Source organism: Micromonospora sp. NPDC049151 (genome assembly GCF_040648395.1).
Classification (GTDB): Bacteria; Actinomycetota; Actinomycetes; order Mycobacteriales; family Micromonosporaceae; genus Micromonospora.
Map to the genome: position 1 here is coordinate 171,190 of NZ_JBEZDP010000008.1, position 57,166 is coordinate 228,355.

A 57,166-nucleotide genomic window follows, 5' to 3' on the forward strand; every position below is an offset into this window, starting at 1 on the left:
TTCCCGGTCGGCACCCGGCTACGGGTGACGAACCTGGACAACCGCAAGGTGACCACGGTGACGGTGACCGGGCCGTCCGGGAGCTGCGTGCTGCTTAACGCCGCCGCCATGGACCTGGTACGCGAGCCGGGCAAGAACGTCATCCGCCGCAACGTGGTGGAACGCCTCGACGGCGCCGCCGCCCCGGCCCCGGGCGCGCAACTGGGTGAGACCCGCCCGGGCGCGGCGCAGCCGATCGGCGGCAGCGTCTGCTCCGGCGCGATCACGTTCTTCGCCGAGGGCGGGGCACCCGCTGCCACCAGCGGTCAGTTCCCGCTCGGCACCCGGCTGCGGGTGACGAACCTGGACAACAACAAGGTGGTGACGGTGACGGTGACCGGGCCGTCGGGCAGTTGCGTGCTGCTCAACACCGCAGCCATGGACGCGATCCGGGAACCCGGCAAGAACCTGGTCCGGCGCAACACTGTGGAACTGCTCCGCTGATCGTCCGCGCGGAACACCATGGGCCGGTCCTGGGAGATCGGGCCCATGGTGTTCCCGTGCGGGATCAGGTGTTCCCCGTGCGGGTCAGCCGAATGCGGCCGCCAGGATGTCCAGGCCCCGGCCCAGCTCGTCGTCGGAGATCACCAGCGGAGGCAGGAACCGCAGCACGTTGCCGTAGGTGCCGCAGGTCAGCGTGAGCAGCCCGGCCGCGTGGCAGGCCGCCGAGATCGACGCCGTGGCGGCCGGGTCCGGGGTCAGCGTGCCCGGTACGACGATCTCCACGGCGAGCATCGCGCCCCGGCCGCGTACCTCGGCCACGCGCGGGTCACCGGCGGCGATGGCGCGCAGCCGCTCGCCCATCACCGCGCCGATCCGGCGGGCGGCGGCGGCCAGGTCCAGCTCCCGCATCGTCTCGATCGACGCGAGCGCGGCGGCGCAGGCGATCGGGTTGCCGCCGTACGTGCCGCCGAGGCCGCCGACGTGCACCGCGTCCATCAGCTCCGCCCGGCCCGTGACGGCCGCCAGCGGCAGCCCGCCCGCGATGCCCTTGGCCAGCGTGATCAGGTCCGGCTCGACGCCCTCGTGCTTGCAGGCGAACCAGTCGCCGGTGCGGCAGAAACCGGTCTGGATCTCGTCGGCGACGAACACCACCCCGGCCGCCGTCGCCCACTCGCGCAACGCCGGCAGGAACCCCTCCGCGGGTACGACAAAGCCGCCCTCGCCCTGGATCGGCTCGATCAGCAGCGCCGCCACGTTCTCCGCGCCCACCTGCTTCTCGATCATCTCGATCGAGCGGGCCGCCGCTGTGGCGCCGTCCAGCCCGCCGTCGCGCAGCGGGTACGACATCGGCACCCGGTAGACCTCACCGGCGAACGGCCCGAACCGGTGCTTGTACGGCATGTTCTTCGCGGTCAGTGCCATGGTCAGGTTGGTCCGGCCGTGGTACGCGTGGTCGAACACCACCACTGCGGGCCGCCCGGTCGCGTGCCGGGCGATCTTCACCGCGTTCTCCACCGCCTCGGCACCGGAGTTGAACAACGCCGACCGCTTCTCGAAACCACCCGGCGTCACCGCGTTGAGCTGCTCGCAGACCGCCACGTACGACTCGTACGGCGCGACCATGAAGCAGGTGTGGGTGAACCGCTCGACCTGCGCGCGTACCGCCTCGACCACGCGGGGCGCGGAGTTGCCCACGTTCGTGACGGCGATGCCGGCCGCGAAGTCGATCCACTCCCGCCCGTCCACGTCGGTGATCGTGCCGCCGCCCGCCCGGTCCACGTACGCGGGAACCGTGCTGCCCACGCCCCGCGCCACGGCCCCGACCCGGCGCTTGTGCAACTCCTCGCTGCTGGCCATCGCCGATCAGCCCTCGATGTTGTGCATGACGTGCTTGATCCGGGTGTAGTCCTCCAGGCTGTAGACCGACAGGTCCTTGCCGTGGCCGGAGTGCTTGAAGCCGCCGTGCGGCATCTCCGAGACGAACGGGATGTGCGTGTTCACCCAGACGCAGCCGAAGTCCAGCCGGCGGGTCATCCGCATGGCCCGGCCGTGGTCGCGCGTCCACACCGAGGCGGACAGGCCGTAGTCCACGCCGTTGGCCCAGCGCACCGCCTCGTCCTCGTCGGAGAAGCGCTGCACGGTGATGACCGGCCCGAACACCTCGTCCTGGATGATCTCGTCGGTCTGGCGTACGCCGGAGACCACGGTCGGGGCGTAGAAGAAGCCGCGCTCGCCGACCCGCCCACCACCGGTGGTGACGTTCGCGTGGTCCGGCAGACGGTCCACGAAGCCGCTCACCCGGGCGAGCTGGTTGGCGTTGTTCAGCGGGCCGTAGAGCACGTCGGCGTCGTCCGGCGCGCCGGTGCGGGTGTTGCGGGCCTGCTCGGTGAGCGCGGCCACGAAGTCCTCGTGGATGCCCGGCCCGGTGAGCACGCGGGTCGCCGCCGTGCAGTCCTGACCGGCGTTGAAGTAGCCGCCCATCGCGATCGCCTCGGCCGCCGCCGCCACGTCCGCGTCGTCGAAGATCACCACCGGGGCCTTGCCGCCCAGCTCCAGGTGCGTCCGCTTCAGGTCCGGCGCCGCCGCGGCGGCGACCTCCATGCCCGCGCGGGTCGAGCCGGTGATCGACACGAGCTGCGGCGTCGGGTGGGAGACCAGCGCACGGCCGGTGTCCCGGTCGCCGCAGACCACGTTGAAGACGCCCGGCGGCAGGTGCTCGGCGGCGATCTCGGCCAGCAGCAGCGTCGACACCGGCGTGGTGTCGGACGGCTTCAGCACCACCGCGTTGCCCGCCGCCAGCGCCGGGGCGATCTTCCAGACCGCCATCATCAGCGGGTAGTTCCAGGGGGTCACCTGGGCGCAGACGCCGATCGGCTCGCGCCGCACGTACGAGGTGTGCCCGGCCAGGTACTCACCGGCCGAACGCCCCTCCAGCAGGCGGGCCGCACCGGCGAAGAAGCGCAGCTCGTCCACTGCCGGCGGCAGCTCCTCCTCGGTGGTGAGCTGCCGGGGCTTGCCCGTGTTGCGGACCTCCGCGTCCACCAGCTCGGCGGCCCGCGCCTCCACCGCGTCGGCGAACTTCAGCAACGCCCGCTGCCGCTCGCCCGGCGTGGCGTCCCGCCAGGTCTCGAACGCGGCGGAGGCGGCCTTCATCGCCGCGTCCACGTCCGCCGCGCCGGAGACCGGGGCCTGGGCGAAGACCTCGCCGGTGCACGGGTCGATCAGGTCGGCGTAGCCGCCGTCCACCGGTTCGACGTACTCGCCGTTGACGAAGTTGCGCAGCTGCTGCTGGTCGCTCATCAGAAGTCTCCGAGAAGGTGGCCGGGGAGAGGGTCAGCGGAGGTTATCGCAATCTGACTGCCATCTTGGCTACTAAATCCGAGGCAGACAAGGGTTTGGGCAACTGTTTCCGCGTGGGCGCTTCTGGTCTAGGCTGCCGGGCGTGGAGCCGAGAGCCTTCTACGTCGCCGGTCGCCCCGCCCACGGCGAGAGCGAACTGACAGTCACCCACCCGTACGACGGGCAGCCGGTGGGGCGTACCACGCTCGCCACGGCCGACCAGGTCGAAGCCGCCGTCGCGGGCGCCGCCGGGGTGGCCGCGGAGGCCGCGGCCCTGCCCGCGCACGCCCGCGCGGCGGCCCTGGACCACGTCTCCCGCCGGCTCGCCGAGCGGGCCGACGAGGTCGCCGCGCTGATCACCGCCGAGAACGGCAAGCCGGTCAAGTGGGCCAGGGCGGAGGTGGGACGCGCGATCTCCACGTTCCGCTGGGCCGCCGAGGAGGCCCGCCGCTTCTCCGGCGACCTGCAGCGGCTCGACACCGACCCCGCCGCCACCGGGCGGATCGCCCTGGTCCGGCGCGTGCCGCGCGGCCCGGTGCTCGGCATCACCCCGTTCAACTTCCCGCTCAACCTGGTCGCCCACAAGGTCGCCCCGGCGCTCGCCGTCGGCGCCCCGATCGTGGTCAAGCCGGCCCCGGCCACCCCGCTCACCGCGCTGCTGCTCGGCGAGATCCTGGCCGAGACCGACCTGCCCGAGGGCATGTTCTCGGTGCTGCCGCTGCCGAACGAGCGCGCCGCCGAACTGGTCACCGACCCCCGGCTGCCGGTGGTGTCGTTCACCGGCTCCGGACCGGTCGGCGCGGCCATCCGCCGGGCCGCGCCGGACAAGCACGTCACGCTGGAACTCGGCGGAAACGCCGCGGCGGTGATCTGCGCGGACTGGTCGGCCGACGAGGACCTGACCTTCGCCGCGCAGCGCATCGCCACGTTCTCCAACTATCAGGCCGGGCAGTCGTGCATCGCGGTGCAGCGGGTCTACGTGCACGAACGGCTCTACGACGGTTTCCTGCCCCGGCTCGTCGCGGCGGTGCGGGCGCTACGCACCGGTGACCCGCGCTCCGAGCAGACCGACGTCGGCCCGCTGGTGTCGGTCGAGGCGGCGCAGCGCGTCGAGGACTGGGTGGACGAGGCGGTCGCCGTCGGCGCGGTGGTCGAGGCCGGCGGGCGGCGCGACGGCGCCACCTACCCGCCCACAGTGCTCAGCGGCGTGCCCGCCGACGCCAAGGTGTGCGCCGAGGAGGTGTTCGGGCCGGTGCTCGTGGTCGCCCCGGTCGCCGACGACCGGGCCGCGTTCGCCGCCGTCAACGACTCCGCGTACGGCCTCCAGGCCGGCGTGTTCACCCACCGGCTCGACGTGGCGTTCGACGCCGCCCGCACGCTGGAGGTCGGCGGCGTGATCGTCGGAGACGTGCCGTCGTACCGGGCCGACCAGATGCCGTACGGCGGGACGAAGGGCTCCGGGGTCGGGCGGGAAGGGCTGCGCAGCGCCATGGACGACTACACCGAACCCCGGGTCACGGTGCTGACCGGCGTGGCCCTCTGATCGTCACCAGGTGCCGTCGTCGCGGACCCGGGCGGGGGCGCGGCCGAGGAGCAGGGTGGTGAGGGCGGCGTCGATGTCGGCCCCGAGGAACCACTCGCCGGCCTGGTCGAGGGCGAAGATCCGGCCGTGCTCGTCGACCGCGAGGATGCTCTCCTGGCGTTCGCTGCCGAGCGGGAAGAGGCGGGCGCCCAGGACGGCGGCGAAGTCGGCGAGGGAGTCGGCGGTGTGCGCGGCCCGCAGCGGATTCGTGGTGAACTGGCTGATCCAGACCTGCTCCCCGGGCCCTCGCCGTCGGCTCAGGACGGCCGGGAACGCGGTGAGCGCTGCCTCTGCGGCAGGGAAGGGCTCATGCCGGTGATGCTGTCCCGCGATCGCCTTCGTCTCGGCCATCGCGCCCATCGCGAGTGCCTCGTTGAAGATGCTGACCTGCCACCCGCCTTCGATGAGCGCGTGGGCGACCTCGTCCGGAAACCGTCCGGGTTCGATGACGGGGCGCGGCTCCGGTCGCCATTCCTCCACGAACGCGAGGTCGGCCCACGGCAGCACCCCGATCCGCACCAGGAACTTGACGCACGAGTCGCAGGGAAGTTCGGCGAGCCCTCCCAGCGGGTCACCCGGCTCGCGGCTGCGGTAGACCTCGATCCGGCTGGCGCCGAGCAGGTCACGGGCCTCCTCGATGGACAGTGGCGGCAGACCATCGGCGGCCCGGCGGTGGTCGTGCTCGTACAGCGCGTCGGAGACGACGATCATCTCGGCGTGCCGCTCGCCGCCGCGTACCAGGTGGCCGGCGGGTAGTTCCTCCAGATAGGACCGCACGAGCGGGTGGTGCCGCACCTCGATGTCGCCCTTCGCGCCCTGCGCGACGTGCTGCCGGCCGTCGAGCGTGAGGTGCGCTGCCGCGCCGGGCGTGGGCAGCCGGGTCAGCTCGCGGAGCAGTTGGGCGGCCGGATCGACGGTACGCGGAGCGCGTGGCTCGGCCGGGCGTCGCTGGCGGTACATCTCCTCGACCGCCGGAGCCGGGATCCGCGGCCAGGTCGACACCTCGCCGGTCTCCTTGTCGATCACAGTGGTCGGCAGGTCGCCGGGCAGCGCCCGGGCGTCGGTCGACACCGTGGAGCTGACCAGGTAGCCCAGGTCGAACTCCTCGACCACAGGAGTGCAGGGAAAACCGAGACGTTCGGAGTCCCGCCGGGCCCACACGGAGGCGATCTGCTCGGCCTGCTGTCGCTCGATCACCACCTGAAATTACCGGACCCCACGGGTTTCGTGGCACCCGGTATGGTCGGCCCTACCCACGGTGACGAAAGGGGAGCGACGGTGGCCGAGAGTGCGGACCGGGATGCGAACCGTGCACTGCGCGCGCGATTCGACGAGGTGTACGGCCAATACCAGCGCCTGCGGTCCGGTCTGGACGAACTCCAGATCAAACTGGCCGAGCTGCGGGTGACCGAACGCTCCGACGACGGTCAGGTGACCGCGGTGGTGGGCGCGCGAGGCGAGCTCATCAGCGTCGAGGTGAGCCCGGCGGTGTTCCGCGACCGGGACGCCCGGGCGTTGAGCCGGAAGATCACCGAGACCGTGCTGCGCGCCTCCACCGCCGCGACCACCGCGACCCGGGAGCTGGTCTCCGGCTACCTGCCGCCGGGTTCCCCGTCGGTCGAGTTCCTGCGTACCAACGACTTCGGCGCGCTGCTCGGCCGGGCCGACTCCGTGCTGGCCCGCGGCGAGTGACAGGTGGCCGGGGGAGAGATCTGGCTGGACCCCGACCGGGCCCGCCGCGGCGGTGCTGACCTGGCGTTGTCGGGGCGGGCGGTGAGCGCGGCCCGGCGGGAGACGGGCGATCCGATCGCCGTCGCGAGCGCCCAGCGGCCCTGGGGCCGAGACGACATCGGCGCCGCCTTCGACAAGCACTACCAGGGTTACGCCGAGACGCTGCTGCGCGCGTGGGAGCTTCTCGGCCGGTCGCTCGACGTGCTTGGGTCGGACGTCGTCCGTTCGGTCGCGGCCACCGTCGAGACAGACCTGAGCAACGCCCGCGACCTCGGGAAGATCCCGCAGCAAGGGCACCACCCCCATCGGCCCCGGCGCTGACCACCGGAGGACCCGCGCGTGAGCATGCTGCCCAGCCCGATCCCGCACCCGCTCGACTTCTGCCCTTGGGACGTGCCCGGCTGGATCTATGAGGCGCTCGACTGGGTGGTCGGCGTCGAGTGGCCGGAGGGCAACGAGCGGTCCGTCTGGGACCTGGCCGACCAGTGGTACGGCGTGGCCGGCGTCCTGACCCGTCCGCGCGACGACGCGATGACCGCCGCCGGTGAGGTGAGGAGCGGCTACGGGGGAGTCGGCCTGGTCGCCGGCGCGTTCGACAAGGCCTGGCACAAGCTCGCCGAGGGCGACGACGCGCCGCTGCACGTCCTGATCTCGGCCACCGACGAGTTGGCGCGGCTGGTCGACTCCTGCGGCTGTGACATCGAGGGCGCGAAGCTGGAAGCCTGGATCGAGCTGGGCATCCTGGTCATCGAGTTGCTGTCGCTGGCGGTGGCGGCAGTGCTCACCCTGGGCGCCGCCTCCCCGGCGGCCGCCGCAGCGGTCACCGCCACGCGGGTCGTGGTGCAGCAGATCTTCAAGCGGCTGGTGGCCCAGCTCGCACGGAAGGCGGTCAAGCAGGGCCTCAAGGAGGCGGGTGAACGGGCCGCGAAGGAGGTGGCCAAGTCCGGTGCTCGCAAGCTGGCCCGGCAGGCCGTGGTCGGTGGGCTGCTGGAGGCCGGTCAGGAGGCGGCCACCAGCCTCGGCACCCAGGCGTATCAGAACTCCACCGGCCGGCGGAGCGGCCTCGACCTGACCGACGTGAGCACGTCGGCCCTCGGCGGATTCGCCGGCGGTGCCGTCGCCCCGCTTGCCGGTCTGGGCCGGCACGCCAACGGGCGCTTCGCCGAGATCGGCGAGCGTTTCGGGCGGGAGATGGCCGGCGAGACGCTCGCCGAGACCGCCGCTGGTCTGGCCACCGGCAACGGACCGTCGCTGGAGGATCTGGCGCGTGCGGCGGCCTCCGGTGTGACCGGGTCCGCCACCGGCCAGGCGGACTCGGCACTGCACCACCGCCTCGACGGGAAGTTGAGCGGCCTGCCGGTCTCGCCGGTCGGCCTGGACGTGCCGCCCGTCACCGATCCGGTCGGGCTGATCCCGGCCCAGCGGGTTGCCGAGCCGGTCGTCCAGAGCGGCGATGCGACGGCGGGGGCGGTCCCCGTGACCCCCACGCACGTCTCGCCCGAAGTCGCCGGGGCACACCCGCTCGCCGTGGACCTGCCCCGCCCGGGCCCGGAGCCGACGGCCACGGCGCCGCACGCCGGTGCCGCCCTGGACGGCGCGGCCGTGCCGCACGACGTGGCACGTCCGACGGTCGCCACGAGTCCCACATTGTCGTCGGTGGTCACGGACGCGCCAGTCGCCGGTCCGCCCCTCCCCGCGACCGGAGCCCATGGCGGCGCGGGTCCGGTGGTGACGCCGGTCGACCATGCCACACCGTCTACGACCACCCCGGTTCAGGCGGCAGCCGCACCGACGACACATCCCGCCTCGCTCGCCGATCGACCGTTGGCTGCGGCACCAACTCCTACAGACCGGGCTGCGCACATCAGCAACGGAAGCCTTGTGGGACAGTCATCGGTCTCACCGGTGAGCCCTCAGCCGGGACCGCATCCGGGAGCGCCGAATGTCGGGCCCGAACCCCGGCCAGGGCCCAACCCCCGATTTCCGCTGCTGGAGTCCTTGGCTCCGCATAACCCGCCTACCGACACGCCGGGGCCGAATCCTGGTCCGATCGATGTCCAGCCGTGGCATCGCGAGACCGCCCAGCAGCGCGCCGCGCGGCTGAAGGCCGATCGGGAGGGCCTCGACCGGCGCCGCTACCAGGGCTACCTGCGGTCACAGCGTGCCCTGCACGAGGAGAACAGGCGGCAGGCGCAGATCAAGGTGCTACGTGGTCGCGCCGAACAGCATTACGAGGCGGCGCGCTGGCTCCTGACCCGGGCACACGAGCTGCGCCAGGCCGGCCAGCACGACCTTGCCGACAGGCACGTGTGGGAGGGCCGGCGGCGAGAACGCCTGCACTACCGAGACGTCGACGAGGTGGAGGTGATCCGCGCCGGCGGGCGTCTGCCGGAGCAGGTGATGGTCGAGGACGACCTCGACTTCTACCGGATCAACGACGACGTGGCGGACCTGGCCGTCGGTGCGGTGGAGACCACCGACCGCTCCGCGCTCACCGGTAACGGTCACCCCGAGCCGGTCGACAGATCCCGGCCCTACGGCCGCCGGGGAGGACTCCGGCCTCCGCTCGCGTTGCACCAGACCGACCTCGAACGGCAGATGCCCCGCAACCCGGACGGCAGCGTCGCGCGTACCGCCGATCCCCGGCGCGGCGGCTGGTTCCGCCTCGCCAACGACGGCGGACCGGCGGCCGACGCCACCCGGGGGATCAACTGCCTCGACTGCACGTTGTCGCTGTTCGAGACCTGGGTCCACGGGCGGCCGCGCGTCGCCGCGCCGCGTACGTTCGACGGCTATCTGAACGGCGACGTGAACCGGCCGGTGGGCGGCGAGGCGGACGGACCGCTGCGGGTCGAGCAGACGACCGGCGGCCGGTTCCAGAACCTCTGCCCGCCGGATCGGCCCGGGATCACCGGCCGGGACCGGCAGCGGCTGGTGGACGGCGGCTACCGGGACCTGTATGCGCAACTCGCGTCGGGCGGCCACGGCAGCTACGCGTTCCTCATCACCAGCTTCGAGGGCGGCGGGTCGCACGCGTGGGTGGCGTTGAACCAGAACGGCACTGTCCTCTTCCTCGATCCGCAGTCGGGCGCGGTGGCGGACCGGCCGATCTACCACCACAGCGGCCGTCCGGACCGCAGCAACGTGGTGGGTGTCGACGCTCTGGTGCTCGGCCCCGACGGGCGCCCGATGCCGCTCACCGGCCGCCCACCCGGCACCTACAACGTCCTGCCCGAGCCGCTGCCCCGCCCGGTGCAGCCACGGCCGCCAGCGCCGGTCGTCGACGGCCACGTTCCGGACTTCAACCACGTTCACCTGCTCGGCGAGTCCACCACCTTCCACCGCGGGACTGACGGACCGCTGCCGGGCAACGCGCCGCCGGTCGAGCCGGAACCGAACCGGGTACGCCAGGACCACCGGCAGGCGCACGCCGACCGGATCGCGGCCGGGCTCTACGTGCGCGACGTGCTCGCGGAGAGCGGGAACCTGGATGCCGCCTTCGCCGCCGGGGTGACACCAGTCGAGCTGGCGCAGCACGCCGACGTGCCGGCGCTGCGACGGCTCGTACCCGGCCTGGACGAGGGCGCCGCGACCGATCTCACCCGGTTGTTCGCCGACCCGCGGGTACAGCGGATGCTCGACCAGAGCTGGGAAGCGCCGCCGCGACGGGAGGAGTTGCTGGCCGAGACGCTGGTGCGACAGCTCGCGGAGCGGCCCGACCTGGTCCGGATGATCCTCGCCACACCCGAACTCGCCAACTCGCTGACCGCCCGCCCGCTGACCCTGTACCACCTGGCCAGCCACCAGCAGGCCATAGACGTGTTGCAAGGCGTGGTAGGCGAGATCCGGGAACGTGGGGCTGACGTAGTTGCAACGACGAAACAGCCGGCCCCGATGCCGACTCCATTGACAGTCGCCCACTTGGCGGTGAGTGGATCTTTTACGACTGATGGCGCAGAGGCGGTACAGCCGGGTTTCGATCTGGCACGACTCGGCGACGCCGTCTATGGAAAGCAGTATCTGGACCAGTTGTATGAGGAAGCTGCCGTCGCGCAGTCGGAGCTCAACTCCCTGGGACGAGATTTGGCAGAGTCATGCGGTGGTGGTGCCGAATATCACCCGCGTCGCGAGCCCAAGGACCGCGCACGGGCCGAGGACAAGATCAAGGGCTACGGCGGCGATGCGTCACAGCTGAAGGATCTCGCGGGCGGCTACGTCTCGTTCGGCAACCTGGACGAACTCTACGGCGGGCTCGCGCGTCTGAGGAACGACTGGCGATTGCATCTGGTGAAGTTCGAAGACCGCTTCCAGAGCCCCCAGAACAGTGGATACCGAGACGTGCAGATGTTCCTTCGTGCCTCCAACGGGCACATCGCAGAGTTCCGGCTGCAACTGGCGCCACTCGACAAAGTGGCGACCTGGGAACACTCGCTCTTCGAAGTGCGCCGTGACCTCGAAGCGGTTGCTCGCGAGGAGGGACGTAGCGTGACGGTGACGGAGTCCGCCATTCGTCGGGGGGTGCTTCGGCGCCAGCGTGAGCTGTTCTGGGCGGCTCTGCAGACGGCGCTGCACCAGGAGAGTGAGTGATGGCCACAGCCGACGGCATCGAACTTCCCGCCTATTTCGAGCACTACGACACGCCTGTGAAGCTGGTCGCCACGCCGGACGGCGGCCATGCCGCCTGGAAGCTGGATCGCTCGACGGGGGGTTGGCGGCCGGCAGACGATCTCGTCGACGACGTGATCGGTGGCGTGGGCGGCGAGATCTATGTGCGCTCCGCTGATGCCTTCGTGCAGCACGTCGAGCAGCTGCGCGGACGCTACCTGAAGGGCGAGGGGCCGATCTTCGCGCTCTACGAAACGGTCCGAGCGCTCGAGGCGCCCGCCATCGCGGAGAGGCGACCGTTCACCACGGAGGAGGCGGCTCTGATTAAGGGGATCCGGCGGCGGACCTTCGTGATGTTCGAGGAACAGCTCCAACAGGCCGGTGACCACGCCGCCGACCCCACCATCGCCTCCTGAGACAGCCGCGAACGACATGCCCTCCACCGACGGCCCACCCGTGCCCTATGTGCCGCCCGCCGACGCGGCGGAGGCGAGACGCGTACAGGAGGAGTTGCGGTCCCGGGTGGACCTGACCGGGCCCGGTCCTGCCGCGCCCGCGACGGTGGCCGGGCTGGACGTGGCGTACGCGCAGGACGCTGACCTGCTCGCGGCGGCCGTCACGGTCCTCGACGCGGCGACCCTCGAGGTGGTGGACGAGGCGGTGTGCGTGGGGCGACCCGCCTTTCCGTACGTGCCGGGGCTGTTCGCGTTCCGCGAGATGCCGGCGTTGCTCGCCGCGCTGGACCGGCTCACCACCCGTCCCGAGCTGCTGGTCTGTGACGGGCACGGGCTTGCGCACCCGCGCCGGTTCGGGCTGGCTTGTCACCTTGGCCTGGTGACCGGGCTGCCCGCGATCGGGGTGGGCAAGACGCCGCTCGTCGGCACGTGGACCGGGCCGGGCCCTCGGCGTGGTGACAGCGCCGACCTGTGCGACGGCGGCGAGGTGGTCGGGCGGGTGCTGCGGACCCAGGACGGTGTCCGGCCGGTCTTCGTCAGCGTCGGCCACCGGATGGGGTTGAACGACGCGGTGGATCGGGTATTGGCACTGACGCCCCGGTAGCGGCTGCCGGAGACGACCCGTACGGCCGACCGGCTCTGCCGGCAGGCCCTCGCCGGGGCGGACGCGTCGGGCGGTGACCTGGGCGGGCGGTGATCGCGTGGCGCGGCGCACATGTGGGCCGCTCGATGCTCCGGGGCCTGACCGGGCCGGTAGTAACCTGGCCGGCGGATCCGGTCCGGACGCAACGGTGAGGTGGAGATGTCGGCAGGGCGGCAAGCGGCGCGATGGGCCATCGTCGGCGCGCTGCTGGGTGGCCTGATCGCCGTCCCGGCGTCACCGGCGTCGGCCCGGGACGACCGGGTGGGACTGCGCTCGGCGAAGAGCTTCACCGCCGGTGGCGCGCCGGGCACCGTGGCGATCGAGGTGCGCAAGCGGACGGACGGCTGCGTGCGGTTGCGTACCGTGGTCGGGCTCCGCCTGGACGGCCTGCGGGCCGATCAGGTCCGGGTAGAGATGGCGTCCGGGCGGCGATGGGTGCCGGTGCGGGTCTCCGGGGACGGCGGCACCGTCGCCACGGCCGCCGTCGCGCCGGTCGACCGGCCGCTCTGCAAGGGCAAGGCCGTCACCGTGCGCTACCGGGTGTCCTTCCTGGCCGGGGCCGCCGATGGTCGGCTGGAGCTGGCCGGCGAGGCGAGTGCCGCGGACGGCGAGGTGCTCGGCCGGGCCGGTGGGTCGGCCCGGCTGGTCGGCGACCCGCGCACACCCAGCCCCAGTCCGTCCCGCAAGCCCTCGCCCACGCCCAGCGCGAGCGAGACCACGGCGGCCGAGGCGGCCGACACGTCGCCGGTGGCCGCCGCCGCGCCCCCGGCCACCGCCGCGGCCGACGACTCGTCGTTCGGAGGATCCATGATCATGTGGTTCGGTATCGGGCTGGTGCTCGCCGGCGCCGCCCTCATCGTCCTGCTGCTGCGCCGCAACCGCGCCGACCGCGCCGGTGGCGGCGCGGACGCCGGCCTTCCGCCGGTGCCGCTGCCGCGCAGCACCACCACCTACCGTTCCGGCACACCCGGACCGGCCCCCACGGTGTACGGGGGCACGCCGCCGCCCCGCGCGGCCGGCAACGTGTACGGCGCGCCCGCGCCCGCCCCGGCGCCACCGGCACCGGCGGGCGGGGACGCGACAATCGTTGTGCCGCCGCCCTCGCCCCCGGCGGGCGGCGACGCGACGACCGTTCTGCCCCGCTTGCCGGACTGAGCCGGAACCCGACCCGCTCCCGGGGTTACCGTGACCGTGAGTGGTCATGCCGTTACCCGGAGGGCGCCACCTGTCCGGCTGGAGGACGGAACACCGGGGCCGAACGGGGCCCGGTGCCGTGGCCGCTCGGCCGATAAGATCGCGTGCGCCGCTCGGCACCGCCGACCGGTGAGACCGCATACGTGGAAGGAGCCGCGCCGTGGCCCTGGACCCGCAGTTGCTCGACATCCTCGCCTGCCCGGACACGCACCACGCCCCGCTGGACTACGACGCGGGGGCGCAGACGCTGACCTGCACCGAGTGCGGTCGCATCTTCGAGGTCCGGGACGACGTCCCGGTGCTCCTGCTGGACGAGGCGCGCGGTGGCCCCGCCGCCGACGAGGCGCGGGGCGGGTCGTCGCGGTGATGGAGGGTACGGCCGGGGTCAGCGGGCACCGGCACGCCGACGAGGCCCTGCTGGACGACGCGGCGCAGCTCTCCGAGCGGGATCCGGGCGGCATGCTCCGGCACACCGCGTCCGCAGGTGCCCAGGTACGTGAGTCGGCGGCGCTTGCCGCCGAGGCCAATCTGTCAGTGCTTGCCGACGACGGCCGGCCCCGCGCGGTGGTCATCGCCGGCATCGGCACCGCCGGGCGTACCGGTGACGTGCTGGCCACGGTCGCCGGGCCGCGCTGTCCGGTGCCGGTCATCCCGCACCGCAGCGCCGGCGTGCCGGGCTGGGTGGGCGCGGCGGACGTGGTCATCGCGGTGAGCGCGTCCGGTCGCAGCCCGGAGGCGCTCGGCGCGGCCGAGGCGGCGCACCGGCGCGGCGCCCGGCTGGTGGCTGTCGGCGCGCCCGACTCGCAGCTCCAGTCGGTGGCCGAGCGGGCCCGCGCGCCGTTCATCCCGGTGCCCCGGCGCGCGCCGGCCCGGGCCAGCCTCTGGGCGCTCACCGTGCCGGTTCTGCTCGCCGCCCGTACCCTCGGGCTCGTGAAGGTCAACGAGGCCGATCTGGCCGAGACGGCGGCCCGGCTGGACGCCGACGCCGATCGATGCCGGCCGACCGCGGAGTCCTTCGTCAACCCGGCGAAGTCGCTGGCTCTGGGCCTGTCCGGTTCGATCCCGATCGTGTGGGGTTCGTCCCCGCTGGCCACCGTGGCCGCCCGGCGGTTCGGTGACACGCTGTCCGCGAACGCCCGCTACCCGGTGGTCGCCGGTGCGCTGGGTGAGGCGGGCCGGGGCCGCGTCGGCCTGCTCGACGGGGTGTTCGGCGGCCTGGCGGAGGGCGAGCGGGACATCTTCGCCGACCCGGGCGACGACGAGTCCGACGGCACCCGGCTGCGGCTGGTGCTGCTGCGCGACGGCGGCCTCAACGCCGACGACGACACCGACGAGCCGCTGGCGGTGGAGGAGCGCCGCGCGGACGCGGTGCAGACGCTCGCCGAGCGCCGCGGTGTGCGCTGTGACGTGGTGACCGCCGAGGGCGGTTCCGCGCTGGAACGGCTCGCGTCGCTGGTGGCGGTCCCCGACTTCGCCTCGATCTACCTCGCCCTGGCACACGGGCTGGACCCGATGGCGGTACCGGCCATCACGGAGATGAAGGAGCTGGCAAACCAGTGAACATACGGGGCATCGAGCGAGGCGGGGAATGAGCGCGAACGGGGGCACCAAGGCGATCGTCGCCGCCCTGGCGGCGAACCTCGGCATCGCCGTCACCAAGTTCATCGCGTTCGCCCTCACCGGCTCGTCGTCGATGCTGGCCGAGTCGATCCACTCGGTGGCCGACTCGGGCAACCAGGGCCTGCTGCTGCTCGGCGGCCGGCGGGCCAAGCGGCAGGCCACGCCACAGCACCCGTTCGGGTACGGCCGGGAGCGCTACATCTACGCGTTCATCGTGGCGATCGTGCTGTTCAGTCTCGGTGGCCTGTTCGCGCTCTACGAGGCCTACCACAAGGCGTCCGACCCGCACCCGATCGAGAACTGGCAGTGGGTGCCGGTGGCGGTGCTGGTGGCCGCGATCGTGATGGAGGGTTTCTCCTTCCGTACCGCGATCAAGGAGTCCAACCTGATCCGGGGCAACCAGTCCTGGGTCCGGTTCATCCGCCGGGCCAAGGCCCCGGAGCTGCCTGTGGTTCTGCTGGAGGACTTCGGCGCCCTGGTCGGCCTGGTGTTCGCGCTGTTCGGCGTCGGCATGACGCTGATCACCGGCAACGGCATGTGGGACGCGGCGGGCACCGCGATGATCGGCGTCCTGCTCGTGGTCATCGCGGTCACGCTGGCGGTCGAGACCAAGAGCCTGCTGCTCGGCGAGGGCGCCGAGCAGGGCGAGCTGACAAAGATCGAGCAGGCCGTCACGAGCGGTCCCGAGGTGGAGCGGATCATCCACATGAAGACGCTCTACCTGGGCCCGGAGGAGCTGATGGTGGCCGCGAAGATCGCGGTGCCGGCCTGGGAGACCGCCCACGACCTGGCCCGTGACATCAACGCCGTCGAGGCGCGGATCCGGCGCGAGGTGCCGACCGCCCGGGTGATCTACCTGGAGCCGGACATCTACTCGCCGGCCGCCGAGCGCGCGGGCACCGGTCAGGCGGCGGACACCGCCGTCCCGGAGGCGGCGACCACCGACGAGGCGCACAGGGCCGGTGACACGCACACGGCGGGTGAGGCGCACGCGACCGGCGAGGTGGCCGGGCGGCCCGGGAGCTGACCGATGGAGTTGTTGCAGGGCCGGATCCGTGACTACGCCTGGGGCTCGCGCACCGCTATCGCCGAGTTGCAGGGGCGGCCGGTGCCGAGCAACGGGCCGGAGGCGGAGCTGTGGCTGGGTGCCCACCCGGGCGCCCCGGCCACCGTGCAGCGTGACGGCCGGCCGGTCAGCCTCACCGAACTGCTGGTGGCCGAGCCGGATCACTGGCTGGGTGAGCGGCTGGTCGGCCGGTTCGGCACCCGGCTGCCGTTCCTGCTGAAGGTGCTGGCGGCCGAGTCGCCACTGAGCCTCCAGGCCCATCCGGACGCCGAGCAGGCCCGCGCCGGGCACGCCGCCGACGTGGGGCGGGTCAACTACGTGGACCCGTACCACAAGCCGGAGTTGCTGGTGGCGCTGTCGGAGTTCGACGCGCTGTGCGGCTTCCGCGACCCGGGGGAGTCGGCGGCGGCCATCGCCGCGTTCGGGGTACCCGTGCTGGAGCCCGTGGTGGCGGCGTTGCGCGACGGGCCGGCGGGGTTGCGGGAGGCGGTACGCCTGCTGTTGAGCTGGCCGGTGGCGGAGCGCGCCGGGCTGGTGGCGGCCGTGCTGGCGGCGGCGGAGGCCGCGCCGGGCTCGGCGGACGCCGAGCTGGTCCGCATGCTGGCGTCCGGCTATCCGGCCGACCCGGGCGTGGTGGTGGCGCTGCTGCTGCACCACGTCCGGCTGGCGCCCGGCGAGGGCATCTGGATGCCGGCCGGGAATCTGCACGCCTACCTGCGCGGCACCGGCGTGGAGATCATGGCGGCCAGTGACAACGTGCTGCGCGGCGGGTTCACCGCGAAGCGGGTCGACGTGGACGAGCTGCTGCGGGTGCTCCGGTTCGAGGTGCTGACCCGGCCGGTGCTGCGGCCGGAGCAGGTGGAGCCGGGGGTGCTGACCTGGCCGGTGCCGGTGGAGGACTTCGCGCTGCACCGGGTCGAGGTGACCGCCGGGTCGCCGGGGGTGCGGCTGACACTGCCCGGGCCACGTCTGGTGCTGTGCCGGGCCGGGAAGCTGACAGTGGACGACGGCGTGGGCGTGGTGACGCTGGACGCGGGTCAGGCAGCCGTGGGTACGGCGGCCGGGGGGCCGCTGGCGGTGAGCGGGGCGGGTGAGGCATTCGTCGCCACCTGCGGGATGCCCTGATCCGGGCAAGTCCGACTTTCCCGAAACGGCTTGACGGTCCTCCAATGCGGTGTGACCCTATGGGTACGCAGCGTTGTCGCGCCGAAAGGTCCGGTGACGTGCGGGGGAACCAAACCGGGGGGATGCGCGGGGCGGCCGGGCCGTGAGTGGAGAGTTCGCTCACCACCGACCGCCCCGTGCGCTGTCCGCCGACCGGCCGATTGCGCGGTCGGCAAACCGGGCACGGAGGGAGTGGTCCGCGAGCGTAAGGTGGAAAGCTGCGCACCACCATCGTTCGACAGGAGCTTCCATGACCAGCACCCTCCCGGCGGCCTCCAGCGGCGCGTCGTCGCAGGCCCGGCCGAGCACCCTCGCCGAGGGCGACTACAAGGTGGCGGATCTGTCGCTCGCCGAGTTCGGGCGCAAGGAGATCCGGCTCGCCGAGCACGAGATGCCGGGCCTGATGGCCATCCGGCGCGAGTTCGCCGAGGCCCAGCCGCTGGCCGGCGCCCGGATCACCGGCTCGCTGCACATGACCGTCCAGACCGCCGTCCTGATCGAGACCCTTGTCGCGCTCGGCGCGCAGGTCCGCTGGGCGTCCTGCAACATCTTCTCCACCCAGGACCACGCCGCCGCGGCGATGGTGGTCGGCCCCGAGGGCACCCCGGAGGCCCCGGCCGGCGTGCCGGTCTACGCCTGGAAGGGCGAGACGCTGCCGGAGTACTGGTGGTGCACCGAGCAGGTGCTCAACTGGCCGGACGGCCAGGGTCCGAACATGATCCTGGACGACGGCGGCGACGCCACCCTGCTCGTCCACAAGGGCGCCGAGTTCGAGAAGGCCGGTGTCGTGCCGCCGGTCGAGTCCGCCGACTCCGAGGAGTACGCGGTCATCCTCGAACTCCTGCACCGCTCGCTGGCCGAGGACGGCCAGCGGTGGACCCGGATCGCCGCCGCCATCAAGGGCGTCACCGAGGAGACCACCACCGGTGTGCACCGGCTCTACGAGATGCACCGCGCCGGCACGCTGCTCTTCCCGGCCATCAACGTCAACGACTCGGTGACCAAGAGCAAGTTCGACAACAAGTACGGCTGCCGTCACTCGCTCATCGACGGCATCAACCGCGCCACCGACGTGCTGATCGGCGGCAAGATGGCAGTGGTCATGGGCTACGGCGACGTGGGCAAGGGCTGCGCCGAGTCGCTGCGCGGCCAGGGCGCCCGGGTCGTGGTGACCGAGGTCGACCCGATCTGCGCCCTCCAGGCGGCGATGGACGGCTACCAGGTCGCCACGCTCGACGACGTGGTGGAGCAGGCCGACATCTTCATCACCGCGACCGGCTGCTTCGACGTCATCACCAACGAGCACATGGCCCGGATGAAGCACCAGGCCATCGTCGGCAACATCGGCCACTTCGACAACGAGATCGACATGGCCGGCCTGGCCAAGCGCAGCGACGTGACCCGCGAGAACATCAAGCCGCAGGTCGACGTGTGGCGCTTCGACGACGGCCACGCCATCATCGTGCTCTCCGAGGGCCGCCTGCTGAACCTGGGCAACGCCACCGGCCACCCGAGCTTCGTGATGTCGAACTCGTTCGCCAACCAGACGATCGCCCAGATCGAGCTGTTCACCAAGACCGACGAATACCCGATCGGCGTCTACGTGCTGCCCAAGCACCTGGACGAGAAGGTAGCCCGGCTGCACCTGGACGCGCTCGGCGCGAAGCTGACCACGCTCACCAAGGAGCAGGCCTCCTACCTGGGCGTCTCCCAGGAGGGCCCGTTCAAGCCGGACCACTACCGCTACTGAGTCTCCACGCTCCCGGAGGGACCGGGGTCGGCCGCCGCGCGGCCGTCCCGGTCCCTTTTCGCGTACGGGGAAGGCTTGCGGATGTCGAACCGGGTGACGTTACGCGGATCAGCTTGACGTTTGCTGGGAAGAGGAGCAAGGTATGGCTGCCCTAAGTTAACTGAGGCAAGCCTGACTACGGAGTTCCCATGTTCGCCACGTACCTGATCGGCCTGCGTGAGGGCCTGGAAGCGACACTCGTGGTCAGCATCCTCGTCGCCTTCCTGGTCAAGTCGCAGCGCCGGGACCGGCTGCCGCAGGTGTGGGCCGGCGTCGGCCTGGCCGTGGCGCTCTCCGTCGTCTTCGGCTCCCTGATCCAGTACACCTCCACCTCGCTGCTGCGCACCTCCGAGTCGCGCGAGCTGTTCGAGGCGGTCACCTCGGTCGCCGCCGTGGTCTTCGTGACCTGGATGATCTTCTGGATGCGCCGGGCCGCCCGCACCATCGCCGGTGAGCTGCGCGGCAAGCTCACCGACGCGCTCGCGGTCGGCTCCCTGGCCGTCGCCGGCATGGCGTTCCTCGCCGTGATCCGCGAGGGCCTGGAGACCGCGCTGATCTTCTACGCGGCCGCCGAGAGTGCGGCCGGCGGCACCGGGCCCGGCGCGCTGCTCGCCCTGGCCGGCGGCATCGCCACCGCCGTCGTGATCGGATTCCTGCTCTACCGCAGCGCGGTACGGATCAACCTGAGCCGGTTCTTCACCTGGACCGGCGCGCTGCTCATCCTGGTCGCCGCCGGCATCCTCAAGTACGGCGTGCACGACTTCCAGGAGGCGGGCGTGCTGCCCGGCCTGAACGACCTGGCGTTCGACATTTCGGGCACGCTCGACCCGAGTTCCTGGTACGGCGCGCTGCTCGCCGGCATGTTCAACGTCACGGCCGCGCCGACGGTGCTGGAGCTGATCGCCTGGGTCGCGTACGCGGTGCCGGTGCTCGCGCTGTTCCTGCGCAAGCCGGGCCGGCCGGTCAAGCCCGCTCAGCCCGTCGAGCCCGCTCAGCCCGTCGAGCCGGTTGCGGCCGACGTGGCCGCCGTCCCGTCATCCCGCGCCTGACCCGCCCCTTCCGAGGAGACCCCGCGCCATGCGTACCACTCGACTCGTCGCGCCCGCCGCCGCCGGGCTGCTCGCCGTCGCCGGCCTGGCCGGGTGCGGCGGTGACGACGCCGACGCCACGAACGGCGGGCCGATCGCCGTCAAGGCCACCGACACCGCCTGCGAGGTCGGCGACACCGAGATCGACGCCGGTCAGGTCACCTTCAAGGTGACGAACAGCGGTTCCAAGGTCAACGAGTTCTACGTCTACGCCGCCGGTGACCGGGTGATGGGCGAGGTGGAGAACATCGCCCCCGGGCTCAGCCGTGAGCTGCGGGTCGAGCTGGCCGCCGGCACGTACGAGACGGCCTGCAAGCCGGGCATGAGCGGCCGGGGCATCCGGGGCGCGCTGAAGGTCTCCGGCACCGCCGCGACCGTCGCACCCGACGCCGCGCTCACCCAGGCCACCGAGAGCTACCAGCGGTACGTGCGCAGCCAGACCGCCGCGCTGCTGACGAAGACCGAGGAGTTCGTGGCGGCGGTCAAGGCGAACGACGTGGCGAAGGCCAAGGCGCTGTACCCGGTGGCCCGCACCTACTGGGAGCGGATCGAGCCGGTCGCGGAGAGCTTCGGCGACCTCGACCCGAAGATCGACGGCCGCGAGGAGGTGGTCGAGGAGGGCATGGAGTTCACCGGCTTCCACCGGATCGAGAAGGACCTCTGGACCACCGGCGACGTCAGCAAGGACGGGCCGATCGCCGACCGGCTCCTGGCCGACGTCAAGGCGATCGTCGCCAAGGCCGACGCCGAGAAGCTCACCCCGCTCCAGCTCGCCAACGGTGCCAAGGCGCTGCTCGACGAGGTCGCCAGCGGCAAGATCACCGGCGAGGAGGAGCGCTACTCGCACACCGACCTGTGGGACTTCAACGCCAACCTGGAGGGCTCGAAGGCGGCCATCGCCGCACTGCGCCCGGCGCTGGAGCAGCGCGCGCCCGACCTGGTCAAGCAGCTCGACGGCGAGTTCGCGAACGTGGAGGCGACGCTCGGCAGGCACCGGGCCGGCGACGGCTGGAAGCTGCACACGCAGCTCGGCAAGGCTGAGCTGAAGGAGCTGTCGGACGCGGTGAACGCGCTGGCCGAGCCGGTCAGCAAGGTCGCGGCGGCAGTCGCGCGATGACCGGTCCGGCCGGCGGCGACGCGTCGAGCGAGCCGAACAGCGAGCGGAGCGGCCGTGGCCTGTCCCGGCGCCGGGCGATGACACTGGCCGGCGTCGGTGTGGCCGGGGTCGCCGGGGTGGCGGGCGGCGCGGGCGCTCTGCTCGCCGGCGGGAACGAGGCGTCCGCCACCGGATCGGCCGCCGGTTCCGTGCCGTTCCTCGGCGAGCACCAGGCCGGCATCACCACCCCGGCACAGGACCGGCTGCACTTCGTCGCGTTCGACGTGGTCACGAAGGACCGGGACCGGCTCGTCGCGATGCTCCAGGAGTGGACCGCCGCCGGGGCCCGGATGACCGCCGGCAAGGACGCCGGGGTGATCGGCGCGGTCGGCGGCATGCCCGAGGCCCCGCCGGACGACACCGGTGAGGCGCTCGGACTGCCCCCGTCGCAGCTCACCCTCACCGTGGGCTTCGGGGCGACGCTGTTCCGCGACGCGCAGGGCCGGGACCGCTTCGGCATCGCCGCCCGCCGTCCGGCCGCGCTGGCCGACCTGCCGCACTTCGCCGGGGACGCGCTGCGGCCGGAGCTGTCCGGCGGTGACCTCTGCGTGCAGGCCTGCGCCAACGACCCGCAGGTGGCGGTGCACGCCATCCGCAACCTGGCCCGCATCGGCATGGGCGTGGTGAGCGTGCGCTGGTCGCAGCTCGGCTTCGGGCGTACCTCGTCGACGTCGCGGGACCAGGCCACGCCGCGCAACCTGTTCGGCTTCAAGGACGGCACCGCCAATCTCAAGGCCGAGGACGCCGGCCTGCTGCGCGACCAGCTCTGGGTGCAGCCCGGCGACGGCCCGGACTGGATGACCGGCGGCTCCTACCTGGTCACCCGGAAGATCCGGATGCTCATCGAGACATGGGACCGCAGCCCGCTGGCCGAGCAGGAGATGATCGTCGGCCGGACCAAGGGCAGCGGCGCGCCACTGGGCCGGCGCGACGAGTTCGACGAGCCGGACTTCGCCGCGAAGGGCGACGACGGCGAGCCGCTCATCGCGGCCACCGCGCACGTACGGCTTGCTCACCCGGATGCGAACAACGGCGCCCGCCTGCTGCGCCGCGGCTACAACTTCGTGGACGGCTCGGACGGGCTGGGCCGGCTCGACGCCGGTCTGTTCTTCATCGCCTACCAGCGGGACCCGCGCCGGCAGTTCGTGCCCGTCCAGACCCGGCTGGCCCGCAACGACGCGATGAACGAGTACCTGCGGCACGTCTCCAGTGGCCTGTTCGCCTGCCCGCCGGGCGTCCGCGACGCGGCCGACTGGTGGGGGCGGGAGCTGTTCGCCTGAGCGCGGCTCAGCGGCGTACCGGACCGGGTGCGGCCTCCGGCGCGGCGGGCCGTAACCCGGCGGCCGGCGCGGCCGGGTGCGGTACGCCCGCCTGCGCCGGGACCAGCTCCGGCCAGAGCGTGGCGGTGACCGTCCGGGCGCGGCCCAACCGCAGCGCGGCCCGGCGCCCCCGCTCGGCCAGCACGGCGGACAGGTAGACCCAGTCCTGCGCCGCCCAGGGCGGAGGCGGTGAGGTGACCGTCGCGACCTCGGCCCACAGCGCCCGGCCCAGCCGGGACCGGTCCGGCTCGGCGAGCTGGGGCAACCGGTCCAGGTACTGCCGGACGGCAAGCGCCAGCCCGTCGTCGAACCGGGTCAGGTCGAGCGTGGCCGCCCAGGCCAGCAGCGGCGGGGGTGCCGGCGGCAGCGGCCGCCACATTCCGGCGCCACGGGTGTGCACCACGAGCGTGCCGGCGACCAGGTCGCCCAGCCGGCGACCACGCGGGTCGGTGAGCATCACCGTGACGCCGGCGACCCAGCTCAACAGCGGCAGCACCAGGCCGGGCCACTCCACCGCGACACCGACGAGCGCCCGGGTCAGCGACTGGCCCACACCGACCGGGCCGCCGTCGGCCCGTACCACCCGCAGCCCCACGGCCAGTTTGCCCACCGTCCGGCCACCGGCGAAGCGCTCCATCACCACCGGATAGCCGAGCAGGACCAGCACCAGCAGCACGGTCTGGAGCGCGCCGGCCAGCGCGGCGTCGAGGACGTCACCGAGCAGGGCGAGCGCCACCACCGTCAGCACCGTCCCGAGCAGCAGTGCCAGCACGAGCTGGATCACCGCGTCGATCAGCAGGGCGAGCACCCGGGAGCCCAGCCGGGCCGCCCGGATGTCCAGCTCCACCGCCTCGCCGCTGACCAGACCGGCGTCGGCCCACCGGGGCGGTGGGGGAGGTTGCGCGCGCACCCCGACAGTGAACACCATGGACGCCGGACGGGGGAGGGTGAGTGGATCTCGACGCGTACGTGGCCGAGCACAACGCCGAATGGCGGCGGCTGGAACACCTGACCGGGCGGCGTCGCCTCGACGCGGCCGAGGTCGACGAGCTGGTCGCGCTCTACCAGCGCAGCGCCACGCACCTGTCCGCGCTGCGCGCCCGGGCCCCCGAGCCCGCGCTGGTGAACCGCCTGTCCCACCTCGTCCTCGCGGCCCGGGCGCGGGTCACCGGCCGCCCCCGGCTGTCCTGGACGGCAGTGGGCCGGTTCCTGGCCGCCGACCTGCCCGCCGCGCTCTACCGGGCCTGGCCCTGGTGGTGCGGCGTGGCCACCGCGTTCAGCGCCCTGACCGCCTTCCTCATCTGGTTCGTCGCCGCCAACCCGGACACCGCCGCCGCGTTCATCGGCGAGCAGGCCGCCCGGGAACTCGTCGACTCCGGCTTCGCCGGCTACTACAGCGAGTACGCCGCGCCTACCTTCGCGTTCCACCTGTGGACGCACAACGCGTGGCTGGCGGCCCAGTGCCTGGCCGCCGGTGTGCTCGTGGTGCCGGTGTTCTGGCTGCTGTGGCAGAACGCGCTGAACATCGGCGTGGTCGGCGGCGTGATGGTCTCCTACGGCCGGGCGGACGTCTTCTTCGGCATGATCACCCCGCACGGGCTGCTGGAGCTGACCGGCATCTTCGTCGCCGCCGGGGTCGGACTGCGTACCGCCTGGGCCTGGATCGCCCCGCCCGCGCACCTCGGCCGCGGCCCGGCGGTCGCCGAGGCGGGAAAGCTCGCCGTCGTGGTCGCGGCCGGTCTGGTCGGCATGTTCGCGGTCTCCGCGCTGATCGAGGCGTTCGTCACCCCGGCGCCGGTGCCGGTCGTGCTGCGGGTGGCGGCCGGTGCCGCGGTGTGGCTGGCCTTCCTGGCGTACGCGCTGGTGCTCGGCCGGCGTGCGGTCAGAGCTGGCCGAGGGACTTGAGCCGCAGATAGGTGTCGGCGACGGCCGGGGCCAGCCGGTGTGCGGGCACGTCCACCACCGTCACGCCGTAGCGCGACAGGGCGGCGCGTACCCGGTCCCGCTCGGCCAGCGCCCGCCACGCCGACGCGGCCGCGTACGGGTCGTCCGGGCCGGCCGGGGTGGCGGTGGCGAGCCCGGTCAGCACCGGGTCGCTGGCGGCGGCCAGCACCACCCGGTGCCGGGTGGCCAGCCGGGGCAGCACCGGCAACAGCCCGTCACCGATCGCGCCCGCCTCCAGCGCGGTGAACAGCACCACCAGGCTGCGCTGCCGTTCCCGGCGCAGCACCTCGGCGGCGATCAGCTCGAAGTCGGTCTCGGCCAGCGCGGGCTGCAACGGTGCCACCGCGTCGACCAGCCGGGCGAGCAGCGCCGGGCGGCCGCTGCCGGTGACCCGGGCCCGGATCTCGGTGTCCGCCGCCAGCAGGTCCACCCGGTCACCCGCGCGGGCGGCGAGCGCGGTGAGCAGCAGCGCCGCGTCGATGGCGGTGTCCAGCCGGGGCTCGTCGCCGAGGCGTACCGCCGACGTGCGGCCGGTGTCCAGCACGCAGACCAGGCGCCGGTCCCGCTCCGGGCGCCAGGTGCGCACCAGCACGTCGGCGCGGCGGGCGCTGCCCCGCCAGTCGATCGAGCGGACGTCGTCGCCCACCGCGTACTCGCGCAACGTGTCGAACTCGGTGCCGTGACCGCGCCCCCGGGTCACCTGCACCCCGTCGATGACCCGCAGCCGGGCCAGCTTCTCCGGCAGGTGCCGGCGGGAGTCGAAGCGGGGCAGCACCCGCAGCGTCCACTGTGGGGTGGCCGGGCGCCCGGCGCGCTGCCGGGCACCCAGGCGCATCGGCCCGAGCGAGCGTACGGTCAGCGCCACCGCCCGCCGGTCGCCGCGCCGGGTCGGGGTGAGCCGGACCGGCAGCGTGGCGGCGTCACCGGGCGGCACGGTGAGCAGGCGGTCCGGCGGCACGTCCGGGCGAGCCCCGGCCGACGGCACCCAGGCGTCGCGCACCTGGGCGTGCAGCGTGCGGTCGGTCGGGTTGGCCAGGTGCAGCGAGACGGTGGCGGTGCCGCCGAGGCGGACCGTCCGCTCCCCGGAACGGGTCACGACCAGCGCGTCCGGCGGGACCGCCAACGCCCGGTCGAGCAGCACCAGCAGCAGCACCACGGCGGTCAGCACGGCGACGCCGAGGAACGGCGCCGGCCAGAACGGCAGCGTCAGCGCGCCCGCGCCGAGCAGCAGACCCGCCCGCCAGGTCATCGCGGCGTCGGCACGGTGGCCAGCACCGACTCCAGCACCGCGTCCACGGTCACGCCCTCCAGCTCGGCCTCCGGGCGAGGACGCAGCCGGTGCCGCAGCGTGGGCCGGGCGACCGCCTTGACGTCGTCCGGCGTGACGTGGTCGCGGCCGGCCAGCCAGGACCACGCCTTGGCCGTGTTCAGCAGCGCGGTCGCGCCTCGCGGGGACGCGCCCAGCTCCAGCGCGGGCGCGGAGCGGGTGCCCCGGCACAGGTCCACGATGTAGCCGAGCACCGGTTCGGCCACGTGCACGTTCCGCACCTCGGCCCGGGCGGCGGCCAGGTCCGCCACGCCGGCCACCGGGCGTACGCCCGCCGCGCCCAGGTCGCGCGGGTCGAACCCGGCGTGGTGCGCGCGCAGCACGCCCAGCTCCTCCTCCCGCTCCGGCAGTGGCACTGTCAGCTTCAGCAGGAAGCGGTCCAGCTGCGCCTCGGGGAGCGGGTAGGTGCCCTCGTACTCGACGGGGTTCTGGGTGGCCGCGACGATGAACGGGTCCGGCAGCGGACGGCGCTCGCCCTCGACGGAGACCTGCCGTTCCTCCATCACCTCCAGCAGCGCCGACTGCGTCTTGGGCGGGGTGCGGTTGATCTCGTCGGCGAGCAGCAGGTTGGTGAAGACCGGCCCCTCCCGGAACGTGAAGGCGGCGGTGCGCTGGTCGAAGATCAGCGAGCCGGTGACGTCGCCGGGCATCAGGTCGGGGGTGAACTGCACCCGCTTGGCGTCCAGGTCGAGCGCGGCGGCCAGGGTCCGCACCAGCAGCGTCTTGGCCACCCCCGGTACGCCCTCCAGCAGCACGTGCCCCCGGCAGAGCAACGCGATCACCAGGCCGGTGACCACGGCGTCCTGCCCGACGACGGCCTTCGCCACCTCGGCCCGCAGGCGGTGCAGGGCGGCGCGGGCGCCGGACGGGGCGGTGGTCGTGACGGGTCCGGTCACCGGGGGTCTCCTTCGCTCGGATGCGGGGCCAGGGTACGGGTCAGGGCGTCCAGTTCGCGGGCCAGCTCCAGCAGCTCGCGGTCGTTGGCCGGGGCCGGGCCGTGGAGCAGGTCGGCCACCCGTTCCGGGTCGGCGCCGGCGCGCTCGGCGACCCGGGCGGCCACCTCGTCGTCGGGTGTCCCAGGGGGCAGGTTGAGCCGGGTCGTCAGCCGGTCCAGCGCGGCGGCGCGCAACGTCCCGGCGACGGTGTCCCGGGCGCCCGCCCGGCGGTAGAGCCGAGCCCGGCCGCGCACCGTCTCGGCGGAGCGGACGGTCACCGGCAGCGGCTCCGACACCGGCGGCCCGTGCCGGCGGGCCCGCCACAGCACCACGAGCAGCCCGGCCAGGGCGAGCTGCACCAGGACGGCCCAGAACCACTGCGGGAAGGCGCCCCAGAGCGGGTTCTCCCACGACCGGTCGGCTCGGTCGGGCGGATCGGGTCGTTCCGACCGGCCGCTGCCGGCCGGCGCGGGCTGCTCGGTGAACGGTGCCGGGGACCAGCTCGGGCGGGTCGGCGCCGGTACCGGCTCGGGCAGGTCGAGCCAGACCAGCGGGCGGTCGCCGCCGAGCAGGCCGGTGGCGAGCGCCTCGTTGCTCCACTCGCCGATCCGCTCGTTGCGGAACGGGTCACTGGCGCCGGCCAGCACCACCTCGACCCGCCCGGGGACGCGCAGCAGCGCGCCGCCGTAGCAGTGGTCGACCTCGGCCGGTCCGGCGTAACGCTGGAGGTCGATCGCGGCGACACCGGCCCGGACCGCCTCGGGCAGCCGGCACGGCGTGCCGTCCGCGTCCGGCGGCACCGCCCGCGCGGCCCAGCGAACGCCGGCCGGCTCGACCGGGACGTCCAGTTCGGCGAGCACCCGCCGGGACGGCTCGACCAGCACCAGCCGGCTGCCCGGCGGGAGGGTGGTCAGGCCGTCGAGCAGGTCCGGGTGCACGAGCCCGGGCGCGGGCACGAACAGCGTGCTCGGCTCGGCGCGGGCGGTACGCAGCGCCGCTGTCAGATCCGTCTCCCGGCGTACCGGCACGCCCTGCGTACGCAGTGCTTCCGCGAGCCGGCTGGCGCCGTCGCCGTCGGTGGCGACCGGGGACAGGAAACCGGGCTCGTCCGCGTCGGGCCGGTCGACCGCGCGCAGCACGAGCGTGGTCACGATCAGCAGCACCGCCAGCCCGAGCGGGACGAGCAACCGGTACGGCCGCCGGCGCGGCGCAGTCGTGGCCGCCGTCGTGGTCTCCCGTTCGACGGTGGCGGTCACCGCGGCTCCTCCCCGGTCAGCTCGCGACTCAGGTCGGCGGCGAGATCACGCATCCGCCGGTCGTGCGCGGCGGTGGCGGGGCGCTGGGCGTACCAGAGGTCGGAGAAGATCGCCCCGGCCTCGTGCAGCGTGGGCCGGACCCTCGGCCGGGCACGGGCCGCCGCCTCGGTCAGCTCGACGACTGTGAGCCCGGGGCGGGGCTCCACCACCTGCCGCACGACCAGGAGCCGGACCATCTCGCGCAGCCGCTCCCGGACCGCCTCCGCGTACCGGCCCTCGGCCGCCAGCCGGTCGGCCAGCCCGGGCCCGGCCGGTTCCGGCAGCCGGGGCGCGGGCAGGCGCACGGGCGGCGGGTCGTCGTCGCGGGACCGGCGAGGACGCCGGAACCGGGGCCACCTCAGCCGGGGCAGGCGTGGCCACCGCAGGCGGGGGAACCGGAACCGGGGCAGCCGGCGGGGCACCCAGGCGGGGAAGAAGTACCAGGCCAGCGCCACCAGCAGCGCGACGCCCAGCAGGATCAGCGCGGCCAGCGGCAGCGGCACCACGTCACCGAGGGCCGCCACCGTCTCGGTCCACCACCGGCTCACCGGTATGCCGCCAGCAGGGCGGGCTCGGGCACGCCGGCGGGCGCGCGGGAGAGCCGGATGTCCAGCCCTTCGGTGCGGATCCGGGTCTCCAGGTGGAGCACCGCGTCCAGGCAGGCGAGCGCCGAGTACGCCAGCGCGTTCACGGCGGTGAAGGCGGCGATCGTCACCGGCAGCGCCCAGGCCGAGACGTCGAACAGACCCAGCATGCCCAGCCCGTAGTAGACGCCCAGCCCGATGCCGAGCCGGATCAGCCACCAGCCCAGGTAGCCCAGCAGCCGGATCGCGGCGGCCCGCGCGCCGACCCGGCCGGCGAGGCGTACCGCCCGCCACGGCGCCCGGTGCGCCGGCACCCCGTCCAGCACCAGCACCGGCACCACCAGGCCGAGCAGCGCGTACGCCAGGAACCAGCCCGGCCCGGTCAGCGCGGCGGCGGTGACGGTCAGCCCGACCAGGACGGCGGCCGGCAGCGTCGCGCCCGGCCGGGCGCCGCGCAGCAGCTCCGACGGCGCGGAACGGCGGCCCAGCAGCGCCGCGCCGGCACCGCGTGCGGCCGGGGCGCCGAGCAGCGCGATGATCGCGGCTTCGGTGCCGGCGCCGGCCGCCAGCAGCAGCCAGTACCCGGAAGGGTGTCGCCGATCTCCGCCGGCCACCAGGCCGGCGGTTCGGCCGCGACCAGCATCCGCAGCGGGTGGAGCACCGCCTGTTCGGCGAGGGCCAGCAGGAGGGCGAGGGGGACGAGCACCCGCGCCTGGTCGCGCAGCAGCAGCACCGCCGCGTCGAGCAGCTCGCCGACGGTCAGCGGACGGCGCGGCAGCACCGCGGTCGGGCCGGCGTCGGGCACGCGTACTCCTGGGCGGGGGAGCGGAGGTGGCGGGCGGGGCGACGCCCGGGGGATCATGGTTGCACGGCGGGTCCGCATCCGGTGGACCCGACCACCCCGGCACGCCACGCTGGGCGGCCACGCCGACTGCTGTGGTGCGTGGGGCCGCTCGGCGCTACGGTTCCGTGGAGACGCCGAACACTCCAGACGAACGGGGATGGAACGATAAACCCCATGAGAGCCCGGGTACTCGTGGTCGACGACGACCCCGCCCTCGCCGAGATGCTCGGCATCGTGCTGCGCAGCGAGGGCTTCGTGCCGTCCTTCGTCGCGGACGGCGAACGGGCGCTGGCCGCCTTCCGCGACAACCGACCCGACATCGTCCTGCTCGACCTGATGCTGCCGGGCATGAGCGGCATCGACGTGGCCCGCGCCATCCGGGGCGAGTCCGGCGTGCCGATCGTGATGCTGACCGCCAAGAGCGACACCGTCGACGTCGTGCTCGGGCTGGAGTCCGGCGCCGACGACTACGTGGTCAAGCCGTTCAAGCCCAAGGAGCTGGTGGCCCGGATGCGGGCCCGGCTGCGCCGGGGCGAGGACGTGGCGCCGGAGATGCTGACCATCGGCCCGCCCGGCAACCAGATCACCATCGACGTGCCGGCCCACACGGTCAGCCGCGACGGCGAGGAGGTGAAGCTGACGCCGCTGGAGTTCGACCTGCTTGTCGCGCTCGCCCGCAAGCCGCGCCAGGTCTTCACCCGTGAGGTGCTGCTGGAGCAGGTCTGGGGCTACCGCCACGCGGCGGACACCCGCCTGGTCAACGTGCACGTGCAGCGGCTGCGCGCCAAGATCGAGCCGGATCCGGAGCGACCCGAAATCATCCTCACGGTGCGAGGCGTGGGCTACAAGGCGGGCACCGGATAGCCTGGTCAGCACTGTGTTGACCCCGCTACCCTCCGCGCCCCGCCGGCTACCCGCCGTGCGGGCGCTCTGGCTCGCCCTGACCGGCCGGGCCGCCCGGCTGGCGGCCGCGGTGCACCAGGCGTGGCGGCGGTCGCTCCAGGTCCGTGTCGTCACCATCACGCTCGTGGCGTCGAGCCTGCTGGTGGGCGGTTTCGCCTACCTGATCGCCGACAAGATCACCAGCATCCTGCTGGAGAACGCCGAGACCGACGTGCGACTGCGGCTGAGCAACGGCAGGGAGTACGCGGCCAAGCAGTTCAACCTCTACAGCCAGCCGCAGGAGGCGCAGCTCCAGAACACCATCGACGGCACGGTCAACTACCTGGCCGGCGGAGACCCGACCCAGACCAGCGGCGTGGTGGTGGCGATCACCGCCGACAACTTCGCCGAGTTCATCGAACCGCGAACCACGCCCGAGGTGCCCGTGGACGCGGTGATCGGTGACGAGCTGCGGGCCGCCGTCGCCTCCGGCAAGGTCGCCCACCAGATCCGTACCGGCTCGCTCGGCGGCGAGCGCACGAAATACCTCGTCTACGGTTCCCCGGTGCCGACCAAGTTCGGGCAGGTCGAGCTCTACTACCTCGTACCGCTGGCGCGGCAGGACGCGACGGCGGCCGACGCCCGGGCCACCGTGGTCGCCACCGGCGTCGCGCTGGTGCTCCTGCTCGGCCTGCTGGCCGCCCTGGTCACCCGCCTGGTGGTGACGCCGGTACGGGTGGCCGCGCGCACCGCGCAACGGCTCTCCGCCGGGCTGCTCGACCAGCGCATGGTGGTCTCCGGCGAGGACGACCTCGCCCTGCTGGCCGCCTCGTTCAACCAGATGGCGACGAACCTGCAACGGCAGATCCTCCGGCTGGAGGAGATGTCCCGCCTGCAACGCCGGTTCACCTCCGACGTCTCGCACGAGCTGCGGACGCCGCTGACCACGGTCCGGATGGCCGCCGACCTGATCTTCGCCGAGCGCGACGAGTTCGATCCGGCGGTGGCCCGCAGCGCCGAGCTGCTCCAGGCCGAGCTGGACCGGTTCGAGGAACTGCTCACCGACCTGCTGGAGATCAGCCGGTTCGACGCCGGTTTCGCGGTGCTGGACAGCGAGCCCACCGACCTGGTGCCGGTGGTGCACCGGGTGACCGAGCGGCTGGCCGGGCTGGCCGAGCGGGTCGGCGTGACCATCGAGCTGGACCTGCCGGACACTCCGGTGATCGCCGAGGTCGACCCGCGCCGCGTCGAGCGGGTGCTGCGCAACCTGGTCGGCAACGCGGTCGAGCACGGCGAGGCCAAGCCGGTACGGATCACCCTGGGCCAGGACCAGAGCGCGGTGGCGATCACCGTGCGGGACCACGGCGTCGGCCTCAAGCCGGGGGAGGAGAAGCTGGTGTTCAACCGCTTCTGGCGGGCCGACCCGTCGCGGGCCCGGCAGACCGGCGGTACCGGGCTGGGCCTGTCGATCAGCCTGGAGGACGCCCGCCTGCACGGCGGATGGCTGGAGGCGTGGGGAGCGCCGGGGCAGGGCGCGCAGTTCCGGCTCACCCTGCCGGCCCGCGCCGGGGACCGGCTCACCACCTCCCCGCTGCGGCTGGTGCCGGCCGACGCCACGGTGCCGTTCGGTGGCCCCCGTGACGGCGGCCTGCCCGCTGTCGGGCCCGGTGGCGTGCCGGCACTGACCGCCGGACCGGCCGGCGGCGACCACGCGGAGGCGCGGCCGTGAACCGCCGCGTCCTGGCCCTGTTGCTGACCGGCGCGCTGCTGCCGGTCACGCTCGCCGGATGCGGCATCCCGGACGAGACCGACGTGCAGGTGAACGGTTCGGTGCCGGCCGCCGAGTCCGGGGTGTTCAACGGCAGCCCGGCCCGGCCGCCCGAACCGGCCGACAGCAACGAGCCGGTGCCGTTCATCGAGAACTACCTGCGGGCCGCCGCGGCCGGGGAACGCGACCAGGCGTACGCCCGGGCCCGGAAGTTCCTCGCCGAGGAGGCCCGCGACCTGCTTCCGGGCAAGCCGCAGACCAGTGAGATCGAGTTGACGGTGGTGCGGCTGCGGGAGAAGCCGGAGAGCACGCCGCCGAACAACCAGGGCACCAGCACCGTGACGCTCAAGGTGCAGCAGGTGGGCGTGCTGCGCGCCGACGGCACGCTCGGCCCGCCGGTGGCGAGCGAGACGCAGTACGTCTTCGAGCTGCGCCGCGCCGACCCCGGCACCGGCCTGCTGATCACCGACCTGCCGAACATCCTGCTGGCCAGTGACTCGGCGGTGCGCGAGTACTACCGCGCCCGCACCGTCTACTTCTGGAACACCGACCTGACCCGGCTGGTGCCGGACCAGCGCTACCTGCTCTCGACGGCGCCGACCGAGCGGCGCATCACCGAGGTGATGAAGTGGCTGGCCGACCGTCCGTCGGACTGGCTGGCCCCCGCCGTGACCGGGCTGCCGGACGGCACCCAGCTGATCAACAACGCGACCGGCGCGGACGGTCACTGGGAGATCAACCTCAACATGCCGGGCGCCAACGAACAGCGGCTGACCCGGCTCGGCACGCAGTTGGCGTGGTCGTTGTCGGACCTGGACGGCCAGGTCGACCTGAAGATCCAGAACCAGAAGCGGCTCACCGTCGACCTGCGGCGGGAACGCGTCTCGGTCACCGCCTATCCCCGCGGCGCGGATCCGATGCGGTACGCCGTCTACGACGGCGCCGTCCGTCCCCTCGGGTTCGGCAACGAGTCCCGGGCCGCCGCGCCGCTGCCGCCCGCGGAGAACCGCAACGTCGTCTCCGCGTCGCTCGCCCGCGCCGAGGACCAGGTGCTCGCCGCGCTTGTGGTGACCGGGCCGGACAACCGCAGGCGGCTCAAGGTGGGCACCGGCCCGGAACCGGTCGCGGTGTTCAGCCCCGGCGACCGGACGTTCCGGGCCATGAGCCGTCCCACCTGGCTGCGGTCGCTGAGCAAGACCCGCCCGGGCGGTCTGGTGGCGGCCGACGGCCGGCTCTACCGGTTCGACGGCGTGGGCCGGATGAGTGAGATCCCGCTGTCGGTACCCGGGCCGGTGACGGCTGTCGCCGGCTCACTCGACGGGCACCGGATCGTGCTGGCCTCCGGCGGCGCGGTCTTCGTCGCCGCGGTGAGCGTCGACGGTGGCGTGGTCAGCCTCGGACAGCCCCGCCGGGTCACCACGCTGCTCACCGGCGTGACGGTGGTGGACTGGGTGGCGGAGAACGAGCTGGCGCTGGCCGGCAACGAGGCGGACCGGCGTTCGGCGATCCATCAGCTCAGCGTCGACGGCGCCTGGGAGACCCCGCTGACGGTGGAGATCGGCGCACCGGTGACCCAGCTCGCCGGGTATCCGGGCGGCGGTGACCGTGGCCTGGCCGCGTTCTCGTTCATGTTCGAGACGGACGGCGCGGCCTGGCGGAACAACCCGTTCGACTACGTGAAGCGGGAGCAGGTGCTCGACGTTCCGGCGGGAAGCCGGGCGACAAACCCGACCGCGCCGTTCTTCCTCTACTGACCGCCCGTGCGTGACCTGGGCGGGCTCTGGTCGGACCTGACCGACCTCGTGCTGCCTGCCGGGTGCGCCGGTTGTGGCGCGACGTCGGTGCGGCTGCGGCACGGCTTCTGCTCCGGCTGCGTGCGCGAGCTGGAGTCGTTGCGTCCAGCACCGGCCCGGCCCGATCCGGCCCCGCCCGGCCTTCCGCCCTGCGTGGCGCTCGGCCCGTACGGCGGCGCGCTGCGCGAGGGGCTGCTGGCGTACAAGGAGAGGGGTCGGCACGGGCTGGCCCGGCCGCTGGGGGCGCTGCTGGCCGAGGTGGTCGCGGCGGCGGTGGGGCCGCCCGGCCCGGTGACGCTGGTGGCGGTCCCGGACACCGCCCGCGCGGCCCGGGCCCGCTACGGCGACCACCTCGACCGGTTGGTCCGGCCGGCGGCGGACCGGCTGCGCGCGGCCGGGTGGCCGGTACGGGTGCTGCGCCCGCTGCGCGCGCTGCCCCGGACCGACTCGGTGGAGCTGGACAGCGCCGGGCGGGCCGCCGCGGCCGAGGCCGCGTTCCGGCTGCGCCGTCCGCCGGGCGGACACCGGCCGGCCGGCACTGTCGTGCTGCTCGACGACATCGTCACCACCGGCGCCACGCTGGCGGTGGTGAGCCGGATGTTGCACCGCGCGGGAATGACGCCAAAGGCCGCGGCGGTGCTCGCCGCAACGCAAAAGCGGCACCATCGGTGACGCTTCGTGCATCCGTTTCACCCCTTGGTGTATGAGGTGTTAAATTCCGCGACCGCCTTCGGCAACCAGGGGTGACGGGTGGCCGAACAGGAGTTAGCGTTTCGGTGTCGGGGGTAGTGAGGATGCCAACCTTCCCCCGGCACTGGAAGGAGGCGTAGCCGAACAACACCGGTCGACGCCGAGCGGGCCCTCCCGGGTGCGTCGACCGGATGATCCGGACCGAACGACCGTCCGAACAAGGGAGGTCACGTGGACATCGTGGTCAAGGGCCGTAACGTCGAAGTGCCGGACCATTACCGGGTACACGTAGCCGAGAAGCTCGCGAAGATCGAACGCTACGACCAGAAGCTCATTCGCGTGGACGTCGAGTTGTTCCACGAGCGCAATCCACGCCAGGCGGACACCTGCCAGCGGGTGGAGATCACGTGCGTGACGCGCGGCCCGGTGATCCGGGCCGAGGCCTGCACGAACGACTTCTACAGCGCGCTCGACGCCGCCATCGCCAAGCTGGACACGCGCTTCCGCCGCGCGGCGGACCGCCGCCGGGTGCACCGGGGACGGCCGCCGATCTCAGTGGCCGCCGCGACCGCCGGGCTGCCGGTGGCCGACCTCGACGGGCCCGGTCTGGCGGCGCGCGACGGCCACGGCGCCGCCACCGCCGTCGCCGAGCGTCCCGACGAGGACCGTTACGCCGAATACGACGACCAGCCGTGGCACATCGCCCGGGCGAAGGTCCACCCCGCCGACCCGATGACCGTCGATGACGCGTTGTTCCAGATGGAACTGGTCGGCCACGACTTCTACCTGTTCCAGGACAAGGAGTCCGGCCGCCCGAGCGTGGTCTACCGGCGGCACGCGTACGACTACGGGATCATCCAGCTCGACACGTGACCCCTCGACCGGGCAGGACGGGCTCCGCACGGGGCCCGTCCTCAGCTCCCGTCGGTGGCCAACCGGCCGTAGACCACCGAGTCGACGCGGATGCCCTCCGGGCCGGGAAGCCGGCCGCGCAGCAGCCCCTCCCGCCGGAAGCCGGCCCGTTCCAGGACCCGCTGCGAGGCGACGTTGTCCGGCCGGGTACCGGCCCAGAGCCGGGCCACCCCGATGCCGAACGCCCATTCGGCGACAAGCCGGACGGTGCGGGCCGCCAGCCCGCGCCCGCGCGCCTCGGGCAGCAGGCTGTAGCCGAGCATGGCCTGCCCGGTGGCCGGCTCGTCGTAGAACAGCGCGCAGCCGCCGACGACAGTGCCGGTGGCCGCGTCGAGGATCGCCAGGTCGGCGGCCTCGCCCGCCAGCCAGCGGCTCGCCGCCAGCCGGCAGCGCCGCGCGAGCGCCGCGCGCTCCGGTGCCACCGGCGGCACCCGGTTGGCCACCACCTCCGGCAGCGTGTGCAGCCGGTACAGCGTGTCGGTGTCCGCCGGCTCCACCGGGCGCAGTGTCACGACGCCGTCGGTGAGCCGGCCGTCCGGCAGGTCCGGCAGCAGCCGGGCGACCGGCCCGGGCGGGTCGTCGGCCAGCCGCACCCAGGCGATCAGATCCTGGCGTACGCCGTCGCCGTCCGCCCCCGCCGCCCGGCGTACGCCCTCGTGCCGGTAACCGCAGGCGAGCGCGATGCGCTGGCTCGCCACGTTCTCCGTCCGGGTGAGCAGTTCCAGCCGGGCCGCCCCGGCGGTGAACGCCCGCTCGGTCAGCAGCCGGGTGGCGGCGGTGGCCACGCCCCGGCCGCGCGCCGCCGGTCCCACCCAGTAGCCGATCTCGTACGTGGCCCGCTCCGCGCTGAGCCGGGTCAGCCCGATGCTGCCGAGCAGCCGGTCGGTCGCCGGGTCGGCGATCGTGTACGCGGCGCCGCCCGCCGCCCACGCCGCCGGTGCCCCCTCGGTGATCCACCACCGGGCGGCGTCGGCGTCGTACGGGTCAGGCAGCAGGGGCATGAACCGGCGGATCTCCGGATCCGCGCAACCGGCCACCATGTCCGGTACGTCCGCGAGGTGGCACTGCCGCAGCCGTACGCCGTACCCCTCGGTCGTCTCCGGCGTCACGCCAGGTCGCCCGGCAGGAGGCCGCCGATCCACACGTCCTGCCGCTCGCCGCGGTGCTGGACGCCGCCGCGCAGCGTGCCCTCGACGGTGAAGCCGGCCTTCTCGGCGGCCCGCCGGGAGGCGGTGTTGCCGACGTTCGCGCGCCACTCGATCCGGGCCAGGCCGAGCGTGGTGAAGCCCCAGGCGCACACCGCGGCGAGCGCGGCCGGCAGGTAGCCCCGGCCGCGCGCGTGCGGCGCGGTCATGTAACCCACGTCGGCCACCAGCGGGTCTCCGGCCATGATGCGCAGGTCGATCGACGCGACGTAGCGGTCGTCCGGGTCGGCCACGGCGAACGTCACCGCGGTGCCCCGCGCCCAGGCCGGGCGCACCACGTCGCGCAGGAAGCCCTCGGCGTGCTCCGGCCGGTACGGGTGCGGCACCGTGGTCCAGTGGACGGTCTGCTCGTCCTGACAGGTGCGCGTCACCTCGGGCAGGTCGCGTTCCTCCAGCGCGCGCAGCCGCAGCTCGGTGTTCCCGGCGGTGGCGAACAGGACCGGCTGCGGCCGGCCGAAGACGGCGGCCCGGCGAGCCTGGAGCGTGTCCGGGCCGTAGGGGATCGGCTCGCCCGCCGCGGCGACCTCGCCGGGGAGCAGCGAGCCGATCCAGCCCTCGGCCCGCCCGCCGGGGCTGGGATGTGCCAGCCGCAGCTCACCGTCGATCCGGAAGCCGGCGCGCAGCGCGACCAGCCGGGAGGCGTGGTTGCCGATCTCGGCCTGCCAGGTGAGCCGGCGCAGCTTGAGCGCGTCGAACGCCCAGCGGGCCAGCGCGCGGGTGGCGCGGACCGCGACGCCCCGGCCCCGGGCCCACGGCGCGGTCCAGTAGCCGACCTCCGCCGACTCCAGCGCGCGGTCGACGGAGACCAGGCCGATCGAGGCGAACAGCTCACCGGTGCCGGCGTCGCAGACCGCGAACTGCGCGGCGGTGCCCTCGGCCCAGGCGGTGGCGCTGATCGTGGTGACGAACTCGGTCGCGTGCTCCGGGAGGTACGGGCGAGGTACGGTGGTCCAGCGCTGGATGTCCGGATCCTGGCAGGCGCGGTGCACCGCGTCGGCGTCCTCGGCGCGCCACGGGCGCAGCAGCAGGCCGTCCTCGATGATCTCCACAGGCTCCATTCGAGCCATCGTGCCGGATCGTTCGCGCACGGCGTAACCCGATTAGCGGCCGGTGGCGCACGGTGGCGGCGTTATGTCGGTTTCCGGAGTCCGGACCGCCGCCACCAGTGACCATCGTCGCGTCGGAGCGCCTACGATGGTTCGAGACCGTCTAGGGGAGCGTTGATCCGTGTCGATTCTGGAAAAGGTCCTTCGCGCCGGCGAAGGCCGCATGGTGCGTCGGCTGAAGGCCATCGCGGCCGCCGTCAACTCGATCGAGGACGACTACGTCAACCTCAGTGACGACGAGCTGCGCGGCATGACCGACCAGTTCAAGGAGCGCCTCGAGGACGGCGAGACCCTCGACGACCTGCTGCCCGAGGCGTTCGCGGTGTGCCGGGAGGCCGCCTCGCGGGTGCTCGGCCAGCGCCCCTACGACGTCCAGGTGATGGGTGGCGCGGCGCTGCACTTCGGCAACATCGCCGAGATGAAGACCGGTGAGGGCAAGACGCTGACCTCGGTCATGCCGGTCTACCTGAACGCGCTCGCCGGCAAGGGCGTGCACGTGATCACCGTGAACGACTACCTGGCGGAGCGCGACGCCGCCTGGATGGGCCGGGTGCACGAGTTCCTCGGCCTGAGCGTCGGCGTGGTGCTGCCCAACCGGCCCGCCACCGAGCACCGCGCGGCCTACGAGTGCGACATCACCTACGGCACGAACAACGAGTTCGGCTTCGACTACCTGCGCGACAACATGGCCTGGTCGAAGGAGGAACTGGTCCAGCGCGGCCACTTCTTCGCCGTGGTCGACGAGGTCGACTCGATCCTGATCGACGAAGCGCGTACCCCGCTGATCATCTCCGGCCCGGCCGAGCACTCCGCCCGGTGGTACCAGGAGTTCTCCGCCGTGGTGGCCCGGCTCCAGCCCGGCACCGACGGCGAGGGCGACTACGAGGTCGACTACGCCAAGCGGACCATCGCCATCACCGAGCGCGGCGTGGCCAAGGTGGAGGACCGCCTGGGCATCGACAACCTCTACGAGTCGGTGAACACCCCGCTGGTCGGCTACCTGAACAACGCCATCAAGGCCAAGGAGCTCTACAAGCGCGACAAGGACTACATCGTCAACGACGGCGAGGTCCTGATCGTCGACGAGTTCACCGGCCGCATCCTGCACGGCCGTCGCTACAACGAGGGCATGCACCAGGCGATCGAGGCCAAGGAGGGTGTGGAGATTAAGCAGGAGAACCAGACGCTGGCCACCATCACCCTCCAGAACTACTTCCGCCTCTACGAGAAGCTCTCCGGCATGACCGGTACCGCCCAGACCGAGGCGGGCGAGTTCAACAAGGTCTACAAGGTCGGCGTCGTGACCATCCCGACGCACCGGCCGATGGTCCGGCTCGACCGGCCCGACGTCATCTACAAGACCGAGAAGGCCAAGTTCAACGCCGTCGTCGAGGACATCGCCGAGCGGCACGAGCAGGGCCAGCCGGTGCTGGTCGGCACCGTCTCGGTGGAGAACTCCGAGATCCTGTCGCACATGCTGCGCCGCCGCGGCATCCCGCACTCGGTGCTGAACGCGAAGTTCCACGCCAAGGAGGCGGAGATCGTCGCGCAGGCCGGGCGCAAGGGCGCGGTCACCGTCGCGACGAACATGGCCGGCCGCGGCACCGACATCCTGCTCGGCGGCAACCCCGAGTTCCTCGCCGCGAACGAGCTGCGCCAGCGCGGGCTCGACCCGGTCGAGCAGCCGGAGGAGTACGCCAAGGCGATGGAGGAGATCCTCCCGACCTGGAAGCAGGCGTGCGACGTCGAGGCGGAGGAGGTCGCCGCCGCCGGTGGGCTCTACGTGCTGGGCACCGAGCGGCACGAGTCCCGCCGGATCGACAACCAGCTGCGCGGTCGTGCCGGCCGCCAGGGCGACCCGGGCGAGTCCCGCTTCTACCTGTCGCTGCAGGACGAGCTGATGAAGCGCTTCCGGGCCGGCGCGGTCGAGGCGGTGATGGACCGCTTCAACATCCCCGAGGACGTGCCCATCGAGTCGAAGATGGTCACCCGGCAGATCAAGAGCGCCCAGGCCCAGATCGAGGGCCAGAACGCCGAGATCCGCAAGAACGTCCTCAAGTACGACGAGGTGCTGAACAAGCAGCGCCAGGTGATCTACGCCGAGCGCCTCCGGGTGCTCAACGGCGAGGACCTGTCCGACCAGGTCCGCAACATGATCGACGACGTGGTGACCGCGTACGTGGTCGGCGCGACGAGCGACGGCTACGCCGAGGACTGGGACCTCGAACAGCTCTGGTCCAGCCTCAAGCAGCTCTACCCGGTCGGCATCACCATCGACGAGCTGGAGGAGGAGCTCGGCTCCCGCTCCGGCATCGACCAGGACTTCCTGCTCGCCCGCCTCAAGGAGGACGCGCACGCCGCGTACGACAGGCGTGAGGAGAGCCTCGGCGAGGAGGCGGTCCGCCAGCTGGAGCGGATGGTCCTGCTCCAGGTGATCGACCGCAAGTGGCGCGAGCACCTCTACGAGATGGACTACCTCCAGGAGGGCATCAGCCTCCGGGCGTACGCCCAGCGCGACCCGGTCATCGAGTACCAGCGCGAGGGCTTCGACATGTTCGCCACCATGATGGACGGCATCAAGGAGGAGACTGTCGGCTTCCTCTACAACCTGGACGTCCAGGTCGAGGAGGCGGAGCCGGATGCCGAGGAGGTGCAGCTGCTGGAGAAGCCGGTGGAGATCCGGGCGAAGGGTCTCAACCGCGCGCCGCAGCAGCAGGGCCTGCAATACTCCGCGCCCGCCGTGGACGGCGAGGCCGGCCGGGGCGCCCCGGTGATCGAGCGGCCCGAGCAGCAGGCGCCGGCCCTCGGCATCGGCCAGCAGTCCTCGGAGCGCCCGGCCGCCGCCACGCCGCGCCGTGCTCCGGCCGGGGCGAGCGGCCAGGCTGTGGCCGCCAGCACCGCCCGGCGGGCCGCTCCCGGCCAGGTCGACGGCGGCGAGGGCCCGTCCCGTAACGCGCCCTGCCCGTGTGGCTCGGGCCGCAAGTACAAGCGCTGCCACGGCTCGCCAAACGGCGGCAACTGACCCCGAACGCGCGCCCCGACGGGCCCCGGCCTTCCGGCCGGGGCCCGTCGTCGTCCTCCGGCCCGTCCTCCCGTCCTCCCGTCCGTCCTCCCGTCCTCCCTGGGCCGATCTTGCAGTTGCGGCCCCTGTTGTGACCGATTCATGCCGACATGGGGGTCCGAAAGTGCAAGATCGCGGGATTTGGTGGGGTGGCGCGGGCCGGAGATCCTGGTTGTTGCACTGACCTCTCGTTAGGCGAGATTGGCGTTCCGCCTAGTGGAAGCGGCGGAGATCTTGGTAGGAAAGGGCCCCTATGGGGGCCGTTTGGTACCAAGATCTCGCCGGGAGCCGGGAGCCGGGAGCCGGGAGCCGGGAGCCGGGAGCCGGGAGCCGGGAGCCGGGAGCCGGGAGCCGGGAGCCGGGAGCCGGGAGCCGGTTGGCTACGCCCGCTCACAGGTCGACGCGGGTGGCCGCGGCGCGTCGAGTCAGGTCGGAGAGGCGACGGCCGGGCTCAAAGGACGTCCAGCACCTGGCACAGCCAGGTGCCTCGGCGGCGTTCCAGGCGTATCGCGACCGCCCAGCTCGCGCCGCCGGCCCCGGCGAACACGGCGGTGGCCTCGACCGCGCCCGCGCGGGGCTCGCAGACCCGCAGACGCCGCAGCAGCAACGCCGGTCGGGCGGTACGGCGGCGCACCGGCGTGACCCGGCGGGCCGCGCGGGTCAGCTCGACCGACACCGGACCGGCCGCCTCGGGCACGCAGAGCGGCCGGAGCTGGCCGGGCGGCCGGAAGCCGTTCACGATCTCCAGGAAGGTGCGCACGAACAGGTGCGCGGCCCGCGCTCCCTCGGGCGTGGCGGAGGCGAGGGCTGTTGCGGGCGTGCCGAACCAGCGTGGCCACGCTGCTGCCGGGTCGGGGGCGCGGCCGGGCGGGCGCGCGGTGGCACGGGGGCGCGGGCCGGCCAGGTCGAGTGTGAGCTGCCCGGCGGGACTCCAGATCGGTTCCTCGTCGGTGCAGGGCGGATCGAGCGGCGGGGCGGGCCGGAGACGGACCGGCGGGCGGGGTGCGCGGGGACGGCGGGTGTCGACCATCTCAAATCCTTGCGTTTGCCTTCGTTTGCCTCCGACAGGCTCTCATCTTCCCGGACTCGTGCGACCGCCGTCAATGGCGCACGGTTGGCGGGCGGTCACTCCTCGTCGCGCTCGCCGAGCGGGTTGCCGCGCACCCATTCGGCGGTCTCGGCGTACTTGCGCTCGATGTATTCCTCCAGCCGGGCGCGCTCGACCCGCCACTGGCCCCGGCCACCGATCTTGATCGCGGGCAGCTCGCCGCTGCGGACCATGTGGTAGACCTGCGAGTCCGAGACGTTCAGCTCGGCGGCGACGTCGGACAGCAGCAGGAACCTCGACTCCACGGTGACTCCCGGGGTTGGTTTCGTTTGCTTCAGTTTGCCATCACTGAGTGACACGGCCATGTGCCCGTTCGGGAGACACACCGGCGGGAGACTTCACCCGCGCGGGTGCCGGGTGTATGACGGTCTCGGCGTACGGCATGATCGGCGCCCGGAGCCGGCGTCCGCCGGCGATCGGCCTGAGTGTGGGAGTGACCGGTGACCGACGAGCTTGTCCGGGTGTACCTGCCGGCGACTGTCCCCATGCTCGCCCGGCTGCGCGACGAGGGGCTGAGCGCCGAGGCGGCGCACGCAGTGACCCCGGAGCTGCGCGAGTGGTACGCCGAGGGCGACGAGGAGGAACTGGAGTACGTGGCCTTCACCCGGGCCGCCCAGGACGCGCTGCTCCTGCTCCGGCTCGATCCCGCCGCGCCCCGGCGACGGGTGGTGGTCTCGGCCGACCTGCCCGCTCGGGCGGTCGGCCGGGTCGTCGGCGACCTGGGATCGAGCGTGGTCCGGCCGGCCGGGCCGGTGCCCGTGAAGTCGGTGGCCGCGCTGCACGTGGACGGCGCGGACGCGGTCGAGGACGTGGCGGCCGCCGTCGACGTGGTGGTGGAGGCCCAGGCCGGCGACCCGGACGCCCAGTTCACAGTCGACGGCGCCGAGGACCACGAACTGGAGTGGTACGACGTGACCGAGCTGGACCTGCTGCTGCGCGAAGCGGGCTGACGGCGCGGCGGTTCAGGCCGCCGGCTCGTCGTCGTCCACCGGACGCGGGCCGAGCGTGCGCCCGAAGATGATGAGCGCGGTCAGCGCGCCCACGAAGAGCACCCAGATGCCGTTGTCCACCCGCGAGGTGCCCAGCGCGGTCTGCGCCACCTCGTCGGCCTCGCTGAGCGCGGCGGCCAGGTCGAGCAGCCCGCGCCCGCCGATCCGGATGATCACCTCGGTGAGCAGCAGGAGCAGGCCCGCGCCGGCGCCGGCGATCAGGTACGCCGGCCAGCGCAGCGGTGACGCCGCGCCGTCGCGGCGCTCCGCCCGGCGCCGGGACCAGGTCAGATAGAGGTACGCGGCCAGCCCGGCGAGCAGCCCGGCGAGCAACGACTCGGTACGCGAGACCCACTTCGCGGCGTCCAGCACCGACTGCTGCGTCTCCCCGGCGCCGAACAGGTCGGAGAGCGGGTCGCGGGCACGGCTGAACAGCACCACGAAGATCTGCGCGGTGAGCGTCGCGACGGTGATCGCCCCCACCACCCGGGCCTGGCGCGCACCGGCCATCGCCCCGCCGATGATCGCGGCTGCCGCCGTGGTGCCGGCGATGGTGTTCGTGGTGGCGTTGTCCGCGTACGTCAGGTTGATCGCCACTGCGGCGACGAGCCCGACCAGGAGGCCGGCGCCGACGGCGGCCAGGAAGCGGAGCGTGGCGCGGCCCAGCCGGTTGGTCGCGAGCAGGGCCACCGTGGCGCCGGTGACCAGCGCGGCGGTGATGACGCCGGGCAGCGCGTACGCGGAGAGGCTGATCGCGGTGACGCCGGCAGCTGTCGAGTGGATCGCCTCCCGGGTGGACCAGAGCATGGCGGCCAGCCACCCGATCGAGACCAGGGCGAGCACGAGCGCGCCCGGGGCGAACTCCGGACGCCCGGCCGCGACGACCTCGTCCGTGCTCGCCTCGCCGCCCGACGGCTCGACGGCCTCGGGCTGATCCGTCTCGGCGGCCGTGGAGCTGCCGGGCTGGTTGCTCATCGTCTTCCCTTCGACGGTCGCCGGATCTCCCCGCGCCGGGCCGGGCAGGTCACCGGTCATCCAGCGTACGCGGCGTGCCGCCGCTCCTCGGGCGGGCCGGGCGCGGCAGGCGCCAGAACCGATCACGCCGAAGGATCAACGACGTGTCGTCCCGTACTCCGATGTTTCGTCGGTCGTGGGTGGGCGGCGGCCGAAGGTCCGGAGACAGCCGGCTTGTCCGGTGTGCCGGGGAGGCGCGGCCCGCGGGCGCGTCTCGTGACAGAATCGGGGGCAGGTCCCGCCGCCGTCTCACCCCGCGGTGTCCGGCGTCCGGCCGCCCGGCCGGGGCCCGCGGGTCCGGTTTCGCCGCCGTCGTCGAGATCGCCAGGAGCTGTGATGGACGCCGTGTTCTCCGTACCCGAGCCCCTCAACGAGCCGGTACACACCTACGAGCCCGGCAGCGCCGACCGGGAGCGGCTCCAGCGGAGGCTGGCCGAACTGGCCGCCGAGCGGATCGAGCTGCCGATGACTATCGCCGGTGAACGGCGGATGGCCGGCGGCGCGTCGATCGACGTGGTGCAGCCGCACAAGCACGCGCACGTCCTCGGCGTCACCGGGCACGCCACCCACGACGACGCCCGCGCCGCGGTCCGGGCCGCGAAGGACGCCGCGCCGATGTGGCGCGCGCTGCCGTTCGAGGAGCGGGCCGCGGTCTTCCTGCGCGCCGCCGACCTGCTGGCCGGCCCCTGGCGGGACACGCTCAACGCGGCCACCATGCTCGGCCAGTCCAAGACGGCCGTCCAGGCCGAGATCGACTCGGCCTGCGAGCTGATCGACTTCCTCCGGTTCAACGTGCACTTCGCCCGGCGGCTCCTGGCCGAGCAGCCGCTGTCCTCGCCCGGGGTCTGGAACCGCCTCGACCACCGGCCGCTGGAGGGCTTCGTCTACGCGATCACCCCGTTCAACTTCACCGCGATCGCCGGCAACCTGCCGGCCGCGCCGGCCATGCTCGGCAACACGGTGGTCTGGAAGCCGTCCCCGACGCAGCAGTTCGCGGCGCACTTCACCATGCGCCTGTTCGAGGCCGCCGGCCTGCCGCCCGGTGTGATCAACATGGTCACCGGGCGCGGCGAGGAGGTCTCCGAGGTGGTGCTCGCCGACCCGGACCTCGCCGGCATCCACTTCACCGGCTCGACGAAGGTGTTCCAGCACCTGTGGAAGACCGTCGGCGACAACATCGCCCGCTACCGGGGCTACCCCCGGCTGGTCGGCGAGACCGGCGGCAAGGACTTCGTGGTCGCGCACACCAGCGCCGACGTGGACGCGCTGCACACCGCGCTGATCCGGGGCGCCTACGAATACCAGGGCCAGAAGTGCTCGGCCGCCTCCCGGGCGTACGTCCCGCGGTCGCTCTGGGAGGGCGGGCTGCGCGACCGGCTCGCCGCCACCGCCGACTCGCTGACCTACGGCGACGTGACCGACTTCAGCAACTTCGGCGGCGCGGTGATCGACGACAAGGCGTTCGGCCGGCACACCGCCGCGCTGGAGCTGATCAAGGGCGACGACTCCTGCCGGATCCTGGCCGGCGGCACCGCCGACGACTCGGTCGGCTACTTCGTCCGTCCGACGCTGTTCGAGTGCTCCGACGCCGCGCACGAGACGTTCACCACCGAGTACTTCGGGCCGATCCTCGGCGTGCACGTCTTCGACGACGCCCGCTTCGACGAGGTGGTCGCCCAGGCCGAGTCGATCGCGCCGTACGCGCTGACCGGGTCGATCTTCGCGACCGACCGCCGGGTAATCGACCAGGTGGCGGAGAAGATGCGGTACGCGGCGGGCAACTTCTACATCAACGACAAGCCGACCGGCGCGGTCGTCGGGCAGCAGCCGTTCGGCGGCGCCCGGGCCAGCGGCACCAACGACAAGGCGGGTTCCTGGCACAACCTGGTCCGCTGGATGTCGCCCCGGACGATCAAGGAGACGTTCGTCCCGGCGACCGATCACGTCTACCCGCACATGGGCTGAGGCGCTCGAAGAGGGCCCGTCCCGGCCGGGGCGGGCCCTCTTCCTCATCCGACAGTGCACATCGGACCCGTCATCGGGTGCCGAAATGAGCAAATCCTGGACGCCGGAGCCGACAAAGTGGCAGCTTAGAGGGCATGGCGGAATCCGGAGTCAACCCGACGGCAGCAGCTCTGCTCGGTCTGCTGCACGACGGCCCGATGACTGGCGGCCAGTTGATGGCCGCCGCTGAGCGCCGTCTGGCGCCGTACTGGTCGATGACCCGCAGCCAGGTCTACCGGGAGCTGCCGGTCCTGGCCGAGAAGGGTCTGGTGCGGCTCGGCAAGCCCGGGCCGCGGATGAGCCAGCCATACGCGCTGACGGCGGCCGGAAAACGGACATTCTCCCGCTGGCTCGCGGAGAATCCCGGCAAGGACACGATCCGTAACCCGATAGCGCTACGGATCGCGTTCGGCGGCCTGCACTCGGCGAGCCAGCTCAAGAACCTGTACGCCACGGCGAACGAGTACCACACCGAGGCGCTGGCGGCGGTGCGGGAGCAGGTCAAGAACGCCAAGAAGGAAGGCGACAGCTACGACGCCAGCGCGCTGGAGTTCGCCGTCGCCTACCACAAGGCGGCGCTGTCCTGGCTGAAGACCGCCCCGGTCGGCTGACCACCTGGGGGCGCACTCGCTGGAGTGGGCAGCGCAGACTTTTCGCGCGTGACTGCGGGGCTCGCAGGCTCACTCCTCGCACGCGCCGGTAGTCTTGTCTGTCGTGACCGCTGCCGATTACGCCGAACAGCTCAAGGATCTCGACGCCACGCTGCGCAACATCGAGGCCGTGCTCGACCTCGACAAGCTGCGCGAGCAGAAGGCCCGGCTGGAGCAGGAGGCCTCCGCGCCCGACCTCTGGGACGACCAGGCCAAGGCGCAGCAGGTGACGTCGCAGCTGTCGTACGTCAACGGCGAGATCACCAAGCTGGGTGACCTGCGCTCCCGGCTCGACGACGCCGGCGTGCTGCTGGAGCTGGCCCAGGCCGAGGACGACCCGGGTGTGCTGACCGAGGTCGAGTCGGAGATCACCGGGCTGACCAAGGCCATCCAGGAGATGGAGGTCCGCACGCTGCTCTCCGGCGAGTACGACTCGCGGGAGGCGCTCGTCGCGATCCGGGCCGGCGCCGGTGGCGTGGACGCCGCCGACTTCGCCGAGATGCTGCTGCGGATGTACCTGCGCTGGGCCGAGCGGCACGGCTACCCGACCGAGGTCTACGAGACCTCGTACGCCGAGGAGGCGGGCCTCAAGTCGGCCACGTTCACGGTGAAGGTGCCCTACGCCTACGGCACGCTGAGCGTGGAGTCCGGCACGCACCGGCTGGTGCGGATCAGCCCGTTCGACAACCAGGGCCGCCGGCAGACCAGCTTCGCCGGGGTCGAGGTGCTGCCGGTCACCGAGCAGACCGACCACATCGACATCCCGGAGAACGAGGTCCGGGTGGACGTCTACCGGTCGTCCGGGCCGGGTGGGCAGAGCGTCAACACCACCGACTCGGCGGTGCGGCTGACCCACATCCCCACCGGCATCGTGGTGACCTGCCAGAACGAGAAGTCCCAGCTGCAGAACAAGGCCTCCGCGATGCGGGTGCTCCAGTCCCGCCTGCTGGAGCGCAAGCGGCAGGAGGAGGAGGAGAAGCTGGCCGGCCTGAAGACCGGCAGCACCAGCTCCTGGGGCGACCAGATGCGCTCGTACGTCCTGCACCCGTATCAGATGGTGAAGGATCTGCGTACCGAACAGGAGACGGGCAATCCGTCCTCGGTCTTCGACGGTGACCTGGACAGCTTCATCGAGGCGGGAATCCGCTGGCGGAAGCAGCAGCAGCTCACCGCTGACGGTGCGTGATCACGTTTGGACGCAGCGCGTCATCGATCTCGTGTTGACCGGGTAAATCGATGACGCGCACCGCTTCGGCGGGGCGTGGGGCTTGGCTCTGCGGTTACACCGCGTAGACTACCGACCCGTGATTCAGCTTGAGCAAGTGACGAAGACGTACCCGAAGGCGTCCCGGCCTTCGCTCGACAACGTGTCCGTCTCGATCGAGAAGGGCGAGTTCGTCTTCTTCATCGGTCCATCCGGCTCCGGCAAGTCCACCATCATCAAGTTGCTGCTGCACGAGGTCACGCCCAACAAGGGCCGGGTCGTCGTCAACGGCAAGGACGTCACCTCGATGCGTTCCTGGAAGCGACCCCACTTCCGGCGTTCCATCGGCTGCGTCTTCCAGGACTTCCGGTTGCTGCCGAACCGCACCGCGTACGAGAACGTGGCGTTCGCGCTGGAGGTGATCGGTAAGACGAAGGCGGTCGCCCGCCGGGTCGTGCCGGAGGTGCTGGAGCTGGTCGGTCTCGGCGGCAAGGAGCACCGCTACCCGCACGAGCTCTCCGGTGGTGAGCAGCAGCGTGTCGCGGTGGCCCGGGCGTTCGTCAACCGGCCGCTGATCCTGCTGGCCGACGAGCCGACCGGAAACCTGGACCCGGACACCTCGATCGAGATCATGCGCCTGCTGGACCGGATCAACCGCACCGGTACGACCGTCGTGATGGTCACGCACGACTCCAACATCGTGAACCAGATGCGGCGCCGGGTCATCGAGATCGAGAGCGGCCGCATCGTGCGCGACCAGGCCCGCGGCGTCTACGGCTGAGCCGGACGACGTTCCGTAGACCCTGACGACGAAACCTCACGCCGGAGAGCCGGAGGATATCCCGATGCGGATGAAGTACGTCCTGTCCGAAGTACTGGTCGGGCTGTGGCGCAACGTCACGATGACCATCGCCATGATCATCACAATGGCGGTGTCGCTGTTCATGCTGGGCGGCAGCGGCCTTCTCTACCAGAAGGTCGGCGACATGAAGGACCTCTACTACGAGAACGTCGAGGTCTCGATCTTCCTGAAGACCGATGCCACCAAGGAACAGGTCGACGCGCTGGGCCAGCAGCTCGGCCAGGACCCGCTGGTCAAGGACTCGACGTACGTCAACAAGGAGCAGGCGTACGAGCGCTTCCAGCAGATGTACGCCGACGCCCCGGACCTGGTCAGCGCCGTCAAGCCGGACCAGCTTCCCGAGTCGTACCGGGTCAAGCTGAACGATCCGGAGCAGTACAAGGAGATCTACGACAAGTACAAGGCCACCGAGGGCATCGACACGATCGTCGACCAGAGCAAGCTGCTCGACAAGGTCTTCGGCGTGCTGAGCGGCTTCCAGAACGGAGCGCTCGCGATCGCCACGGTGATGGCCATCGCCGCCCTGCTGCTCGTCGCGAACACCATCCAGGTCGCCGCGTACAGCAAGCGGCGTGAGGTGGCGGTCATGAAGCTGGTCGGCGCGTCGAACTGGTTCATCCAGGCGCCGTTCGTGCTGGAGGCGGTGGTGGCCGGCCTGTTCGGCTCCATCCTCGGCCTGCTCGCGTTGATCGGGGTGAAGGTGGTGGCGGCCGGCAGCTCGATGGCCGCCCTGGAGGGCCTGATCACCCCGATCTCCTGGTCCGAGATCTTCCTGACCTTCCCGCTGATGGCCGCCGTCGGTGGCGTGGTCAGCGCGGTCACCGCCTGGGTCACGCTCCGCTTCTACCTGCGGGTCTAGTCACCTCCTGCGGCTCGACGAGGGCCCTTCCGCGCCGGAATAAACCGCGCGGGAGGGCCCTTGTGGTTCCGGTAGCATGATCTCCGCTCGCCGGCCGGTGGCCGGTGAGCCGATCGGGAAGGGGGTGGCGCCGATGCCACGGGAAAAGGGTCGCAAGGTGGTCGCCTCCAACAAGAAGGCACGCCACGACTACGCCATCCTCGACACGTACGAGGCGGGCATGGCGCTCACCGGCACCGAGGTGAAGTCGCTGCGGGCGGGGCGGGCGTCGCTCGTGGACGCGTTCGCCCAGGAGCGCGACGGCGAGATCTACCTGCACGCCATGCACATCCCGGAGTACGCCCAGGGCACCTGGACCAACCACGAGCCCCGGCGCACCCGCAAGCTGCTGCTCAACCGGCTGGAGATCGACCGGCTGCTGGGCAAGCTCAAGGAGAGCGGCCTGACGCTGGTGCCGTTGCAGGTCTACTTCTCCGACGGCTGGGCCAAGGTGGAGATCGGCCTGGCCCGGGGTAAGAAGTCGTACGACAAGCGCCAGGACCTGGCCAAGCGGGACGCCGCCAAGGAGATCGCCCGGGCGGTGGGCCGGCGCGGCAAGGGCATGGCTGAGTGATACGTCCGGTTCGTCCGGCTGTCCGCGTCCGGTGGGCCTCGGGATGAATCCGGTTGCGCCAGGCGTTACGCTTGGTGTGCTGCCGACAGGGGCAGCGCTTCGAGGGGGTGACTGGTTTCGACTTCGTACGCAGCGACAGGGGAAGCGAGCCGAGGAAGCCGACGTCGTCTCGAGAATCGGTCGTCGGAAACCAATAAGCGCCAAGAACAATCGCGCTGACTTCGCTCTCGCCGCCTGAGGCGAGTAGCAAGTCTGTCGGCCTGGGAGCGCCTTCGACCCAGTTAGCCGGCATCAGCTAGAAGGCTGGCCAATCGGACCCGGTCGCGGGGTCCGTGCGGCGAGATCAATCAGCGACTGGGCCCGTCACACCAACTTGCTCGCGTGAGCGGTGGGGCCGAGTAGAGGCATAGCGAGCTGCGCTCGGAGAAGCCCTGACAAACCGGCGAAGGACCCGGGTTCGATTCCCGGCACCTCCACTACACGGCCTGTGCGCCCCGGTCCACGAGGACCGGGGCGCACAGCCGTCTGAGGCGCGAGATGCGTTCGGGGCAGGTGAGGCCCGAGGGGCAGATGAGGCGGCCCCGACCGCTGGACAGCGCCGGTGACCGGGTTCACCATCGCCATACGGGTTCGCAACCCAGCAGCGGGAGGTGTCCCATGGTCACCAGTCCGATCCAGCAGCCGACCGTAGTGCTCCCGAGCGCCTCCGGCGACCTGCGCGCCCTCGGGCGGGCGCTGGCCACCGCCGGGCCGCGCTGGCGGGAGAGACTGCTCGCCGACCTCGACCCCGTCCGGCGGGGCTTCACCGAACACGTCCGCGTCACCGAGGAACCGGGCGGCCACTACGCCGACCTGGTGCGCGCCGCGCCGCGACTGGACCGGGGCGTACGCCTGCTGGTCGCCGAGCACGCCGCGATCAGCGGGGCGCTCGCCGCGCTCCAGCACGCCGTACGCCTGCCGGGGGTGTCCGCGGCGGAGGTGCGGGCGCGCACCCGCGACCTGCTGCGCGCGCTGGACCGGCACCGGCGGCACGGTGCCGACCTGCTCTGGGAGGCGTACCAGGCCGACCTCGGCGGCGAGGACTGAGCCGGGAACCGGCCGGGGCGGCCACGCGTCCAAGCGGTATGCGCCGCGTGCTCGCCCTGCTCGGGATCCCGTTGCTGGCCCTCTCCGCCTGCGCCTCGCCCGGCGCCGATCCGGGAGTGGCCCCGCCGGCCGGCCCGGACCAGCGGACCGCGTTCACCGAGCGGGCGCAGGAGGTCGCAGCGGGCTGGCGGCCCGTGCCGGGCTGGCGCGACGGGTACGTGCCGCTCCAGGAAGCCACAGTGCTCACCGGCGACCCGGGCTTCACCGACGAGACGAAGACGGCGTTCGGGGCCGGCTGGTACCGGGACCAGATCCCGATCCCGGCCGCCGTGCCGAAGGACGGCACGATCCGGTTCCCCGACGGCACGCTGCGGGTGCCGCTGGTGAGCGCCGCCGACGCGTACGCCCAGCTCCGCCAGGGCGACCCGCCGCCCTGCGACGGGCGCCCGGCCGCACCGGACCCGGCACCGACCGGGCGGCCCGGCCCGAACGACCCGGTGTCGACCTCGGCGCCGGGCGCGTGCGTGGCGCTCACCGTGACCGGGGTACGGCTGGGCAGCGCGCCGGTGTTGACCAGCCGTGGCCGCGCCGAGGTGCCCGCCTGGCTGTTCACAGTGGACGAGCTGGCCGTACCCGTGGCGCGGATCGCCGTGGCGCCGCGCGTGACCGGCCGGGCCCCCGGCGGCGCGGTGCCCACCCGGCCGCTGCCGGCGGGCCTGGTGTCCGCGCAGGAGCTGCGGGCGGTCGAGGGCAACCGGATCGACTACGTGCTCGGCGTCGGCGCCTGCGACGGGCCGCCCACCCCGCTGGTGCTGGAACGGCCGGACGTGGTGGTGATCGGCGGCGCCGTGATCGCCTCCACCGGCGTCTGCACCGCGCAGCTCGTGCTGAAGCCGGTCAGCGTCACGCTCGACGCGCCGCTCGGCAGCCGGGCCGTGCTGGACGCCGGCAGCGGCGCCCCGTTGACCGTCCGGCCCGGCTGAGGCTCACAGGATCCGTGGCACGTCGGTGCTGATCGCCACCGGCAGCACCGTCGGCCGGTCCGCGGCCAGCGCTGTGGCGAGCGCCGCACCGAGCCCGTCCAGGGTGGTCGCCTCACCGGCGCAGCCGTAGCCGTGCGCCACCGCCGTCACGTCGAGCCCGGGCAGGTCCAGCGCCGGCACGCCCGGAGTGTGCTTCAGCTCGGCGAACGCCTTGAGGATCGCGTACTGCCGGTTCACCGGGACCACGACGGCGAGCGGCAGGCGCAGCCGCGCCGCCGTCCACAGCGCCTGCACCGAGTAGTGGAACGAGCCGTCGCCGACCACCGCGACCACCGGGCGGCCACGCCCGGTGTCGCGTTCGGCAAGGGCCATCCCGACCGCAGCCGGCAGCCCGAACCCGAGACCGCCGCTGGCCATCGTCAGGTACGAGCGCGGCCGGTCGATCGGCAGCCGGCGGCGCAGCGCGGCCAGGTTCGACGGCGACTCCTGCACCAGCACCCCGTCCGCCGGCCACGCGTCAGCCAGCGCGGCGAACAGCGCGTCGGCGCTCGGCGGGTCGGCCGGCTCGGGCGGGGCCGGCCGCGGTCGCGGTGACGGCGCCGCCCGGCCGGTCGCCGGCAGAAGCTCGCACAGCGCGGCCATGGTCAGCCCGGCGTCGCCGAGCAGGCTCTCGCCGACCGGCGCGCGGGCCGCCTCGTCCGGGTCGTCGGTGACGTGCAGCAGCCGCGTGTCGCCGGGCAGGTAGTCGCCCGGCACGTGCGGGTAGTAGCGGAACACCGGGGCACCCACCACGAGCACCACGTCGTGGCCGCGCAGCGCCTCCGACAGCGGTCCGATCGCGTACGGCAGCACGCCCCGGAAGTGCGGATGCCGCTCGGGGAACACGGCCCGCTCCGGCGCCGGGGCGGCCCAGACCGGGGCGGCCAGGTGCTCGGCCAGCGCGACCGCCTCGGGCCAGGCGTCCGACCGGTCCACCGCCGCGCCGAGCACCAGCGCCGGGGCGCGGGCGGCGGCCAGCACGTCGGCGAAGCCCCGCAGCCGGTCCGGGTCCGGCGCGATCCGGGTGGCGACGGTGCGCACCTGCGGCGGCGGGTCGGCCGGGCGGTCCCAGTCGTCCATCGGCAGGGAGAGGAACACCGGCCCGGCCGGTGGCTGGACCGCCGAGGCGTACGCCCGCATGAAGGCCGCCGGGATGTCCTGCGCGCGGGTGGGCTCGTGCGCCCACTTGACGTACGGCTGGGCCAGCTCGACCGCCCGCGGACTGGCCAGGCGCGGTTCGATCAGCAGCATCTCGCGGGTCTGCTGCCCGGCGCTGACGATCAGCGGGGTCCGGTTGTGCCAGGCGGTGACCAGGTTGCCCATGCCGTTGCCGGTGCCCGGCGCGGTGTGCAGGTTGACGTGCGCGGGCCGGCCGGTGCCCTGGGCGTAGCCGTCGGCCATGGCGACCGCCGACGCCTCCTGGAGCGCGTGCACGTAGTGGAAGTCGTCCGGGAAGTCGGCGAGGAACGGCTCCTCGGTCGAGCCGGGGTTGCCGAAGACGGTGGTCAGGCCGAGCGCGCGCAGCAGGTCGTACGTCGCCTCCCGCACCGTCGCCATGGCCGGCCGCCTCCGTCCTCACACGCGGATGCCGGATCCGGTCCGGTGCCCAGTCTCCCGACCAGCCGAATCTATCGGGCTTAAGCCGACTTTTCGGGCGCTTCCCGCGCTCAGGGCAGCGGGAACGGCAGCGTGATCCCGTCCAGCGCGCTCCCGCACCGGCAGTCCCGCTCGGCAGGCAGCGCCGCCACGGCGTCCAGCAGCAGCCCACGCAGCCGGTCGGTGTTCTCCGCGAAGACCCGGAACACCTCCTCGTGGGTGACCGACTCGCCCGCCTCGACGCCCGCGTCCAGGTCCGTCACCAGCGCGATCGACGTGTAGCAGAGCGCCAGCTCACGGGCGAGCACCGCCTCCGGGTGGCCGGTCATGTTGACGATCGTGCCGCCCATCGAGGCGAACCAGCGCGACTCCGCCCGCGTCGAGAAGCGCGGACCCTCGACCACCACGACGGTCCCGCCGTCCACCGCCGGCACGCCCCGCCCGGCCGCCGTGTCCAGCAGCGTGCGCCGCCCGGCCGGGCAGTACGGATCGGCGAACGACACGTGCACCGCGCCCCTGTCGTAGTAGGTCTGCGTGCGCCCGCTGGTGCGGTCGATCAACTGATCCGGCACCACGAACGTCCCCGGGCCCAGCTCCGGCCGCAGGCCGCCCACCGCGCACGGCGCCAGCACCTGGCGTACGCCCAGCGACCGCAGCGCCCACAGGTTCGCCCGGTACGGGATCAGGTGCGGCGGGTACCTGTGGTCGCGCCCGTGCCGGGGCAGGAACGCCACCCGGCGACCGCCCACCTCGGCGACCGTGATCGGGCCCGACGGTGCGCCGTACGGGGTGTCCACCACGTGCTCCACCCCGTCGAGCAGGGCGTAGAGCCCCGACCCGCCGATCACCGCCAGTTCGGCCTGCGCCGCCATTCGGCCCTCCCTCGATCCGTCGTGATCGCCCGCCGTCAGACCTTAACCAGCGGGCCGGGTGCAGGCTATGGTGCGTGACATGGCGTTGACAGGGTGGACGGTCGACGGCCTCGGGCCCGTACGGGCACGCGGCTGACGGGTGTCGGACATGCAGGGTGAGGGGCAGGCGATCGGTGGCCGGGCCATGGAGTCGATGACCGGACGGCTGCTGGTCGCGACACCGGGGCTCAAGGACCCGAACTTCGACCGTACGGTCGTGCTGCTCGTCGCCCACGAACCCGGCGGCGCCCTCGGGGTGGTGCTGAACCGCGCCACCGAGGTCTCGGTGGCCGACGTGCTCGGCGACTGGAGCGACCTGGCCGGCGACCCGGCGGTGCTGTTCGAGGGCGGCCCGGTGCAGCCCGACTCGGCCATCTGCCTGGCCCGCATGCGGCACCCGGTCCGCCCGGTCAAGGGCTTCCACCGCGTCTCCGGCGCGGTCGGCACCATCGACCTCTCGGTCGACCCGGAGAAGCTGCGCGAGGCCATCGGCGGCATCCGGGTGTTCGCCGGCTACTCCGGCTGGGGCGCCGGTCAGGTGGAGCGCGAGATCGAGGAGGGCTCCTGGTTCGTGTTCGACGCGCTGCCCGGCGACGCCTTCGTCGACCGGCCGGATGATCTCTGGCCGATGGTGCTGCGCCGGCAGGGCGGCATGATGGCGGCGGTGGCCCACTTCCCGCCGGACGTGGCACTGAACTGAGCCGGGTGCGGGGCACCCCCGCGAGATGACCATGCCGGGCGGCGTGTGTATAGTTCTCTCCGTGCCCGGGCGACCGGGGACGACCGCAAGGGGCCGTGGCGCAGCTGGTAGCGCACCACACTGGCAGTGTGGGGGTCAGGGGTTCGAGTCCCCTCGGCTCCACCTTGTGCTTGTGCAGGTCAAGCGGCATTTCTCGTCGAGAAATGCCGCTTTTTGACCTTCTGGTTACAGTTGTGCGCCGTACTCCCACTCGGGCGACAAGATCGGCAACCAGGTCCGGACCCCAGGCGCGAGGAGGGCCGGTGGAGAGCCCGTTCGGCTGGCGAGAGTTGAAGCTGGTCGTCGTGGTCATCCTGGGCACCCTTCTGGTCGGCGGGGGGATGCTGCTCACCGTTCGGCTGAACGAGGCGATCGACGAGCGGGTTCGCGTCGGCGCCGAGACGACAGGCCAAGTGGTCCACGTCGAACGGTTCAAGATCAGCCGATCGTTCGCCGCCACGAGGTTGACTGTGGACTACACGTTCGAGGGCGTGCGGTACCGGGAGCGGTTCTCCAGCGAACTCGACGAGAGTGGGTTCCGCGTCGGGGAGTTGCTCGACGTACGCGTCGACAGGACGGATCTGACCCGGGCTGCCACGCCCGACGGGTACGCGACGGAGGATCTGCTTCTGCAGGCGCCGACCGTCCTGGAAGTCTTCGGTGCCCTCATGATCGTGATCTCGCTCGCGCTGATCAGAACGGGCCCTCGGCGCGATTAGGTGGGCCGGCGGGCCCAGGTCCGCGCGGAGTTGCCGACTCATGGATGGTCAAAGGGTGGTAGGCCGCGTGCGCCTCTGCGTCCTCCGACGGATCTCGCCAATCACTCAACGAGCCCTGAACCACCTCGCCGAGCGCACGGGGCCAGCGCCGATCCCCGGTGCGCAACGGCGACACCCGCACTCGTCTCGCCGCCGAATTCGAGATCGGTGTCACCACCGCTTGGCGCTACGGCAAGACGCGATCGTGGCGCCCTCTGGGATATGTGCGGTCGATCGGCCACCCGTCACGCGAACCGGTTGATCGAGGGTTCGAGTCTTTCCTGGCGAGTGAGCGATACTGCATGCATAATGAATGCATGGTTGCTCTGCAGATTCGGGACGTACCGGAGGAAGTGCGAGACGCCTTGGCCGCCCAAGCCAAGGCGCGCGGGCAGTCACTCCAGGCGTACCTACTGGAGTTGGTGGAGGTGCAGGCTCGACGGCTGCGGAACACGGCAGCCCTTGACCGCTTCGCCGGCCGATCGGACGGTGCTCGCTCACTGCCGGGGGAGAGTGCCGCCGAGTTGAGTGAGCAGCGGGAACAGCGCGGACCCTGGGGAAGCGCTGCGTGATCGTCGTGGATGCGTCGGTTCTGGCCGACGCCCTCGTTGACGACGGGCCGGTCGGCGACGTGGCGCGGGCGGAACTCTCCAGAGATCCACACTGGGCCGC

52 protein-coding genes, 1 tRNA gene, 1 other RNA gene and 1 pseudogene (2 of these 55 running past the window's edge) are annotated in these 57,166 nt (G+C 72.7%); 39 read left to right on the forward strand and 16 right to left on the reverse strand.

What is annotated here, in order from left to right; all coding sequences use genetic code 11:
• Positions 1–483, forward strand: partial view of a hypothetical protein gene (locus AB0B20_RS12355; RefSeq protein WP_357470254.1) — the 3' portion only. It extends 177 nt beyond the left edge of the window; the window shows 483 of its 660 coding nt (coding positions 178–660); its start codon lies off the left edge, out of view; the stop codon is at positions 481–483.
• Positions 484–567: 84 nt separating this feature from the next.
• On the opposite strand, the gene gabT is transcribed toward AB0B20_RS12355, so the two are convergent.
• Together gabT and AB0B20_RS12365 are read right to left on the reverse strand one after the other, a co-directional pair.
• A complete protein-coding gene (gene gabT / locus AB0B20_RS12360) occupies positions 568–1,839 on the reverse strand; it encodes a 4-aminobutyrate--2-oxoglutarate transaminase (RefSeq protein ID WP_357470257.1) in 1,272 nt (423 codons plus the stop codon).
• A gap of 6 nt (positions 1,840–1,845) precedes the next feature.
• Entirely contained in the window at positions 1,846–3,282 is a 1,437-nt protein-coding gene (locus AB0B20_RS12365; RefSeq protein ID WP_354865071.1) for a gamma-aminobutyraldehyde dehydrogenase, read from the reverse strand.
• A 142-nt stretch (positions 3,283–3,424) separates the two neighbouring features.
• Here AB0B20_RS12365 and AB0B20_RS12370 point away from each other — a divergent pair, with 142 nt between their 5' ends.
• Complete coding sequence (locus AB0B20_RS12370; protein WP_357470260.1) at positions 3,425–4,864, forward strand: aldehyde dehydrogenase family protein; 1,440 nt, start codon at positions 3,425–3,427, stop codon at positions 4,862–4,864.
• Positions 4,865–4,867: 3 nt separating this feature from the next.
• Here AB0B20_RS12370 and AB0B20_RS12375 read toward each other — a convergent pair whose 3' ends face one another.
• Positions 4,868–6,100 carry an SUKH-3 domain-containing protein gene (locus AB0B20_RS12375; RefSeq protein WP_357470263.1) on the reverse strand — a complete coding sequence of 411 codons (1,233 nt, stop codon included), beginning with the start codon at positions 6,098–6,100 and terminating at the stop codon, positions 4,868–4,870.
• Between the two features lie 81 nt (positions 6,101–6,181).
• Here AB0B20_RS12375 and AB0B20_RS12380 point away from each other — a divergent pair, with 81 nt between their 5' ends.
• The 14 genes from AB0B20_RS12380 (at position 6,182) to efeB (ending at position 22,694) form a co-directional block, all read left to right on the forward strand.
• On the forward strand, positions 6,182–6,595 hold the full coding sequence (locus tag AB0B20_RS12380; protein ID WP_357387940.1) for a YbaB/EbfC family nucleoid-associated protein: 414 nt from the start codon (positions 6,182–6,184) through the stop codon (positions 6,593–6,595).
• Between the two features lie 3 nt (positions 6,596–6,598).
• Positions 6,599–6,955 carry a hypothetical protein gene (locus AB0B20_RS12385; protein ID WP_357387938.1) on the forward strand — a complete coding sequence of 119 codons (357 nt, stop codon included), beginning with the start codon at positions 6,599–6,601 and terminating at the stop codon, positions 6,953–6,955.
• 345 nt (positions 6,956–7,300) lie between these two features.
• Positions 7,301–11,221 carry a toxin glutamine deamidase domain-containing protein gene (locus AB0B20_RS12390; RefSeq protein WP_357470266.1) on the forward strand — a complete coding sequence of 1,307 codons (3,921 nt, stop codon included), beginning with the start codon at positions 7,301–7,303 and terminating at the stop codon, positions 11,219–11,221.
• Complete coding sequence (locus tag AB0B20_RS12395; protein ID WP_357470270.1) at positions 11,221–11,655, forward strand: hypothetical protein; 435 nt, start codon at positions 11,221–11,223, stop codon at positions 11,653–11,655. The genes AB0B20_RS12390 and AB0B20_RS12395 overlap by 1 nt, the downstream gene beginning before the upstream one ends.
• Positions 11,656–11,671: 16 nt before the next feature.
• Positions 11,672–12,298 (forward strand): endonuclease V, encoded by a 627-nt coding sequence (locus AB0B20_RS12400; RefSeq protein WP_357470273.1) that lies wholly within the window; start codon positions 11,672–11,674, stop codon positions 12,296–12,298.
• 198 nt (positions 12,299–12,496) lie between these two features.
• On the forward strand, positions 12,497–13,492 hold the full coding sequence (locus AB0B20_RS12405) for a hypothetical protein (RefSeq protein WP_357470276.1): 996 nt from the start codon (positions 12,497–12,499) through the stop codon (positions 13,490–13,492).
• A 199-nt stretch (positions 13,493–13,691) separates the two neighbouring features.
• A complete protein-coding gene (locus AB0B20_RS12410) occupies positions 13,692–13,898 on the forward strand; it encodes a Trm112 family protein (protein WP_357387930.1) in 207 nt (68 codons plus the stop codon).
• On the forward strand, positions 13,895–15,091 hold the full coding sequence (locus AB0B20_RS12415; protein ID WP_302904039.1) for an SIS domain-containing protein: 1,197 nt from the start codon (positions 13,895–13,897) through the stop codon (positions 15,089–15,091). The genes AB0B20_RS12410 and AB0B20_RS12415 overlap by 4 nt, the downstream gene beginning before the upstream one ends.
• 28 nt (positions 15,092–15,119) lie before the next feature.
• A complete protein-coding gene (locus AB0B20_RS12420; protein ID WP_357387928.1) occupies positions 15,120–16,178 on the forward strand; it encodes a cation diffusion facilitator family transporter in 1,059 nt (352 codons plus the stop codon).
• Positions 16,179–16,181: 3 nt separating this feature from the next.
• Positions 16,182–17,342: a mannose-6-phosphate isomerase, class I gene (manA, locus tag AB0B20_RS12425; protein WP_357387926.1), complete on the forward strand. Its 1,161-nt coding sequence runs from the start codon at positions 16,182–16,184 to the stop codon at positions 17,340–17,342.
• Positions 17,343–17,631: 289 nt separating this feature from the next.
• Entirely contained in the window at positions 17,632–19,131 is a 1,500-nt protein-coding gene (ahcY, locus tag AB0B20_RS12430; RefSeq protein WP_357470279.1) for an adenosylhomocysteinase, read from the forward strand.
• A gap of 188 nt (positions 19,132–19,319) precedes the next feature.
• A complete protein-coding gene (gene efeU / locus AB0B20_RS12435; protein ID WP_357387922.1) occupies positions 19,320–20,219 on the forward strand; it encodes an iron uptake transporter permease EfeU in 900 nt (299 codons plus the stop codon).
• 28 nt (positions 20,220–20,247) lie between these two features.
• Entirely contained in the window at positions 20,248–21,375 is a 1,128-nt protein-coding gene (efeO, locus tag AB0B20_RS12440; RefSeq protein ID WP_357387920.1) for an iron uptake system protein EfeO, read from the forward strand.
• Positions 21,372–22,694 (forward strand): iron uptake transporter deferrochelatase/peroxidase subunit, encoded by a 1,323-nt coding sequence (gene efeB, locus AB0B20_RS12445; protein ID WP_357387918.1) that lies wholly within the window; start codon positions 21,372–21,374, stop codon positions 22,692–22,694. The genes efeO and efeB overlap by 4 nt, the downstream gene beginning before the upstream one ends.
• A 7-nt stretch (positions 22,695–22,701) precedes the next feature.
• Here the strand turns inward: efeB and AB0B20_RS12450 are convergent, their stop codons facing one another.
• On the reverse strand, positions 22,702–23,643 hold the full coding sequence (locus AB0B20_RS12450) for an RDD family protein (protein WP_357387916.1): 942 nt from the start codon (positions 23,641–23,643) through the stop codon (positions 22,702–22,704).
• A 41-nt stretch (positions 23,644–23,684) separates the two neighbouring features.
• Between AB0B20_RS12450 and AB0B20_RS12455 the strand changes: the two genes are divergently transcribed.
• Positions 23,685–24,638, forward strand: coding sequence for a stage II sporulation protein M (locus AB0B20_RS12455; protein WP_357387914.1), 954 nt, complete (start codon positions 23,685–23,687; stop codon positions 24,636–24,638).
• Here the strand turns inward: AB0B20_RS12455 and AB0B20_RS12460 are convergent.
• The 5 genes from AB0B20_RS12460 to AB0B20_RS12480 are packed head-to-tail and all read right to left on the reverse strand — an operon-like array spanning position 24,616 to position 29,432.
• Entirely contained in the window at positions 24,616–25,926 is a 1,311-nt protein-coding gene (locus AB0B20_RS12460; RefSeq protein ID WP_357470282.1) for a DUF58 domain-containing protein, read from the reverse strand. The genes AB0B20_RS12455 and AB0B20_RS12460 overlap by 23 nt on opposite strands.
• Positions 25,923–26,900: a MoxR family ATPase gene (locus AB0B20_RS12465; protein WP_357387910.1), complete on the reverse strand. Its 978-nt coding sequence runs from the start codon at positions 26,898–26,900 to the stop codon at positions 25,923–25,925. The genes AB0B20_RS12460 and AB0B20_RS12465 overlap by 4 nt, the downstream gene beginning before the upstream one ends.
• Positions 26,897–28,195 (reverse strand): DUF4350 domain-containing protein, encoded by a 1,299-nt coding sequence (locus tag AB0B20_RS12470; RefSeq protein ID WP_357470285.1) that lies wholly within the window; start codon positions 28,193–28,195, stop codon positions 26,897–26,899. The genes AB0B20_RS12465 and AB0B20_RS12470 overlap by 4 nt, the downstream gene beginning before the upstream one ends.
• A complete protein-coding gene (locus AB0B20_RS12475) occupies positions 28,192–28,782 on the reverse strand; it encodes a DUF4129 domain-containing protein (RefSeq protein ID WP_357387906.1) in 591 nt (196 codons plus the stop codon). The genes AB0B20_RS12470 and AB0B20_RS12475 overlap by 4 nt, the downstream gene beginning before the upstream one ends.
• Complete coding sequence (locus tag AB0B20_RS12480) at positions 28,779–29,432, reverse strand: hypothetical protein (protein WP_357470288.1); 654 nt, start codon at positions 29,430–29,432, stop codon at positions 28,779–28,781. The genes AB0B20_RS12475 and AB0B20_RS12480 overlap by 4 nt, the downstream gene beginning before the upstream one ends.
• Before the next feature lie 404 nt (positions 29,433–29,836).
• On the opposite strand from AB0B20_RS12480, the gene mtrA reads away from it, so the two are divergent.
• The 5 genes from mtrA (at position 29,837) to raiA (ending at position 35,668) form a co-directional block, all read left to right on the forward strand.
• A complete protein-coding gene (gene mtrA, locus AB0B20_RS12485) occupies positions 29,837–30,526 on the forward strand; it encodes an MtrAB system response regulator MtrA (RefSeq protein ID WP_013284210.1) in 690 nt (229 codons plus the stop codon).
• A gap of 13 nt (positions 30,527–30,539) precedes the next feature.
• Positions 30,540–32,273 carry an MtrAB system histidine kinase MtrB gene (mtrB, locus tag AB0B20_RS12490; protein WP_357387902.1) on the forward strand — a complete coding sequence of 578 codons (1,734 nt, stop codon included), beginning with the start codon at positions 30,540–30,542 and terminating at the stop codon, positions 32,271–32,273.
• Positions 32,270–34,066, forward strand: a complete 1,797-nt coding sequence (locus AB0B20_RS12495) for a hypothetical protein (protein WP_357387900.1) — start codon at positions 32,270–32,272, stop codon at positions 34,064–34,066. The genes mtrB and AB0B20_RS12495 overlap by 4 nt, the downstream gene beginning before the upstream one ends.
• Before the next feature lie 6 nt (positions 34,067–34,072).
• Positions 34,073–34,777 carry a ComF family protein gene (locus tag AB0B20_RS12500; RefSeq protein ID WP_357387898.1) on the forward strand — a complete coding sequence of 235 codons (705 nt, stop codon included), beginning with the start codon at positions 34,073–34,075 and terminating at the stop codon, positions 34,775–34,777.
• 249 nt (positions 34,778–35,026) lie between these two features.
• The gene (gene raiA / locus AB0B20_RS12505; protein WP_357387897.1) at positions 35,027–35,668 is read left to right on the forward strand and encodes a ribosome-associated translation inhibitor RaiA; all 642 of its coding nucleotides are present in this window, start codon (positions 35,027–35,029) and stop codon (positions 35,666–35,668) included.
• A 41-nt stretch (positions 35,669–35,709) separates the two neighbouring features.
• Here raiA and AB0B20_RS12510 read toward each other — a convergent pair whose 3' ends face one another.
• On the reverse strand, positions 35,710–36,816 hold the full coding sequence (locus AB0B20_RS12510; RefSeq protein WP_357470293.1) for a GNAT family N-acetyltransferase: 1,107 nt from the start codon (positions 36,814–36,816) through the stop codon (positions 35,710–35,712).
• Complete coding sequence (locus AB0B20_RS12515; RefSeq protein ID WP_357387893.1) at positions 36,813–37,970, reverse strand: GNAT family N-acetyltransferase; 1,158 nt, start codon at positions 37,968–37,970, stop codon at positions 36,813–36,815. The genes AB0B20_RS12510 and AB0B20_RS12515 overlap by 4 nt, the downstream gene beginning before the upstream one ends.
• Before the next feature lie 169 nt (positions 37,971–38,139).
• Here AB0B20_RS12515 and secA point away from each other — a divergent pair, with 169 nt between their 5' ends.
• Positions 38,140–41,040: a preprotein translocase subunit SecA gene (gene secA / locus AB0B20_RS12520; protein WP_357387891.1), complete on the forward strand. Its 2,901-nt coding sequence runs from the start codon at positions 38,140–38,142 to the stop codon at positions 41,038–41,040.
• Positions 41,041–41,530: 490 nt separating this feature from the next.
• Here the strand turns inward: secA and AB0B20_RS12525 are convergent, their stop codons facing one another.
• Positions 41,531–42,109, reverse strand: coding sequence for an Rv3235 family protein (locus AB0B20_RS12525; protein ID WP_357470296.1), 579 nt, complete (start codon positions 42,107–42,109; stop codon positions 41,531–41,533).
• Positions 42,110–42,204: 95 nt separating this feature from the next.
• Positions 42,205–42,432 carry a helix-turn-helix domain-containing protein gene (locus tag AB0B20_RS12530; RefSeq protein WP_013474124.1) on the reverse strand — a complete coding sequence of 76 codons (228 nt, stop codon included), beginning with the start codon at positions 42,430–42,432 and terminating at the stop codon, positions 42,205–42,207.
• Positions 42,433–42,627: 195 nt separating this feature from the next.
• Between AB0B20_RS12530 and AB0B20_RS12535 the strand changes: the two genes are divergently transcribed.
• The gene (locus AB0B20_RS12535) at positions 42,628–43,137 is read left to right on the forward strand and encodes a hypothetical protein (RefSeq protein WP_357470299.1); all 510 of its coding nucleotides are present in this window, start codon (positions 42,628–42,630) and stop codon (positions 43,135–43,137) included.
• 12 nt (positions 43,138–43,149) lie between these two features.
• Here the strand turns inward: AB0B20_RS12535 and AB0B20_RS12540 are convergent, their stop codons facing one another.
• Positions 43,150–44,151: a hypothetical protein gene (locus AB0B20_RS12540; RefSeq protein ID WP_357470302.1), complete on the reverse strand. Its 1,002-nt coding sequence runs from the start codon at positions 44,149–44,151 to the stop codon at positions 43,150–43,152.
• Positions 44,152–44,526: 375 nt separating this feature from the next.
• Here AB0B20_RS12540 and pruA point away from each other — a divergent pair, with 375 nt between their 5' ends.
• The 9 genes from pruA (at position 44,527) to AB0B20_RS12585 (ending at position 52,451) form a co-directional block, all read left to right on the forward strand.
• Entirely contained in the window at positions 44,527–46,155 is a 1,629-nt protein-coding gene (pruA, locus tag AB0B20_RS12545; protein ID WP_357470305.1) for an L-glutamate gamma-semialdehyde dehydrogenase, read from the forward strand.
• Positions 46,156–46,289: 134 nt separating this feature from the next.
• Positions 46,290–46,805, forward strand: a complete 516-nt coding sequence (locus AB0B20_RS12550; RefSeq protein ID WP_354865139.1) for a PadR family transcriptional regulator — start codon at positions 46,290–46,292, stop codon at positions 46,803–46,805.
• A 103-nt stretch (positions 46,806–46,908) separates the two neighbouring features.
• Entirely contained in the window at positions 46,909–48,030 is a 1,122-nt protein-coding gene (gene prfB, locus AB0B20_RS12555; RefSeq protein ID WP_357387882.1) for a peptide chain release factor 2, read from the forward strand.
• 118 nt (positions 48,031–48,148) lie between these two features.
• Complete coding sequence (ftsE, locus tag AB0B20_RS12560; protein ID WP_013284225.1) at positions 48,149–48,829, forward strand: cell division ATP-binding protein FtsE; 681 nt, start codon at positions 48,149–48,151, stop codon at positions 48,827–48,829.
• A gap of 64 nt (positions 48,830–48,893) precedes the next feature.
• A complete protein-coding gene (gene ftsX, locus AB0B20_RS12565) occupies positions 48,894–49,769 on the forward strand; it encodes a permease-like cell division protein FtsX (RefSeq protein WP_357387880.1) in 876 nt (291 codons plus the stop codon).
• Between the two features lie 133 nt (positions 49,770–49,902).
• Positions 49,903–50,382 carry an SsrA-binding protein SmpB gene (smpB, locus tag AB0B20_RS12570; RefSeq protein WP_116511188.1) on the forward strand — a complete coding sequence of 160 codons (480 nt, stop codon included), beginning with the start codon at positions 49,903–49,905 and terminating at the stop codon, positions 50,380–50,382.
• A gap of 103 nt (positions 50,383–50,485) precedes the next feature.
• Positions 50,486–50,861: a transfer-messenger RNA gene (ssrA, locus tag AB0B20_RS12575) on the forward strand.
• 178 nt (positions 50,862–51,039) lie between these two features.
• On the forward strand, positions 51,040–51,468 hold the full coding sequence (locus AB0B20_RS12580) for a hypothetical protein (RefSeq protein WP_357470308.1): 429 nt from the start codon (positions 51,040–51,042) through the stop codon (positions 51,466–51,468).
• A 38-nt stretch (positions 51,469–51,506) separates the two neighbouring features.
• Positions 51,507–52,451 (forward strand): hypothetical protein, encoded by a 945-nt coding sequence (locus AB0B20_RS12585; protein ID WP_357470311.1) that lies wholly within the window; start codon positions 51,507–51,509, stop codon positions 52,449–52,451.
• Positions 52,452–52,454: 3 nt separating this feature from the next.
• On the opposite strand, the gene mdlC is transcribed toward AB0B20_RS12585, so the two are convergent.
• Positions 52,455–54,047 (reverse strand): benzoylformate decarboxylase, encoded by a 1,593-nt coding sequence (mdlC, locus tag AB0B20_RS12590; protein WP_357470314.1) that lies wholly within the window; start codon positions 54,045–54,047, stop codon positions 52,455–52,457.
• Positions 54,048–54,157: 110 nt separating this feature from the next.
• Positions 54,158–54,958: an S-methyl-5'-thioadenosine phosphorylase gene (locus AB0B20_RS12595; protein WP_357387871.1), complete on the reverse strand. Its 801-nt coding sequence runs from the start codon at positions 54,956–54,958 to the stop codon at positions 54,158–54,160.
• 148 nt (positions 54,959–55,106) lie between these two features.
• Here AB0B20_RS12595 and AB0B20_RS12600 point away from each other — a divergent pair, with 148 nt between their 5' ends.
• The 6 genes and pseudogenes from AB0B20_RS12600 to AB0B20_RS12625 all read left to right on the forward strand — a co-directional run.
• Complete coding sequence (locus tag AB0B20_RS12600; RefSeq protein ID WP_357470317.1) at positions 55,107–55,697, forward strand: YqgE/AlgH family protein; 591 nt, start codon at positions 55,107–55,109, stop codon at positions 55,695–55,697.
• A gap of 89 nt (positions 55,698–55,786) precedes the next feature.
• Positions 55,787–55,859 (forward strand) — tRNA-Ala (locus AB0B20_RS12605).
• A gap of 140 nt (positions 55,860–55,999) precedes the next feature.
• Positions 56,000–56,455: a DUF3592 domain-containing protein gene (locus AB0B20_RS12610; RefSeq protein WP_357470320.1), complete on the forward strand. Its 456-nt coding sequence runs from the start codon at positions 56,000–56,002 to the stop codon at positions 56,453–56,455.
• 40 nt (positions 56,456–56,495) lie between these two features.
• Positions 56,496–56,685 (forward strand): annotated as a pseudogene (locus AB0B20_RS12615) (hypothetical protein); the annotation flags it as partial.
• Between the two features lie 126 nt (positions 56,686–56,811).
• Positions 56,812–57,066: a hypothetical protein gene (locus AB0B20_RS12620; protein WP_357470358.1), complete on the forward strand. Its 255-nt coding sequence runs from the start codon at positions 56,812–56,814 to the stop codon at positions 57,064–57,066.
• Positions 57,048–57,166: the 5' portion of a type II toxin-antitoxin system VapC family toxin gene (locus AB0B20_RS12625; RefSeq protein ID WP_357470362.1), read on the forward strand. 298 nt of this gene lie beyond the right edge of the window; the window shows 119 of its 417 coding nt (coding positions 1–119); its start codon is at positions 57,048–57,050; the stop codon falls past the right edge of the window. The genes AB0B20_RS12620 and AB0B20_RS12625 overlap by 19 nt, the downstream gene beginning before the upstream one ends.

What these genes read in the sequence shown, in the direction of transcription:
- gabT (WP_357470257.1), bottom strand. Translation starts at nt 1,839, where the DNA reads ATGGCCAGCAGCGAGGAGTTGCACAAGCGCCGGGTCGGGGCCGTGGCG.
- AB0B20_RS12365 (WP_354865071.1), bottom strand. Translation starts at nt 3,282, where the DNA reads ATGAGCGACCAGCAGCAGCTGCGCAACTTCGTCAACGGCGAGTACGTC.
- AB0B20_RS12395 (WP_357470270.1), top strand. Translation starts at nt 11,221, where the DNA reads ATGGCCACAGCCGACGGCATCGAACTTCCCGCCTATTTCGAGCACTAC.
- AB0B20_RS12400 (WP_357470273.1), top strand. Translation starts at nt 11,672, where the DNA reads ATGCCCTCCACCGACGGCCCACCCGTGCCCTATGTGCCGCCCGCCGAC.
- AB0B20_RS12405 (WP_357470276.1), top strand. Translation starts at nt 12,497, where the DNA reads ATGTCGGCAGGGCGGCAAGCGGCGCGATGGGCCATCGTCGGCGCGCTG.
- AB0B20_RS12420 (WP_357387928.1), top strand. Translation starts at nt 15,120, where the DNA reads ATGAGCGCGAACGGGGGCACCAAGGCGATCGTCGCCGCCCTGGCGGCG.
- manA (WP_357387926.1), top strand. Translation starts at nt 16,182, where the DNA reads ATGGAGTTGTTGCAGGGCCGGATCCGTGACTACGCCTGGGGCTCGCGC.
- ahcY (WP_357470279.1), top strand. Translation starts at nt 17,632, where the DNA reads ATGACCAGCACCCTCCCGGCGGCCTCCAGCGGCGCGTCGTCGCAGGCC.
- efeU (WP_357387922.1), top strand. Translation starts at nt 19,320, where the DNA reads ATGTTCGCCACGTACCTGATCGGCCTGCGTGAGGGCCTGGAAGCGACA.
- efeO (WP_357387920.1), top strand. Translation starts at nt 20,248, where the DNA reads ATGCGTACCACTCGACTCGTCGCGCCCGCCGCCGCCGGGCTGCTCGCC.
- efeB (WP_357387918.1), top strand. Translation starts at nt 21,372, where the DNA reads ATGACCGGTCCGGCCGGCGGCGACGCGTCGAGCGAGCCGAACAGCGAG.
- AB0B20_RS12460 (WP_357470282.1), bottom strand. Translation starts at nt 25,926, where the DNA reads ATGACCTGGCGGGCGGGTCTGCTGCTCGGCGCGGGCGCGCTGACGCTG.
- mtrA (WP_013284210.1), top strand. Translation starts at nt 29,837, where the DNA reads ATGAGAGCCCGGGTACTCGTGGTCGACGACGACCCCGCCCTCGCCGAG.
- AB0B20_RS12515 (WP_357387893.1), bottom strand. Translation starts at nt 37,970, where the DNA reads ATGGAGCCTGTGGAGATCATCGAGGACGGCCTGCTGCTGCGCCCGTGG.
- AB0B20_RS12525 (WP_357470296.1), bottom strand. Translation starts at nt 42,109, where the DNA reads ATGGTCGACACCCGCCGTCCCCGCGCACCCCGCCCGCCGGTCCGTCTC.
- AB0B20_RS12540 (WP_357470302.1), bottom strand. Translation starts at nt 44,151, where the DNA reads ATGAGCAACCAGCCCGGCAGCTCCACGGCCGCCGAGACGGATCAGCCC.
- pruA (WP_357470305.1), top strand. Translation starts at nt 44,527, where the DNA reads ATGGACGCCGTGTTCTCCGTACCCGAGCCCCTCAACGAGCCGGTACAC.
- AB0B20_RS12550 (WP_354865139.1), top strand. Translation starts at nt 46,290, where the DNA reads ATGGCGGAATCCGGAGTCAACCCGACGGCAGCAGCTCTGCTCGGTCTG.
- ftsX (WP_357387880.1), top strand. Translation starts at nt 48,894, where the DNA reads ATGCGGATGAAGTACGTCCTGTCCGAAGTACTGGTCGGGCTGTGGCGC.
- smpB (WP_116511188.1), top strand. Translation starts at nt 49,903, where the DNA reads ATGCCACGGGAAAAGGGTCGCAAGGTGGTCGCCTCCAACAAGAAGGCA.
- AB0B20_RS12580 (WP_357470308.1), top strand. Translation starts at nt 51,040, where the DNA reads ATGGTCACCAGTCCGATCCAGCAGCCGACCGTAGTGCTCCCGAGCGCC.
- AB0B20_RS12585 (WP_357470311.1), top strand. Translation starts at nt 51,507, where the DNA reads ATGCGCCGCGTGCTCGCCCTGCTCGGGATCCCGTTGCTGGCCCTCTCC.
- mdlC (WP_357470314.1), bottom strand. Translation starts at nt 54,047, where the DNA reads ATGGCGACGGTGCGGGAGGCGACGTACGACCTGCTGCGCGCGCTCGGC.
- AB0B20_RS12595 (WP_357387871.1), bottom strand. Translation starts at nt 54,958, where the DNA reads ATGGCGGCGCAGGCCGAACTGGCGGTGATCGGCGGGTCGGGGCTCTAC.
- AB0B20_RS12600 (WP_357470317.1), top strand. Translation starts at nt 55,107, where the DNA reads ATGCAGGGTGAGGGGCAGGCGATCGGTGGCCGGGCCATGGAGTCGATG.
- AB0B20_RS12620 (WP_357470358.1), top strand. Translation starts at nt 56,812, where the DNA reads ATGGTTGCTCTGCAGATTCGGGACGTACCGGAGGAAGTGCGAGACGCC.